Origin of the sequence: Picosynechococcus sp. NKBG042902, assembly GCF_963864045.1 — a bacterium.
In the GTDB taxonomy this organism is placed as follows: domain Bacteria; phylum Cyanobacteriota; class Cyanobacteriia; order Cyanobacteriales; family MRBY01; genus MRBY01.
In genome coordinates this window covers 1-57,671 of sequence record NZ_CAWLTV010000060.1, presented here as the reverse complement: position 1 = coordinate 57,671, position 57,671 = coordinate 1, and the positions used below count along the sequence as shown (strand labels likewise).

General features: G+C 48.9%; 50 protein-coding genes and 2 pseudogenes (1 of these 52 running past the window's edge). 29 read left to right on the top strand and 23 right to left on the bottom strand.

The window, feature by feature from the left end:
- From gghA to AACR41_RS04095, 4 genes and pseudogenes are all read left to right on the top strand, one after another.
- A protein-coding gene (gene gghA, locus AACR41_RS04115; RefSeq protein WP_030007701.1) for a glucosylglycerol hydrolase crosses the window boundary here: on the top strand, positions 1 to 1,479 show its 3' portion. The gene continues 870 nt to the left of window position 1, outside the view; 1,479 of the gene's 2,349 nt are visible here — the last part of the coding sequence; its start codon lies beyond the left edge, outside the window; the stop codon is at positions 1,477 to 1,479.
- A 77-nt stretch (positions 1,480 to 1,556) separates the two neighbouring features.
- Positions 1,557 to 3,065 carry a glycerol kinase GlpK gene (glpK, locus tag AACR41_RS04110; protein ID WP_030007700.1) on the top strand — a complete coding sequence of 503 codons (1,509 nt, stop codon included), beginning with the start codon at positions 1,557 to 1,559 and terminating at the stop codon, positions 3,063 to 3,065.
- A 123-nt stretch (positions 3,066 to 3,188) separates the two neighbouring features.
- Positions 3,189 to 4,438 (top strand): annotated as a pseudogene (gene stpA / locus AACR41_RS04105) (glucosylglycerol 3-phosphatase).
- Positions 4,439 to 4,515: 77 nt separating this feature from the next.
- Complete coding sequence (locus tag AACR41_RS04095) at positions 4,516 to 5,091, top strand: Uma2 family endonuclease (protein ID WP_030007699.1); 576 nt, start codon at positions 4,516 to 4,518, stop codon at positions 5,089 to 5,091.
- Positions 5,092 to 5,111: 20 nt separating this feature from the next.
- On the opposite strand, the gene ccmA is transcribed toward AACR41_RS04095, so the two are convergent.
- A complete protein-coding gene (gene ccmA / locus AACR41_RS04090; protein WP_012308426.1) occupies positions 5,112 to 5,966 on the bottom strand; it encodes a heme ABC exporter ATP-binding protein CcmA in 855 nt (284 codons plus the stop codon).
- Positions 5,967 to 6,063: 97 nt separating this feature from the next.
- On the opposite strand from ccmA, the gene AACR41_RS04085 reads away from it, so the two are divergent.
- The 6 genes from AACR41_RS04085 (at position 6,064) to AACR41_RS04060 (ending at position 12,320) form a co-directional block, all read left to right on the top strand.
- Positions 6,064 to 6,951: a glycerophosphodiester phosphodiesterase gene (locus AACR41_RS04085; protein WP_030007698.1), complete on the top strand. Its 888-nt coding sequence runs from the start codon at positions 6,064 to 6,066 to the stop codon at positions 6,949 to 6,951.
- 26 nt (positions 6,952 to 6,977) lie between these two features.
- The gene (locus AACR41_RS04080) at positions 6,978 to 7,424 is read left to right on the top strand and encodes a hypothetical protein (RefSeq protein WP_052349702.1); all 447 of its coding nucleotides are present in this window, start codon (positions 6,978 to 6,980) and stop codon (positions 7,422 to 7,424) included.
- A gap of 76 nt (positions 7,425 to 7,500) precedes the next feature.
- A complete protein-coding gene (locus tag AACR41_RS04075) occupies positions 7,501 to 9,117 on the top strand; it encodes an RluA family pseudouridine synthase (RefSeq protein WP_030007696.1) in 1,617 nt (538 codons plus the stop codon).
- Between the two features lie 201 nt (positions 9,118 to 9,318).
- Positions 9,319 to 10,437 (top strand): response regulator, encoded by a 1,119-nt coding sequence (locus tag AACR41_RS04070; protein ID WP_030007695.1) that lies wholly within the window; start codon positions 9,319 to 9,321, stop codon positions 10,435 to 10,437.
- Between the two features lie 219 nt (positions 10,438 to 10,656).
- Positions 10,657 to 11,325 carry a Mo-dependent nitrogenase C-terminal domain-containing protein gene (locus tag AACR41_RS04065; protein WP_030007694.1) on the top strand — a complete coding sequence of 223 codons (669 nt, stop codon included), beginning with the start codon at positions 10,657 to 10,659 and terminating at the stop codon, positions 11,323 to 11,325.
- 92 nt (positions 11,326 to 11,417) lie between these two features.
- Positions 11,418 to 12,320: an acyl-CoA desaturase gene (locus AACR41_RS04060; protein ID WP_030007693.1), complete on the top strand. Its 903-nt coding sequence runs from the start codon at positions 11,418 to 11,420 to the stop codon at positions 12,318 to 12,320.
- 21 nt (positions 12,321 to 12,341) lie between these two features.
- Here AACR41_RS04060 and AACR41_RS04055 read toward each other — a convergent pair whose 3' ends face one another.
- Entirely contained in the window at positions 12,342 to 13,280 is a 939-nt protein-coding gene (locus AACR41_RS04055) for a GDP-L-fucose synthase family protein (protein ID WP_030007692.1), read from the bottom strand.
- A 30-nt stretch (positions 13,281 to 13,310) separates the two neighbouring features.
- A complete protein-coding gene (hemW, locus tag AACR41_RS04050) occupies positions 13,311 to 14,501 on the bottom strand; it encodes a radical SAM family heme chaperone HemW (protein ID WP_030007691.1) in 1,191 nt (396 codons plus the stop codon).
- Positions 14,502 to 14,688: 187 nt separating this feature from the next.
- On the opposite strand from hemW, the gene AACR41_RS04045 reads away from it, so the two are divergent.
- The 3 genes from AACR41_RS04045 to AACR41_RS04035 all read left to right on the top strand — a co-directional run bounded on the left by AACR41_RS04045 (position 14,689) and on the right by AACR41_RS04035 (position 17,633).
- Positions 14,689 to 15,768: a PIN/TRAM domain-containing protein gene (locus AACR41_RS04045; protein ID WP_012308417.1), complete on the top strand. Its 1,080-nt coding sequence runs from the start codon at positions 14,689 to 14,691 to the stop codon at positions 15,766 to 15,768.
- 46 nt (positions 15,769 to 15,814) lie between these two features.
- Positions 15,815 to 16,525: a DUF1176 domain-containing protein gene (locus AACR41_RS04040; protein ID WP_030007690.1), complete on the top strand. Its 711-nt coding sequence runs from the start codon at positions 15,815 to 15,817 to the stop codon at positions 16,523 to 16,525.
- Between the two features lie 124 nt (positions 16,526 to 16,649).
- A complete protein-coding gene (locus AACR41_RS04035) occupies positions 16,650 to 17,633 on the top strand; it encodes a hypothetical protein (protein WP_030007689.1) in 984 nt (327 codons plus the stop codon).
- Here the strand turns inward: AACR41_RS04035 and nagA are convergent.
- Positions 17,630 to 18,793, bottom strand: a complete 1,164-nt coding sequence (gene nagA / locus AACR41_RS04030) for an N-acetylglucosamine-6-phosphate deacetylase (protein WP_045442297.1) — start codon at positions 18,791 to 18,793, stop codon at positions 17,630 to 17,632. The genes AACR41_RS04035 and nagA overlap by 4 nt on opposite strands.
- Before the next feature lie 22 nt (positions 18,794 to 18,815).
- Between nagA and purE the strand changes: the two genes are divergently transcribed.
- Both purE and AACR41_RS04020 read left to right on the top strand, forming a co-directional pair.
- Positions 18,816 to 19,340, top strand: coding sequence for a 5-(carboxyamino)imidazole ribonucleotide mutase (gene purE / locus AACR41_RS04025; protein WP_030007687.1), 525 nt, complete (start codon positions 18,816 to 18,818; stop codon positions 19,338 to 19,340).
- 41 nt (positions 19,341 to 19,381) lie between these two features.
- Complete coding sequence (locus AACR41_RS04020; protein WP_030007686.1) at positions 19,382 to 19,606, top strand: YgiT-type zinc finger protein; 225 nt, start codon at positions 19,382 to 19,384, stop codon at positions 19,604 to 19,606.
- A gap of 10 nt (positions 19,607 to 19,616) precedes the next feature.
- Here AACR41_RS04020 and AACR41_RS04015 read toward each other — a convergent pair whose 3' ends face one another.
- The 5 genes from AACR41_RS04015 to AACR41_RS03995 form a co-directional block, all read right to left on the bottom strand.
- The gene (locus tag AACR41_RS04015; RefSeq protein WP_339367624.1) at positions 19,617 to 20,315 is read right to left on the bottom strand and encodes a YkvA family protein; all 699 of its coding nucleotides are present in this window, start codon (positions 20,313 to 20,315) and stop codon (positions 19,617 to 19,619) included.
- A gap of 43 nt (positions 20,316 to 20,358) precedes the next feature.
- On the bottom strand, positions 20,359 to 21,093 hold the full coding sequence (locus tag AACR41_RS04010) for an ABC transporter ATP-binding protein (protein WP_030007684.1): 735 nt from the start codon (positions 21,091 to 21,093) through the stop codon (positions 20,359 to 20,361).
- Positions 21,094 to 21,200: 107 nt separating this feature from the next.
- Positions 21,201 to 21,560 (bottom strand): phage holin family protein, encoded by a 360-nt coding sequence (locus AACR41_RS04005; protein ID WP_012308408.1) that lies wholly within the window; start codon positions 21,558 to 21,560, stop codon positions 21,201 to 21,203.
- 80 nt (positions 21,561 to 21,640) lie between these two features.
- On the bottom strand, positions 21,641 to 22,402 hold the full coding sequence (locus AACR41_RS04000) for a hypothetical protein (RefSeq protein ID WP_445260565.1): 762 nt from the start codon (positions 22,400 to 22,402) through the stop codon (positions 21,641 to 21,643).
- 237 nt (positions 22,403 to 22,639) lie between these two features.
- The gene (locus AACR41_RS03995; protein ID WP_030007682.1) at positions 22,640 to 24,229 is read right to left on the bottom strand and encodes a glycoside hydrolase family 57 protein; all 1,590 of its coding nucleotides are present in this window, start codon (positions 24,227 to 24,229) and stop codon (positions 22,640 to 22,642) included.
- A 271-nt stretch (positions 24,230 to 24,500) separates the two neighbouring features.
- Between AACR41_RS03995 and AACR41_RS03990 the strand changes: the two genes are divergently transcribed.
- Positions 24,501 to 25,688, top strand: a complete 1,188-nt coding sequence (locus AACR41_RS03990) for a histidine kinase (protein ID WP_030007681.1) — start codon at positions 24,501 to 24,503, stop codon at positions 25,686 to 25,688.
- Here the strand turns inward: AACR41_RS03990 and patD are convergent.
- Complete coding sequence (patD, locus tag AACR41_RS03985) at positions 25,654 to 26,025, bottom strand: heterocyst frequency control protein PatD (protein WP_052349700.1); 372 nt, start codon at positions 26,023 to 26,025, stop codon at positions 25,654 to 25,656. The two genes, AACR41_RS03990 and patD, sit on opposite strands and share 35 nt — an antisense overlap.
- A gap of 308 nt (positions 26,026 to 26,333) precedes the next feature.
- Between patD and AACR41_RS03980 the strand changes: the two genes are divergently transcribed.
- The gene (locus AACR41_RS03980) at positions 26,334 to 28,601 is read left to right on the top strand and encodes a RelA/SpoT family protein (RefSeq protein WP_030007680.1); all 2,268 of its coding nucleotides are present in this window, start codon (positions 26,334 to 26,336) and stop codon (positions 28,599 to 28,601) included.
- 131 nt (positions 28,602 to 28,732) lie between these two features.
- Complete coding sequence (locus AACR41_RS03975; protein WP_030007679.1) at positions 28,733 to 29,803, top strand: GGDEF domain-containing response regulator; 1,071 nt, start codon at positions 28,733 to 28,735, stop codon at positions 29,801 to 29,803.
- On the opposite strand, the gene AACR41_RS03970 is transcribed toward AACR41_RS03975, so the two are convergent.
- From AACR41_RS03970 to AACR41_RS03955, 4 genes are all read right to left on the bottom strand, one after another.
- Positions 29,781 to 30,647, bottom strand: a complete 867-nt coding sequence (locus AACR41_RS03970) for an NAD(P)-dependent oxidoreductase (RefSeq protein ID WP_030007678.1) — start codon at positions 30,645 to 30,647, stop codon at positions 29,781 to 29,783. The two genes, AACR41_RS03975 and AACR41_RS03970, sit on opposite strands and share 23 nt — an antisense overlap.
- A 254-nt stretch (positions 30,648 to 30,901) precedes the next feature.
- Positions 30,902 to 32,611, bottom strand: a complete 1,710-nt coding sequence (locus AACR41_RS03965; RefSeq protein WP_030007677.1) for an iron uptake porin — start codon at positions 32,609 to 32,611, stop codon at positions 30,902 to 30,904.
- A 306-nt stretch (positions 32,612 to 32,917) separates the two neighbouring features.
- The gene (locus AACR41_RS03960; protein WP_030007676.1) at positions 32,918 to 33,196 is read right to left on the bottom strand and encodes a 4a-hydroxytetrahydrobiopterin dehydratase; all 279 of its coding nucleotides are present in this window, start codon (positions 33,194 to 33,196) and stop codon (positions 32,918 to 32,920) included.
- Between the two features lie 558 nt (positions 33,197 to 33,754).
- A complete protein-coding gene (locus tag AACR41_RS03955; protein WP_030007675.1) occupies positions 33,755 to 35,140 on the bottom strand; it encodes a TldD/PmbA family protein in 1,386 nt (461 codons plus the stop codon).
- A gap of 235 nt (positions 35,141 to 35,375) precedes the next feature.
- Between AACR41_RS03955 and AACR41_RS03950 the strand changes: the two genes are divergently transcribed.
- From AACR41_RS03950 to AACR41_RS03940, 3 genes are all read left to right on the top strand, one after another.
- Positions 35,376 to 36,338, top strand: coding sequence for an orange carotenoid protein N-terminal domain-containing protein (locus tag AACR41_RS03950; protein WP_012308397.1), 963 nt, complete (start codon positions 35,376 to 35,378; stop codon positions 36,336 to 36,338).
- 111 nt (positions 36,339 to 36,449) lie between these two features.
- A complete protein-coding gene (locus AACR41_RS03945) occupies positions 36,450 to 37,163 on the top strand; it encodes a fatty acid desaturase (RefSeq protein ID WP_045442281.1) in 714 nt (237 codons plus the stop codon).
- A gap of 210 nt (positions 37,164 to 37,373) precedes the next feature.
- Entirely contained in the window at positions 37,374 to 37,700 is a 327-nt protein-coding gene (locus AACR41_RS03940) for a hypothetical protein (protein WP_030007673.1), read from the top strand.
- Here AACR41_RS03940 and AACR41_RS03935 read toward each other — a convergent pair.
- The 3 genes from AACR41_RS03935 to AACR41_RS03925 form a co-directional block, all read right to left on the bottom strand.
- A complete protein-coding gene (locus AACR41_RS03935; RefSeq protein ID WP_030007672.1) occupies positions 37,692 to 38,645 on the bottom strand; it encodes a ribonuclease Z in 954 nt (317 codons plus the stop codon). The two genes, AACR41_RS03940 and AACR41_RS03935, sit on opposite strands and share 9 nt — an antisense overlap.
- Before the next feature lie 254 nt (positions 38,646 to 38,899).
- Complete coding sequence (locus tag AACR41_RS03930) at positions 38,900 to 40,099, bottom strand: argininosuccinate synthase (RefSeq protein WP_030007671.1); 1,200 nt, start codon at positions 40,097 to 40,099, stop codon at positions 38,900 to 38,902.
- A gap of 141 nt (positions 40,100 to 40,240) precedes the next feature.
- On the bottom strand, positions 40,241 to 40,630 hold the full coding sequence (locus AACR41_RS03925) for an endonuclease domain-containing protein (RefSeq protein ID WP_030007670.1): 390 nt from the start codon (positions 40,628 to 40,630) through the stop codon (positions 40,241 to 40,243).
- A gap of 348 nt (positions 40,631 to 40,978) precedes the next feature.
- Between AACR41_RS03925 and AACR41_RS03920 the strand changes: the two genes are divergently transcribed.
- On the top strand, positions 40,979 to 41,677 hold the full coding sequence (locus tag AACR41_RS03920; RefSeq protein WP_052349699.1) for a type IV pilin-like G/H family protein: 699 nt from the start codon (positions 40,979 to 40,981) through the stop codon (positions 41,675 to 41,677).
- Between the two features lie 298 nt (positions 41,678 to 41,975).
- On the opposite strand, the gene AACR41_RS03915 is transcribed toward AACR41_RS03920, so the two are convergent.
- Both AACR41_RS03915 and AACR41_RS03910 read right to left on the bottom strand, forming a co-directional pair.
- A complete protein-coding gene (locus AACR41_RS03915) occupies positions 41,976 to 42,338 on the bottom strand; it encodes a DUF5615 family PIN-like protein (RefSeq protein ID WP_030007668.1) in 363 nt (120 codons plus the stop codon).
- A complete protein-coding gene (locus tag AACR41_RS03910) occupies positions 42,335 to 42,565 on the bottom strand; it encodes a DUF433 domain-containing protein (protein ID WP_012308388.1) in 231 nt (76 codons plus the stop codon). Before AACR41_RS03910 ends, AACR41_RS03915 begins: the two co-directional genes overlap by 4 nt.
- A 115-nt stretch (positions 42,566 to 42,680) precedes the next feature.
- On the opposite strand from AACR41_RS03910, the gene AACR41_RS03905 reads away from it, so the two are divergent.
- On the top strand, positions 42,681 to 42,971 hold the full coding sequence (locus tag AACR41_RS03905; protein ID WP_030007667.1) for a hypothetical protein: 291 nt from the start codon (positions 42,681 to 42,683) through the stop codon (positions 42,969 to 42,971).
- Between the two features lie 167 nt (positions 42,972 to 43,138).
- Here AACR41_RS03905 and AACR41_RS03900 read toward each other — a convergent pair whose 3' ends face one another.
- Positions 43,139 to 44,425: a proton extrusion protein PcxA gene (locus tag AACR41_RS03900; RefSeq protein WP_030007666.1), complete on the bottom strand. Its 1,287-nt coding sequence runs from the start codon at positions 44,423 to 44,425 to the stop codon at positions 43,139 to 43,141.
- Positions 44,426 to 44,696: 271 nt separating this feature from the next.
- On the opposite strand from AACR41_RS03900, the gene AACR41_RS03895 reads away from it, so the two are divergent.
- The 3 genes and pseudogenes from AACR41_RS03895 (at position 44,697) to AACR41_RS03885 (ending at position 50,573) form a co-directional block, all read left to right on the top strand.
- Positions 44,697 to 46,796 carry a hypothetical protein gene (locus tag AACR41_RS03895; RefSeq protein WP_223209943.1) on the top strand — a complete coding sequence of 700 codons (2,100 nt, stop codon included), beginning with the start codon at positions 44,697 to 44,699 and terminating at the stop codon, positions 46,794 to 46,796.
- A 454-nt stretch (positions 46,797 to 47,250) separates the two neighbouring features.
- A pseudogene (ilvB, locus tag AACR41_RS03890) lies at positions 47,251 to 49,025 on the top strand (biosynthetic-type acetolactate synthase large subunit).
- Between the two features lie 114 nt (positions 49,026 to 49,139).
- Entirely contained in the window at positions 49,140 to 50,573 is a 1,434-nt protein-coding gene (locus AACR41_RS03885; protein WP_030007664.1) for an FAD-binding domain-containing protein, read from the top strand.
- On the opposite strand, the gene AACR41_RS03880 is transcribed toward AACR41_RS03885, so the two are convergent.
- Positions 50,570 to 51,352: a photosystem II S4 domain protein gene (locus tag AACR41_RS03880; RefSeq protein WP_030007663.1), complete on the bottom strand. Its 783-nt coding sequence runs from the start codon at positions 51,350 to 51,352 to the stop codon at positions 50,570 to 50,572. The two genes, AACR41_RS03885 and AACR41_RS03880, sit on opposite strands and share 4 nt — an antisense overlap.
- 179 nt (positions 51,353 to 51,531) lie before the next feature.
- On the opposite strand from AACR41_RS03880, the gene ftsY reads away from it, so the two are divergent.
- Positions 51,532 to 53,139: a signal recognition particle-docking protein FtsY gene (gene ftsY / locus AACR41_RS03875; RefSeq protein ID WP_216627657.1), complete on the top strand. Its 1,608-nt coding sequence runs from the start codon at positions 51,532 to 51,534 to the stop codon at positions 53,137 to 53,139.
- 124 nt (positions 53,140 to 53,263) lie between these two features.
- Here the strand turns inward: ftsY and AACR41_RS03870 are convergent, their stop codons facing one another.
- Positions 53,264 to 53,608 carry a hypothetical protein gene (locus AACR41_RS03870; RefSeq protein WP_030007661.1) on the bottom strand — a complete coding sequence of 115 codons (345 nt, stop codon included), beginning with the start codon at positions 53,606 to 53,608 and terminating at the stop codon, positions 53,264 to 53,266.
- A 40-nt stretch (positions 53,609 to 53,648) separates the two neighbouring features.
- On the opposite strand from AACR41_RS03870, the gene AACR41_RS03865 reads away from it, so the two are divergent.
- Complete coding sequence (locus AACR41_RS03865) at positions 53,649 to 54,566, top strand: histone deacetylase family protein (RefSeq protein ID WP_030007660.1); 918 nt, start codon at positions 53,649 to 53,651, stop codon at positions 54,564 to 54,566.
- Here AACR41_RS03865 and AACR41_RS03860 read toward each other — a convergent pair.
- The gene (locus AACR41_RS03860) at positions 54,560 to 55,699 is read right to left on the bottom strand and encodes an anhydro-N-acetylmuramic acid kinase (RefSeq protein ID WP_030007659.1); all 1,140 of its coding nucleotides are present in this window, start codon (positions 55,697 to 55,699) and stop codon (positions 54,560 to 54,562) included. The two genes, AACR41_RS03865 and AACR41_RS03860, sit on opposite strands and share 7 nt — an antisense overlap.
- Before the next feature lie 140 nt (positions 55,700 to 55,839).
- Here AACR41_RS03860 and AACR41_RS03855 point away from each other — a divergent pair, with 140 nt between their 5' ends.
- Complete coding sequence (locus AACR41_RS03855; protein ID WP_030007658.1) at positions 55,840 to 57,591, top strand: ABC transporter ATP-binding protein; 1,752 nt, start codon at positions 55,840 to 55,842, stop codon at positions 57,589 to 57,591.
- The last annotated feature ends 80 nt before the right edge of the window (positions 57,592 to 57,671 follow it).

The window sequence follows — 57,671 nt, the reverse complement described above, 5'->3', positions numbered from 1 at the left end:
GCCGAAGTTGTGGATTTTATTGCCACGCTCCACACCGCCTTTGCCCGCCCGATCCAGATTATTTTCGACCTGGTTTATGGGCATATCCATCACCAAGCCCTGGGATTAATTAATGTGCAATTTTTCCGGGGCGCAAATATGTATGGCCATGATACAAATCAGCAAAATCCGATGGTGCGGGCTGTTCTCCTGGAGTTGCAGCGGCGAAAAATTAATCTAGGCGCTGATGGTATCCGGGTCGATGGGGGTCAAGATTTTCAGGTGTCCGACGCCATTTCCGGCCAACTAGACTATGACAATGATTTTCTGCTGAAGATGGCTGCGGTACCCCAAACCGTTGGGACAGCGACCCGCGAGCTGTACACCATTTATGAAGATGGCCGCCCCTGGCCTAATGTCGGTTGGGAAGATATGGCCACCCATTTGGATTTAATTTACCTAAAGCCCGATTGTTTTCAATGGAGTCCGTTGATCTTCGAGCATAATACGCCCACGTTACAGGGATTTTGGCAACGGGAATGGCGGGATGTATGCAAAATTATGGCCCATGGCGATCGCTGGGTGACCGGTTGTGCCAACCACGACACGGTACGCAAGGGCAACCACATCAATACCGCCGCAATTCGCATTAATGAATATTTAGGGGATTCTTTGCCAGAAATTTTACAAAATGCCTACGATAACCCGGCAACCCAATTGTGGATCCACGGCTTTAGTCCAGGAATTCCGATGGATTTTTTAAATGCATTAATGCATACTCCCTGGGGCTTTTTTCGGAATACAGATGACCAATATGCTGTCAAAATTATGGCGGACGAAATTGGCTTTCTCTATTGGCAAATTACACCGGAAATTTACCGACAATCCTGGGCATTTCGGCGGTTTAAAACCATGGGCTTTTATGATCTCTCATTAATGCGGCAGTTCTTTAAGGCAGTGGAACAGGCCATTGAAGCGATCGGCTATGATCTACCAAAGCTGGCGATTTTTCTGCAAACCGAATTAGAACCACAATTTGATTTTTTAAAGCCGATTACCATTGCCAATCTGAAGGAAATAGCGATCGCCTTTATGGAGGATGGCCACGAGGCTTGTCGGGTCTCCCATTATTGTGGATCGGTACCGGATGAGCGGGCGAGCTTTAATTTACGCTTGCGGCAATATCGCCAGGCCCAGCCTTGGCTGCGAAATCATCTCGATCCGACAGGGGGCGATCGCCTGCACCATTGGTCGGATCACCAACGCACCATTTTCTACGGCAGGCGCACCAATCCCGACACCCAGCAGCGGCTTGTGTTAGTGGCGCACATGGCCGGGGCTCCGAAGACCGTTGAGATTGGCAAATGGCTCGCCCTGGATTTGGATCGTTGGCAGTTGGCGATCGCCACACCGACTTTGAAGATCAACACCATCCATGACTTAGCCCAAATTCACCTGCACAATGGCGAAGGTTTTCTGTTATCTGAAATCCCTCCCTAAATGATGTCTTCTGAGCCTAAAAACACACTTTTTAAACCTCATTTAACCCATTTAAAAAACTTTATTTAATAATGACCATGGCCCATCAAAAATACATTCTTGCGTTAGACCTCGGCACCACTGGTAATCGTGCCCTGTTGTTTAACCACAAAGGCGATATTGTTGCCCAAGCCTATAAAGAATTAACCCAATATTATCCCCAGCCCGGTTGGGTCGAACATGACGCGACGGAAATTTGGAACGACACCAAAGCCGTCATGCAACAGGTCGTCAACAATAGCAGCATTGAAACCCAGGATATCGCGGCGATTGGCCTGACGGTGCAGCGGGAAACCTGTGTCCTCTGGGATAAAACCACTGGCAAACCACTTCATAAAGCAATTGTCTGGCAGGATCGACGGACGGCTCCCCTCTGTCAAACCCTCAGTGCAGCAGGCAAAGCGGCAGAAATTTACGATAAAACGGGCTTGGTGTTGGATGCTTATTTTTCGGCGACGAAACTGAATTGGTTATTAAGCTGGGCTAAGGAAAATAGTGCCATTAACCCCAATAATGTCCTCGCTGGAACCATTGACACCTGGGCCTTGTGGAACCTCACGGGAGGCAAAGTCCACGCCACAGATCACAGTAATGCCAGCCGGACAATGTTGCTCAATCTCAACCAAAAAGATTGGGATCCGGATTTGTTGGATTTATTCGATATTCCCCGCCAGATGATGCCAACGGTGCAGTCGAGCCTAGGGGAATTTGGCAAAACCGATCCAAGTTTATTGGGGGCGGCAATTCCGATCACCGCCATCTTTGGGGATCAACAGGCGGCCCTCTATGCCCATGGTTGCGATCGCCCCGGCTTATTGAAATGCACCTATGGCACAGGGGCGTTTTTGGTGGCGCACACGGGTGACGAGATTAAACGCTCCAAACATAAGCTCCTAACGACCATCGCCTGCACCCAAGCCCATCACGATGGCACAAATCTCGATATTGGCTATGCCCTCGAAGGGAGTATGTTCACCGCTGGGGCTTGTATCCAATGGTTGCGCGATGGCCTACAAATTATTGAAACGGCGGCGGAAACGAATGATCTCGCCCAAGGGGTGAACGATAATGGCGGCGCTTATTTTGTTCCGGCTTTAAGTGGCCTGGGAGCGCCCCACTGGGATATGAGTGCCAGGGGCGCATTTCTCGGTTTAACGAGAGGCGTGAAAAAAGAACACATGGTAAGGGCTGTCCTAGAGGCGATCGCCTACCAAGCCAAAGAAGTAGTCGAAGCAATTAACCAAGATTCTGGTACGCCAATCCAAGAATTAAAAGTCGATGGCGGCGCGTGCAATAACGACTTTCTGATGCAATTCCAGGCCGATGTATTGGGCATTCCCGTGGAACGTCCTGCGGTGCTGGATGCCACGGCCCAGGGAGCAGCCTTTGCCGCCGGATTGGCCGTTGGCTTTTGGGATGATTACCAAACCCTGGTGCAAAACCGCAAAATTGATTACGTCTTTAAACCCAGTGCCAATGCCTCCCAAGCCCAAGCCCATTTCAAAGTCTGGCAAAAAGCCGTTGAACGAGCGAAAAACTGGGCCTAAACTTCCTCCTTGGGGAGGTCTAGGGAGGGCTTCTGCCCACAGCAAGTCTCCCTTCACAAAGAAGATCTAGGGGATGCGAATTTCCCCAACTACTGCACACCCATTGAATTTAAAAAAGACTTTATGACTGCTTTACTGCTCCATGACCAACATTATTCCCTTGATCATGAAGCCTTCCTTTCAACCCTCAGCAACACAGAAAATTTACTCATTATTCAAGATCTAGATGGCGTTTGTATGGGGTTAGTCAAAGACCCTTTAACCCGCAAAATTGATCCTGACTATATCCGCGCCACACGCAAGTTTAAAGACCACTTTTTTGTCCTCACCAACGGTGAACATGAAGGCAGAAGGGGAGTAAATCGAATTGTCGAACGGGCATTTCGCAATGTTGAAGCCAAAGATGAAACAAGCTATTTACCCGGTTTAGCGGCGGGGGGCGTGCAATGGCAGACGGATAATGGTCAAATTTCCCATCCCGGTGTCAGCCAGGCAGAGCTAGATTTTCTCGGAACGGTGCCAGATTTGATCGGTCAAAGTTTAGGACAATTTTTTACTCAATATGCTGATGTTTTCCCCACTGAGCTTCAACCTGAGCTGATCCATGCTTCTGTTTTAGATAATCTCGTTTCGCCAACGGCAAATTTAAACGTTCTCGCGGAATATTTAGGCGATCGCCTTGAGATTTACCAAGACCTCCAGCACACCATGGAAACCCTGATGAATGATTTGCTTGAAAAAGCTGGCCAACAGGGTTTAGACAATAGTTTTTTCGTGCACTATGCGCCCAATTTAGGCAGAGATAATGTGGGGAAAGAAATTGTTCGCTTTGCCACAGCCAAGGATTCTGGCACCACAGATTTTCAGTTTATGGTGCGCGGTGCCGTCAAAGAAGCGGGAGTTTTAGTGCTGCTGAATTATTACTATGCCCAACGCACGAGCCACTATCCCCTAGGGGAAACCTTTAACGCTCGCCAAGCGCCCCAAAACCACGAGGAACTATTGCAACTGGTGCAAGACAATTTTGATCCGCAATTGATGCCATTAATCGTTGGCGTCGGCGATACGGTCACAAGCCACACCGAAGGCGATCAAGTTCGACGGGGGGGAGCGATCGCCTATTCCTTCAGCTTGTCCAAGACATTGGTAAATGGGCAAAGAGCGGCAATCTCGTCGTGTATATCGACAGCTCCCAGGGAGAATTAAAAAACCGGATTCCTTTAAAACTGGGGACAATCAATGGTCAAACCCAAGTGATTGAAGGCATTACCGATCCGGCTGATCCGTTACAAATTAACGTTGCTTTTCCGGGAGGGTTTGAACAATACACCGCCCTCTTTCAGCAGGCCGCCGCAAACCGATCTGGAACATAGTTGAGGTTAATTTAAGCCTCAGACAAGCTCACTATAATGGCAGTAGTAGCCCACCGGTGGAAGTTTAGGCAATGGACATGACCCTTCCTTTAGAGTTGAACCTCGAAAATTGTAATTTCAGCGACGAACAATTTTTTCAACTCTGCCAGCAAAATAAAAATTTCCGTTTTGAGCGGAATGCTCAAGGAGATTTAGCGATTATGTCCCCCACTGGTGGCGAAACTAGCGAACGTAATGCCAGCCTCACTGCACAATTATGGCTCTGGAATCACCAATGCAAACTGGGTAAAACATTTGATTCTTCTGGGGGATTTATCCTGCCCAATGGGGCGATGCGATCGCCTGATGCCGCCTGGATTCCCTTGGTGCGCTGGGAAGCCCTCGCACCGGAAGTAAAGACGAGATTTTTACCCCTTTGTCCAGATTTTATTGTGGAGCTATTGTCGCCAACGGATTCCCTAACCCGCACCCAAGCCAAATTACAGGAATTTATCGACAATGGGACGCGGTTGGGTTGGCTAATTAATCGTCAAACGCGGCAGGTTGAAGTGTATCGCAGCGGTCAACCCATAGAAATTCTTGAGCAACCTGAGTTTCTCAATGGTGAAACCGTCTTACCGGAGTTTCAACTGGATTTAAGCACCATTTGGTAAGCGTTGATTTCGTCCAAAACTTAGTCCAACTGCCGCCCGGTGAGTTCAACGAAAATATCTTCGAGGTTAGATTCGCGCACCATCATGCTGGTTTTGTCGGGCAAGTTGTCGAGATAATGTTCTGCCTCTTGGAGGGTCGGGAAAAATTTGTATTCCCAGCGATCGCCTTTTTGTTTAACGACTAAACCTTTGCCATGTTTTGCCTGGAGTTCCTCGAAAGTGCCCTCATCGATCAGGCGGCCCGCTTCCATAATGCCAATGCGATCGCAGAGGGTAGCAGCTTCCTCCATGTAGTGGGTGGTGAGGAGAATCGTCATGCCATTTTTGTTGAGGTCACGAATGATTTCCCAGAGACGACGGCGGGTTTGGGGGTCGAGACCGACGGTGGGTTCATCGAGAAAGAGAATTTTGGGTTCATGCAACAGAGCACGGGCAATCTGGACGCGGCGTTTCATCCCCCCCGATAGGGTTTTCACCAGAGCATCGCGGCGATCGCTCAGTTCCACATACTCCAGAGACTGACGAATTAACCGTTGCCGACGAGGGTTAGGAATATGGTGCAGGCGGCCATGGAACTCTAGATTTTCCCAAACAGTGAGATCCACATCCACACTCATCTGTTGCAACACCACGCCGATATTGCGTTTGGCATGGGCGCGATTTTGCATCACATCTTCCCCAGCAATGGAAATTTTGCCGCTTGTGGGTTCGGTGAGGGTGATCAACATCCGGATCGTGGTGGATTTTCCCGCCCCGTTTGGCCCCAACAGACCGTACATTTCCCCGGCTTGAATCGCAAAGGAAAGCTCATTGACCACCGGGACTTTACTAAAAACCTTGGTGACTTTATCGAGGGAAACCGCCGCAGATGTCATGGAATTTGTAACTGTTTGTAAAGTTTACTGTCCCCATTATGCCCTGTCGCGCTGTTACTTTTTACCGTGGGAGAAGTGATTAGAGGATTTTTCCGCGATGCAATCGAGATTTTTTCAGCCGTCCGCACATCCCCTAATCTTCGGCCATCGGGGGGTTGTGACCGATCACCAAGAAAATACCATGGCGGGTTTTCAAAAGGCGATCGCCTTAGGTTTAGACGGCGTTGAACTCGATACTTTCCTCACAAAGGATGGCAAATTGGTGGTTTTCCATGACCTCTATACCAAACGGCTGACGGGGGTCACAGGGAAAATTACTGAAATGACCTGGCCAGAGATCCAAACCCTGCGCATTAAAGAGTCCCTCAAAATCGGCAAACAAACCTACACCTATCCCCAACCCGAAAAAATTCCTCTCCTTGAAGATGTGTTGAGCGAACTGCGGGGCAAATTGTTAATCAATATCGAGATGAAAGCCCCCCGCCTCAACCTCCAGCAACGGAAAACAGGCATTGCCGTCGCCCAATTGATCGAAAAAATGGAGCTGCAACAGGAAGCATTTGTCACCTCCTTTAGTATTTGGGCTTTGATCTGGCTGAAGCTCACCCATCACCCCATTGAAACAGGCATTCTCTACTCGCCTTTGGTGACCAAAAATTTCTTCATTCGCAAATTTACTGAAAGTCACATTTTAGAAAAAATCCTCGATGCCAGCTTAGTCAGTCTCAACGTTAATCTATTTAAAAAACAAACCATTCAGCGACTCCATCAACACCAATTAGCCGTCGGCGCTTGGACGATCTTTTCACCACCCCATAAAAGTCAAAACCCGAAAAAATTGGCCCAAGAATTAGCTCAGATTGATCGCCTTGTAGAACAAAACATTGATTATTTCATTACTGATCATCCCCGTCACCTCCAGCAGCATCTCCAGCAGCAACCGCAACCAATGGCTCAGCTCCTAGACGGCGGCGAAGTATTCTAAAGACGCAACCAAGACCAAAGCAACCGATGACTTTTCGCCCTTTTACTCAGTTAATTCTCAAGACACATCTTCAACCAGCAGCAGTACGACAAAGATTAGCTGATGCCATTCAAAATTACATTGTTCGAGGTACCGTCAGCCAAAACACATTTGAAATTCGACGTGTGATCCATTACACAAATTCTTTTCTGCCGATCATGAAAGGTAAAATCAAGTCCACAGGGGAAGGAAACATTATTAAAGTGACAATGGCCCCGCATATTTTAATAATCTGTTTCATGGTTGGTTGGCTGGGTTTTGCTTCTGGATTGTTAGCGATCGCCGCTTTTCATTTACTAGAATTATCTACTGTTCTAATCGGTTTTATTCCTGTGGGGATGCTTATTTTCGGCTATATTTTTGTCACGGCAGCATTTAAGTTTGAGGCACGCCAATCAATATTATGTTTGCGCCAACTATTGGCAATCGCATAGGTCACCAGCGGACAAACGGTGTGCTCACGCCTAAAATAAAGGGCTTACGTTTACAAAAGATGAGCGTCGTATTGTCATGGCTTCGCCCCGATTTCCCTATCAACCACAATTGGAACCCGATGTTGTTACTGCTTGGTATGAGGGGGTTTGTCCGGCTACCAAACAACTTTGTCGTCTCCCCCGCACCAAAAATGCTGAGGCGATCGCCCGTGAATTAATGGCGGAACTAAGGGAAAATCCGGATTTCAATTGGGAAGGGAAAATGTACGGGGTATTGCTAGCAGAAATGGCCACCGGGCAACGGGTATTTCTCAAGGCATTTTCGGGACTGCTTAAAGGCGAAAAAGTCCTTCCCGGTTGGGTGCCACCGATGGATGGGGGCGATCGCCTGATTTTAGAAGAGCAAGAAATTCTCGCTCAATTACGGCAGATCCGCCGGGAAATCCAACGCCTAGAAACCCTACCAGAACGAAAAACTTACCAAACGTTGCAGCAACAATGGCAAACAAAAATCGCGCAGTTTAATCAAGAGCGTCGCCAGAAAAAACAGGTACGCCGCCAAAAACGCGAAGTTTACCAGACCCATTTAACGGGAGCCGAATTAGCGCAAGCGATCGCCGCCCTTGAAGAAGAAAGTCGCCAGGAAAGCAACAACAAACGCGATCTCAAACAGGCCAGAGATCAAGAAATCGACCCCCTCGCTGCGATGATTCACCAGGCCGATCAAAATTTACAAAGCCTCCGCCAACGCCGCAAAACCCTGTCGCGCACCCTCCAAAAACAGATGCACCAGGTCTATCGTCTCAAAAATTTTCAAGGAGAATCAAAGGCGATCGCCGATTTATTTCCCACTGGTTTACCCACCGGTACCGGCGATTGTTGTGCGCCCAAACTCCTCAACTACGCTGCCAAACAGAACCTTAAACCCTTGGCCATGGCGGAGTTCTGGTGGGGGAAGAACAGCCCTGACAAACAAGTAGGCGAATTCTATTTAGCTTGTGAAGAGCGCTGCCAACCGATCCTCGGCTTTTTGCTTTCGGGCTTAGGGGGAAAGTCTTTTCAAGATATTTTGACGACCCCAGAAATTCCCCTAGAAATCATCTACGAAGACCACAGCCTTATTGCCATCCATAAACCCGCTGGTCTCCCCTCGATTCCAGGGCGCAGTAGCCAGACCTATGACAGTGCATTTTCCCGATTGCGCCGCGATTATCAGGATATTTTCCTTGTCCATCGCCTCGACCAAGATACATCCGGAATTCTTTTATTTGCCAAAAATGCTGAAACCCAACAGAATCTGCAAACCCAGTTTCGCCGCCGCAAAATTCATAAGGAATACGAAGCTCTCCTAGAGGAAAAAATTCAGCGTCCAGAAGGAATGATTACCCTTCCCCTCTGGGCAGACCCTGGCGATCGCCCCCGGCAAAAGGTAGATGCGCAACGGGGCAAACCCAGCGAAACCTATTTCGTTAAATTAGATTCCCATCGCCTCAAACTCAAGCCAATTACAGGCCGCACCCACCAACTCCGGGTCCATTGCGCCCACCCCGACGGGCTAAACAATCCAATCCTTGGCGATCGCCTCTATGGTAACCGGGCCGCCCCCCGTCTACATCTCCAGGCCACAGCCTTAACTTTTATGCACCCCGAAACCAAAAACCCACACACAATCCAGAGCGCCCCAGAATTTTAACGTTTGTATCATCAGAAGAAACATTCTGAAAGCCGGATGGCATACTTTTTGAACTCTTTACATTTTTCTAAAAAATTAATGGAATAATGAAAGAAAACTAGGGTTTAAGCCAAACCGATGTTTTAACGCGCGTAATTCTCATCATTTCAATGCCATCCTGCCAGGGGTAATTCCAAAGCCAATGTGGTGAACTTAAGCATTATGATTCAAGATTCTTATCTGCAGCACCGAGGCGATATTTTAATTGTTGATGATGTTCCTGAAAACCTACAACTTCTTTCAGAAATTTTGGTTGAAAAGGGCCACGAAGTGCGACAGGTGATCAATGGCAAACAAGCCCTCAAAGTAGTGGCAGCGGATCCCCCTGATTTGATCCTGCTGGATATTAAAATGCCCATCTTAGATGGTTATGGCGTTTGTCAACGGCTAAAGGCTAATCCAGACACCGCCAAAATTCCCATTATTTTCATCAGTGCTTTAAATGATGTTTTCGATAAGGTGAAGGCTTTTTCCTTAGGGGGTGTTGACTATATTAATAAGCCCTTTGATATGTATGAGGTGCTTGTGCGCGTTGAAAATCAACTTAAGATTTTGCGTAATGCCCAGGAGCTTGAAGAAAAAAATAACCAGTTAGCCCAGATCAACCAAGATCTAAAATCCTTTAACTATATGGTTTCCCATGATTTACGGCGGCCATTAACGAAATTATTAGGATTTTGTGACTTGCTCTTAGGTGATGTTGATACCTTTGACGAAGAGACCTTAGAAACATTAGAGATTATTGCGAATTCTGCTAAGGAAATGAATCATATCATCTCTGACTTGATGCGCCTTGCAGAAATTAAAGAAAAGCAATTAACCCTTGAGAGGATTAATTTAAGTGAAATTGCCATAGAAATTATTCAGGATCTCCAAGGTGAAACCCCTGACCGAGCCATAGAAATTAAAATCGAACCGGATGTGATTATCCTAGGCGATCGCCCGCTCCTTAAGATGGCCTTTGAAAACCTATTTGAAAATGCCTGGAAATACACCAGCAAGGTCAAAAATCCTCAAATAAAATTTTATAAAATCGATTCTCAAACCTACTGCCTAGAAGATAATGGTGTTGGTTTTACCGCAGAACATCTAGAAGAGATTTTCCTGCCATTTAAGCGACTCCATACCCAATCTGAATTTGAAGGAACAGGAGTTGGTTTAGCAATTGTTAGACGTATTATCGAAGTGCACCGGGGACAGATCTGGGCCGAAACACGGGTTAACCAAGGGGCTAAATTTTGTTTTACTTTTGGTTTTGATCTACCCCAAACAAATACTTAGAAAATATTCTGTGAATCACAAAACAGTGTTTAGAAAATTAGCTTATTAAAAATCAATAAATGACATCGATTTTACTTTGTCAATTTAGTTAAATCAGCCCGGAAAATTGATGATTAAATCTTAATCTTGTTGGGGCATGGATTAATTTCAGCGTATTTTCTATGGCTTCTTGATTTCTTGCCTACAATGGGGAAAGAGTTACAGATTTTTGAAACAGCTATGAGTTCTGCGAGCACAACTGTCTACAGCGATCGCCAAATCACGGCTTGGTTACGGGGACTACTGACCATTGCCTGGGCTGATGGCCATTTTGATGCCGAAGAGCAAGAGCTCATCACCCGTCTGACCCAAGACGAACTAGCCCCCCACAGCACCCTAGGGGACTTGGAACCGATTACGGGTCAAGAATTGGCAGTTGATCTCGGAGAAGACCACAATATTCGCGAAAATTTTCTCCGGACAGCGGTGATGATGGCGATCGCCGATGGGGTCTATTCCATCGTTGAAGCCGATCAAATCAAAGCCTTTGGGAAAGCCCTTGGGGTAGATCTCAGCGCCCTCCATAACCTTGAAAAAACCCTCTACGACCCCGAAACTGTCACCACCGAAACCCCCCAACCAGAAGTTCACCTTGATGCCCTTAAACCAATCCGCAACTGGCTCGATGGCATGGATATCGACGATCCTCGCGTGGCCCGCTTCATCTGTAAAATGGTGCCACCCCAATGCCCCTTTGAGCGGGATATCAAGCTATTTGGCAAAAAAATTGTCCATATTCCGCCAATGTGCAAACTCAATCCCCTCTATGAACAATTGGTCGGCCTCCGCTTCCGTTCCTTATCTTATTTAGCCGATGACTGTGACGAAGACATTTCCGAATTTATTTGACCCGACCGCAAGGGATTCGGGACTCACGAGTTGTAAAGTTATGTAAAAACACGGTTTCATAGAAGATATTCTCAACTCGTTAGGAAAGCATTTTGACGCATTACAGCAACGTTCTTGACCCGATTCCCTCTACACCACCACAACCTAATCCCCGTCCCCGCAACTATTCTCGACTGACTCGCCTCAGCTATGCCACTGGCCCAGTTTGGATTATCCTTTGTCATCTCGGCATGGCGATCGCCTTTTTTACAGGTCTCAGTTGGGGAGCTGTCCTTTGGATCATCTTTTGGTACTGGCTGAGAATGCTCGGCACCACTGCCATCTACCACCGTCTCCTGACCCACAAAGCCTACCAAGCTTCCCCCTGGGTGAAATGGATCGGCAGCTTTATTACCGCCTCGGCGGGGCAAATGGGGCCGAGTTGGTGGAAAGCTCACCACGAAGATCACCATCGGTTTAGCGACCATCCCGGCGATCCCCACAGCTCCAAAGAGGGGTTTTGGTGGGCCCATTACCGCTGGCTCATTTCTCCCAATACCTTCCCGAAAAAATTGCCCGCTGACATTGAGCGAGATCCAATCCTGAAACTGATTGATCGCTTCCATTTTGTGCCCCTCATTGCCCTAGGCGCATTGTCCTATGGGGTCGGCGGCCTGGAATATCTGGCCGCATTTTTTATCAGCACCACCCTCCTGTTCCATGGTGTCGCTTTCGTGAATTCCGTTTGTCACAAATGGGGCGATCGCCCTTTCCAAACCACCGATCACAGCCGTAATAATAGTTGGGTTGCTGTCCTTGCCCTTGGGGAAGGTTGGCACAATCTGCACCATGCCTTTGGTTGGTCGGTACGCCACGGAATCACAATTCAAAAAGGTAAGGTGAAGTACCTACCGGATTTTACCTATTCTTTTATTCGTCTCCTGGAGCGTATGGGATTAGCCAGTAAACTAAAACAACCCACCGTTACCGATCTACAAAACGCGGCCAATTCCTAGATTTTCCCCAAAGGGAAATATTTATCCTGGGTTCTGGCAATACCAATCAATAGTCTCCTGTAAACCCTGCCGTAAACCAATCGCTGCCTCGAAACCAAATTTTTCCTTGGCTTTCTGGGTATCTAGGCAACGGCGGGGTTGTCCATTGGGTTTATCCGTTTCCCAGATAATCTCTCCGTCAAAGGCCATTAGTTCACAAATTAGCTCGACCAAATCCTTAATAGAAATTTCTGTATTGGTTCCCAGATTGATGGGGGCTGCCTCATTATATTTTTGCGTTGCTAAAACAATGCCCTGGGCCGCATCCGTTGCGTGGAGAAATTCCCGTGTTGGGCTGCCATCTCCCCAAACCTTGAGCTGTTTAACACCATCCCGTTGCGCTTCATAAACCTTACGGATTAAAGCGGGGATCACATGGGAACTTTCCGGCTTGAAATTATCCCCAGGGCCGTAGAGATTAACTGGTAGTAAATAAATGCCATTGAAACCATATTGCAGGCGGTAGGCTTCTAGTTGCACGAGGAGTGCTTTTTTGGCGATGCCGTAGGGGGCATTGGTTTCTTCGGGATAGCCTGCCCAAAGATCTTCTTCTTTGAAAGGTACAGGGGTAAATTTCGGGTAAGCGCAAATCGTCCCGACACAGACAAATTTTTCGACCCCCGCTTCGTAGGCACTGTGGATTAGCTGGGTGCCCATCATTAAATTGTCATAAAAAAGTTCAGCGGGTTTCTCCCGGTTGAGGCCAATCCCCCCCACGTGGGCCGCCAGGTGAATGACGATATCCTGACCTTGGACTGCTTTTTGACAGGCTTCGAGACGACGCAGATCACAACTGGAAGAACGGGGGACGGTAATATTTTCCGGTTGAGCACCGGCTTGGAGCAATTGGTGAATTACTTGTTGGCCGAGGAAGCCAGCGCCGCCAGTGACAAGGATTTTTTTCTGGGAAAGATCAATCATGGGTAGGGAAAGAGAAAGGGAAAAGCGTGATTATTCTACGGGGTTTTCTGGGTCGAGGTGGTGGAAAAGTTCCGCGAGAATGATGTTGGAGAACAGTAAGCCTTCTGGATCGCTTAGGGCAAGACGTGGTGGCGTTGTGGGGGAAAGGAGAGCCCAGCCTTTCTGGAAAGCGGGTTTTAGGATTTCTAGAATCTGATCCACACTACTTTGGCCAAATTCTGTGATCAGTTGAGATAAATCCAAACCTTCCGTTAAACGGAGACCCAACATCAAGGTTTCAAGGAGGCGATCGCCTTTTGTTAAGACCGCCACGTCTAAAACACCCTTATTTTGTTCGTATTGTTCAACCCAGGCGTAATATTCGGCGCGGGTGCGGGGCCGAGAAAAGCGCTGATTTCGGGTAAAACTGGCGGCCCCCATGCCAAAACCATAGTAGGGGCGATTTTCCCAATACACCCGATTGTGCTGACATTGGTAGCCAGGTTTGGCGTAGTTGGAGATTTCGTAGTGGTCATAGCCTGCTTTGCGGAGGGTTTCACTGGCGAGGCGATACATGGCAGCGGTATTTTCATCGGAAGGGAGAGGGCGTTCACCGGGTTCGTATTGTTTGCCAAAGGGGGTTTGGGGTTCGATCACTAGGTCATAGCAGGAAATGTGGTGGGGATTAAGGGCGATCGCCTGATCAAGGGAAGCTTGCCAATCGTCGCGGGTTTGATCTGGCAATCCAGAGATCAGATCCAAACTCCAGGGGATCTGCGATCGCTCCAGGTGATCACACGCAGTAAATATATTTATTACCCTGTGCGATCGCCCACAGTTTGCCAGCAAATTATCCTGAAAAGCTTGTACCCCAAGGCTTAGGCGAGAAATACTAATATTTTTGTACCGGATCAATTGTTCTAAAGAAAAAGTACCTGGATCAATTTCAAGGGAAATTTCTGCTGACTGGGCAATGCCAAATCGCTGATCAAGGGTTCTTAAAACTTTTTCCAAGAGATCTACTGGAAATAAAGAGGGTGTGCCGCCCCCAAAGAACACCGTCTTTAACTCGCCCCCCAGGATCGGTGTTGCGCGGATTTCCCGACAGAGCCAGGCCCCGTATTCCTCCATCTGGGTGCGAATCCCCGCAGTTTGTTTTTCCCCTGTCACCGTAATCGGAAAATCACAGTAGAAACAACGGCGTAAACAGAAGGGGAGATGGAGATAAGCACTGGTAACCACGGTAGAACAGTCTCAATGGGGAATAGGGAGCATTTAGCTGGAAAATTGGCGCAGAAATCAACAAATTTTGTTAATTCCCAGAGGCGCGAAGGAATGGAAGGCCCACCGATATAATGAGGGCATTATTCTCCATTATCCTAAACCCCAAATTCCCCCTAAAACTGGGACTTATAGCCGGGTAAGACCTATGTTCGATATTTTCCTTGTTCTGATCTTTGTGGTGGCGATCGCCCTTGTGGGATTTGATGTCATTGATTTACTCCCTGCCTCCGTGCGCGACCAAGCCTCCAACATTGACGCCCTCCGGTGGGTGGGGGCCGGTTTTGCCTCACTCCTGGGCCTTTCCATCGGTCTCCTCGCCCAGAGTACCTATCGCCGCTTCGAGCAACAATTTCGGCGCACCCCCATCGAAATTATCGTCACCCGTGCTGTGGGTTTAGTGATTGGGCTTTTGGTGGCAAACCTCATGCTTGCTCCTATTTTTCTGTTACCCATTCCTTCAGAGTTTGGTTTTCTTAAGCCTACCTTTGCCATTCTCGGCAGTATCACCTTTGCCTACCTTGGCGTAAGCCTCGCCGATGTCCACGGGCGCACTTTTCTGCGGCTGATCAATCCCAATAGTTTAGATACTCTCCTCGTTGCTGAAGGAACCCTCCGTCCTTCGCCGACAAAGATCATCGACACAAGCTGTATCATTGACGGTCGCCTAGAAGAACTCCTTAAAACAGGTTTTATCGAAGGACAAATCCTCATTCCAATTTTTGTCCTCAACGAATTACAGCAACTCGCCGACGCTAGCAACGACCAGAAACGCGCCAAGGGTCGTCGGGGCTTAGATATTCTCCAGAGTATGCAAAATCGTTTTCCCAAACGGGTTTCTGTCAACCCCGCAGACTACGATGACATTGCCACTGTGGACGCTAAATTAGTGCATTTGGCCCAGGAAATTAATGGGATTCTTTTGACCAATGATTACAATCTGCAAAAGGTTGCTAATCTTCAAAAAGTCGAGATTTTAAATATTAATGACCTTGCCCAAGCGATTCGTCCGATCTATCTCCCTGGAGATAATTTAGATGTAAAAATTCTTAAGCAAGGAAAGGAAGAAAAACAAGGGGTGGGTTATCTCGAAGATGGCACCATGGTCGTTGTCGAGGAAGGGAAACAATTTATGGGTTCCGATGTTGCTGTAACCGTTACTTCATCTTTACAAACCTCTGCGGGACGGATGATTTTTGCGAAATTAAGTTCTTCCCTGGCTCTTTAATTAACTAGTTAATTTTCTTATGATTTAGTGCGTGGAGGTCAGATATATGAGGTTTAAATTTATTACTTTTAGTACCCTGATCAGCCTTGGCTTGGGGTTAAGCAGTTGCCAAAATCAGTCTAATCCTTCTGCCCCTGAACCCGACGGAACAACACCTACCGATCCGACAGAAGAACCAATTCCTGTTCCCGCTGAACCATTGCCCCTAGTCAATTCTCAAGGGGCCGATACGAAGGAAGTAGAAGCAGTAGATCAGAATTATTCCTCCCCTGATATTAGCCAAGCAATCATTCCGGGGCTTATGGAAAACCGGGAAGATTTGGGGCTTTGCCAAGAGTTTAGATTTGAATCGGAGCTCACAGAAGCGGCCTCTAATGTTTACCGCGTGGGTGAAGATGAGTATCTCGTGCACCTTGTTTGTGGCTCGACAGCCTATCAACTGCTCCAGAATTATTTTTTATACCGAAGAGACGAAGATCAATTCGATCTGACGCCACTACCGATTACTTATTTCTACCAAGATACGGATCAACAATTGATTAAAGAAACAGAAGTAACCAGAGCTGGGTATTCAGAATATGATCCGAATAGCCAAACCATTAGTATTTTTACAAAAGGCAGAGGTTTAGGGGATTGCGGTAGCTTGGGTTTTTATCAATTTACAGGTACAGATCTCAGCTTAAATCGGTTTCTCCTCAAGGATGAATGTGATGGTAACTATATTGAACCCATTAACTATCCTCAAGTTTATCCCTAGGAAAATTATGAAGTGTTTTGCGTTGATTTGTTTAGCTCTGTGAAGTCTTAATCACTTGGCTAAAATGTCACCAAAATAGGACACAATGGGTAGATATATGGTTCTATTTTTGAGTCCATTACCCATGGAACAGAAAAATCTGAAAGCTTACCTTGATTTGGTACAAAAACTCTTAAACTGCCGCCGGGGTGAAGAGTGGATTGTCCTGCGGCAAAACGAGCAGTTGGTGGATGCCCAATTTATTGAAGTGATGGAACAGGTGGCTAACTACCTTGCGGCGGAAGGTGAACTGAATGGGGCTCGCTATCTCCACAACTGGGCGGGCAAATTACATCACATTCTCACCCAACCGAATCCGGTCGCGCCCCAACCAGATGCCACTACCCAAGCCTATGCCCAATTGATCGAAGCGCTTTTAAATTGTCGTCGGGGAGAAGAGCAACAGATTTTAGCGGCGAATCAAAAATTAATCACCCCGGATTTGGTGAAGTTTATGCAGGAGGTAGCCCGGCAGTTTGAAGACCAAGGTAAATCCCAAACGGCAGCTTACCTCCAGGATTTGGCCACTGCCGTTAATCGTACCTGGATTCAAACCCACGATTTTCAGCCGAACTTACAAAAAGCAAATCAATTAGCCCCAGATCCTTGGGATGATTCGCCATCAGCGACTTCCCCTGAACCTATGCCAACTGTTTCGTCATCTCAGCCTGGGACAATAGCAGGGCCAGAAGTTTTAGAAAAAGCAGATCCTCTGCCAACGGATACCCCGACGGTGACAACAATTGCTCTAGAGGAGGTCGTGCAAAATTTAAGTGATCAGCTAGGGGACATGAGAACAGAAATGGCGGCGATCGCCCAGGAGCTTGCCAGAGTAGAAGCGGCTCTTTCGGAATCTCGTCAAGCGTCTAATCCCCTCGCTTATCTCAGCGTTTTAGAACAGGCCGCCACGGCAGGTTGGATGATTTCAACGGACGAAGTGGCCCAATTGATTGGCGTTCAACCCAGTCCCAAAAAAGGGAAAAATAGCTTTGAGCGGGGCAATTGGCGGTTTGTCAAAGCAGGTAAGATTGGTGCCCAAACCGGTTGGCACGTGGAAAAAATTCACTAAAGTCGGCTAAATTCAACGGTGCCATCTACTCCTTGCCAACGCAAAAGGTTGATGGGTTTGCCCGTCGTCCAAGTCGCCATACCAAGGGCTTTTCGGGGGGCCAGAGTCGCTAAGGCGATCGCCTTTTCTAAATCACAAATACCCCACCGGACAAGGTTTTTGACCCCGGCAAACAGCGGTAACGTCGTGCCGGATAGAGTGCCATTGTCCAAGCGAGCCGTGCCATGGGTGACCGTAATTTGGCGATCGTCCCAAGGATATACCCCATCCGGGAGACCAATGGGGGCGAGGGCATCACTGACTAAAAAAGGTCGTTTCGCGGCCCGCAAAAAAATCTCCAACATCGTAGGATTGACGTGCTGGCCATCGGCGATCAGACCGCAGTAAACATCAGGCTTGACCATCGCTGCTCCCAACAGACCAGCTTCCCGGTGATGCAAACTGGGCATCGCGTTAAAGGCATGGGTGATCATCGTTGCGCCATGGGCAAAGGCTTGATTGGCTTCTGTTTCTGTGGCGAGGGAGTGACCCAAACTAACAACAATCCCCAAAGAGCGTAGATATTCCACACATTTATGGCTGGGATCGAGTTCTGGGGCGAGGGTAATGATTTTGATCATTGGGGCAAATTCGCCGATTACCTGTTGCAGATTCTTCAGGGTCAACGGCTGTAAATGTTGGGCTGGGTGCGCTCCTCGTTTTTCGTAATTTAAAAATGGCCCCTCTAAATGTATCCCCAAAATTCTTGCTGTATTCGGTTGCGGGTCTCCCCAAAACTCGGCAAAGACAGCCAGCGATCGCCGGATATTTTCTAGAGAAGTGGTGACGATGGTCGGACAAAATGCGTCAATGCCCTGGCCCCAAAGATAATCACAAATTTCTTGCAGTTGCGGCAGATCCGCCTGGGTCACTTCTGGAAATGCTAAACCCAAACCACCGTTAATTTGTAAATCCACTCCCCCTAGGGACAATAAATCCCCGGCAATATCCAAGACATTTTCCTGAAATTCTAGTGGAATTTCGGCTTCCATTGGCTCCAGATGCGTTAAACAACGATTTGCATCGAATCGCAACCAAAATTGACCTTCTAAACCAACAAGACGCGCCCTGATCAGGGTTTGTGCAGAGTTCTCCCTTTGTTTATGATGGTTAGTCGGCATGACATACATGAGCTAAAAACCTATGAGTGTAATTAATCCCCTGGTTGGCATCATTATGGGGAGCGATTCTGATCTTCCCACGATGGAAGCGGCGATCGCCATCTGTAGACAATTTAATATTCCCCACGAGGTTGGCATTGTGTCTGCCCATCGTACCCCGGAGCGCATGGTGGAATACGCCCAAACAGCCCATGAACGGGGTTTAAAGGTGATTATTGCTGGGGCAGGTGGGGCCGCGCACTTACCGGGGATGGTTGCTGCTCTGACGCCTTTGCCGGTGATTGGGGTGCCCGTCAAAACCAGTACCCTCAGCGGCGTGGATTCTCTCTACTCCATTGTGCAAATGCCGCGTGGTATTCCGGTGGCGACAGTGGCGATCGGCAATGCGACCAATGCCGGTTTGTTGGCGGTGCAAATGTTAGGGGCGTTCGATCCAGCGCTTTTACAACAAGTGCAAGCCTATCGTCAAAGTCTCAAGGAGATGGTGCTCAATAAACAAACTCAATTAACGGCGATCGGTTATGAGGATTACCTCAAACAGATGTAGTGTTTTGCAAAATGGAGGAAGTTGCTACAGGAAATTAGTAGATGAGCGACATTGCTTTTGAAGAAACTTTTGTTGATTCTTTTGTGACCTATTCCGTGGAAATTGCCGGGAAGATTTACGTTGTGGAAAATGTCCCGGCTAGGGTCTGTCAGGAGACGGGCGAGAAATTATTTGCGCCGGAGACGGTAGATCGGTTGCAGGAAATTATCTGGGGTCAACAACCGCCCCTCAAAGTTATAGAAACGCCTGTGTATTCTTTTTCTTGAAACTTGTTGGTTAGGACGACAAAATATTCAGGATTATTTTAACAAGAATGGCGATCGCCGCTGCGGCAATACTGCCAAGAAGCGTAATTCTGACGTTGGTGGTGTGCTTTTTGATTTCGATTTCGGCCTTTTTCTCTGCTTGTCGAGTCATGTATTTTTCTAACTCGAAGGCGAGGGTCGAACCCACCGCAATAATCACCGCCGCATCATCGGCTAACCCCGCAAAGGGAATCACATCCGGCACCGCATCGAGGGGCGAAACTAAATACAACAATGCGGCGATCGCCATGGTTTTTGACCGCCAGGCCACATGCGGATCCTTAATCAGTTGGGCGAGGCCTTGCACCTTTTGCCAAATATCTTTGATTGGCCCCCGGCGCATCTCCCCTAAATGAGCTTTAATTTTTTCAATATCCGCTGGCGTTACCCCCTGGGCAAACCGCTGAAATACCTGGGCAATGCGAGTTTTGTCCTGTTCCCGTAAATTGGCTTTAACCTGTTCTTCGAGATCGTCGTGGAGAGTTGTGACCGCTGGCTGGGCTTGGGCTGGGCGAAATCTCTCAATGACCCGTTGCCAAGGCTTGGGGGATGTTTTCTGGGGGGGCGCCTCGATGGGTTCTGCGGCCACATCAATAATTTCTGGAGTTTCTGCTTCCGGCGATCGCCACCATTGCCGCCAAGAGGTTTTCAGATTGTCCAGAAACTTCACCACGACCGCAATTACCCAAGCTCTAGTTTTTACTGTAGCGAATCTAGGTCTCTTTGTAGGCGGCACCGAGGTAGAGTTCTCCGACCTTCGGGTTCGTTAGCAAATCTTGCCCTGTGCCCTCAAAGCGATCGCAGCCACTTTCTAAAACATAGCCCCGGTCAGCAAATTCCAACGCCTTTTTTGCATTTTGTTCCACGAGCATAATCGCTTTACCCAATTGATTGACCGCTTTAATTTGTTCAAAAACACTAGCCACGAGGATCGGGGAAAGAGCTGCTGACGGTTCATCGAGGACGAGAAGATCCGGGTCTAACATCAAAGCCCGACCCATGGCTAACATTTGCCTTTCTCCCCCAGAGAGAGTGCCTGCCCGTTGTTTGCGCCGTTGTTTCAGCACGGGGAACATCGTATAAATTTGTTCCTTGAGATTTTCGAGGGAGCCAGACCGCACAAAGGCCCCCATTTCTAAATTTTCTTCGATACTCAAGTTGGCAAAGACGTTTTGAATCTGGGGGACGTAGCACATACCCCGTTGCACAATTTGGTTGGGACGCAGGCCAGTAATGGGCTTTCCTTTGAACGTAATGTTGCCTTGGTTGGGGTTCAGGAGGCCAAAAATCGTTTTAGCGAGGGTCGATTTTCCTGCGCCATTGGGGCCAATGACCACCACTAATTCTCCGGGAGCGATCCGAAAGTTAATGCCCTGGAGAATGTTTAGATCTTTGATATATCCTGCATAGACGTCATTGACGACCAAGAGATTTTCCGCAGTTGCCATAGATTTTGGGTAAAGATTGCCGATTTTCTCCCTAGCATAAAAGCAAATTGCCCCCCGGTTCACTACTGGGAGGCGAAATTTTGGATAGAGTGAGTGACGAAAAAAGATTATTCGGTGAGTTCGTCGTCTTGGCCGAGGAGTTGATTGATCAAGCTGGAAATAAAGGTCAGCACCAGGGAACCAATCACCGCCGGGAAAAAGCCATTGACTTCTAAGCCCGGTGTCAGGTAGCCGACTAACCCCAAGGCGATCGCATTGACAACCAGGAGAAACAGGCCGAGGGTCAAAATGGTCAAGGGCAGGGTAAAGAGGATCAAAATTGGTTTAACGATGGCATTCACAAACCCAAGGGCGATCGCCCCGATCAAGGCTGTGGTCAGGCCATTAATTTCTAAACCAGGGACAATGGTGGCTGTAAGAAAGAGGGAGCCAGCCGTCGCTAACCAAGTCAACAAAAACTGAGGCATAGTGAGTGCGGGGATGATATTTTGCTCCCATTCTATCGGGACTTTTTGACCATTAGGGCGTGACGGCGCAAACCTTAAACCTAAGCTTGTTTCCAGAAGTGAATAATTTCCCGCACATGGTTCAACACTTGGCTATCTTCACTGAGTTGGGCGATCGCCGTCGTCGCTTCCCGGGCAAGTTGTCGGTGAGCTGCTTCATTGGTGGCTTCTAGTTGTTCGAGGGCGGCCCGCATTTTCGCTAAATCGCGTCGAAGGCTATGCCATTCTTCCTGGTGGGTTTGGCTATTTTTTTCGGTTGTTTCTTGTAGGTTTTGAACCCCAGCCTCTAGGGTCACAACCCGGTGACGCAATTCCACCATATCTTCCCGGGGATATTGAATTTGTTGGCGAATCGACATAAGACGTTGGGCAATAAACTGGTAAGCCCGCACCGCTGGCCGCAATGCTGTGAGCAATAACATTGCCCCGCCTGTGACATACCCCACCGGACTAATGCCCCAGGCCGCCAGACCATATAATCCCAAAGCCGAAAGCAGATGGAGGGCGATCGCCAACAGCAAACCAAACCGAGCAATTTTTGCCACATAGGCTAACTGTTGGGCATCAACGGGGATATTTTTCTGGCGAGAAATCACCGCCTCGGCCTTCGTCTCTTCCGCCTCGAAATAAATATTCCACGGAATTGTCACCACCGCCAACAGCCACCAAAAACTGGCAATACCCACCAGCCAATCGACTAAACTCCCCGCCGGAATCTGGAGCCACTGCAAAATGAAAAAGACCACTAGGGCGAGAAACCCCGACCCAAATCCAAAACTCACAAAACTGTAACTAACCATCAGATTTTTTTCTCCTGCCCCAAGGGCGATCGCCTTTGTTACCACCATTGTGGCGACCCAATCCCAGAAATTTTCTTGCCCTGTGCCACTTTTCGAACCGTCCAAAAAAATCCTCCCTTGAGGGAGGTGACCGATAGGCCGGAGGGTGTCTTCTCCCCTTGAGGGAGGTGGCCGATAGGCCGGAGGGTGTCTTCTCCCCTTGAAGGGAGCTAGAGGGGTGTTTCTTGAGGGGTGTTCTGCCTACAAAGGCCGATACACCCGATAATCAATATTCGGGAAAATGTTATCCATCTTCTCAATCTTTTCGAGCCAACCCGCATCAATCTTGCCGACCTTTACATCCTCATAGATTTTTTCCAAGCGTAACACATGACTCTTTGTGCGTCGTTCCGCGTAGGGAACCATAGTACCTGTGCGCATAATAAACGCCCAATCCGATGACTGTGCCAACAGCAACTCCCTAGCTGCTTGGTTCAAGGCCCGTTCTTCTAGTTCATCGGCTGGTTCCCGCGTCGAAAGCTCGATCATGCGTTCCGCAGCCTTATGGAGATAGGGATAAATCCAAGCATTCGTCTGGTTGAGCCAATATTCATGGAATCCCTTGTATCCCCAACTCGATTGGGACGGCACAGCCACCTGTTGCGTCGGCTCCATTTTTAGATAATCCGCCAAGTGGGTCATCTGGTAGGTATTTTGGTCGTACCAAGACTTGCGGAAAAAGTAATCCAAGAACCAGGGGCCTTCGTACCACCAGTGGCCAAACAATTCCGCATCATAGGGAGACACTACAATCGGGTGACGCCCCATCATCTTATTCAGACGCCCAATTTGTTGCTCCCGGTTGTACATGAAGTTGCCCGCATGTTCTGCCGCTTTTTCCCTCGCCCAGTAGGGATCATAAAGGCCTTTTTCGGATAAACCACCATCACGACTGGTGATCTTGTGGTACTTGATCCCCGTATTTTTCCGCTGGCCGTTGGGCATAATGTAGGGCTTGATATATTCATAGTCCGCTTCCCAACCGAGATCTTTATAAAACTCTCGGTAACAGACATCGCCCGGATAACCCACTTTCGATGACCATACCTGCTGGGAAGACTCATGGTCCCGGCCAAAGGCAGCCACCCCTGTTTCGGTGAAAATCGGCGCATAGTTACCATAGCGGGGACGGGGACGCGCATAGAGAATGCCGTGGCCATCGGTGAGGAAGTACCGCAGTCCCGCATCGGCGAGCATCCGCTCCAAACCTTCATAATAAGCACATTCAGGCAACCAAATGCCCTTGGGGGGACGCCCAAAATTCTCTTCGTAGCTTTCACAGGCCACCTGCAATTGTGCCCAAACTGCCTGGGGGTACATCTTCATCAGGGGGAGGTAGCCATGGGTGGCACCACAGGTGATGATTTCGAGGTTGTTACTGTCCTGGAACTGCTTAAAGGCCGTCACGAGATCCCGGTCATAGTGTTCCCAGGTGTCGAGGATGGCGCTAAATTCTTTGTGGTAATACTCCGCTAAATATTTAATGTGACCGTTGTATTTGTTATGAACAATTTCCTTTTCGACCAGCTCCATTAACAGCTTCATGTGGGCGTCGTAGCGGTCTTGGAGGAGAGGATCCCGGAGCATCGCCACCAAAGGTGGGGTCATGCTCATCGTAATTTTAAAGTCGATCCCATCTTGCTTTAGCCCTTCAAATACATGAAGCAAAGGGATATAGGTTTCAGTAATTGCTTCAAATAACCACTCTTCTTCAAGGACAAAATCACTTTCGGGGTGACGGACAAAGGGGAGGTGGGCATGGAGAACGAGGGCAACGTAGCCTAAAGCCATAGTGGTATTCCTTCCTTAAAAAGAGTCGCTTGCTGAACGATTTTGAGGCGTCGGTGTCAATTTCCATTAGATTCTAAAACGATTTGGTCAATGCACCGCATCTAACTCAAGTTTGAGGCTCTGGGAACATGGGGTAATTGGTCCTCTACGGATTACAATGGGTTTTGGAGTAAGCTCACCATAAACTGTTCTTTTCCCCTAGATTGTGCATGGTAGACAGATTGTGGATCACTTACTTTCTTGGGGCGAATTTGTCTTGTTTGAACTGCCTGTGTCTGCTGAAGATCAATCTCAACTTTCACCTGTTACGGCCGAGATACAACTGCGATTGTTGTTGTTTACGGATGAGCGTTTGGCCCATCGGAGTGAGATCAAGCGGGTGCAAGATTGCCTTGAGCGTTTGCGGCAGGAAACGGATTTTTCTTTAGAAATTATCAATATCAAAGATCAACCCCAACTGGTGGAATTGTATCGTTTGGTGGCGACGCCTTCGCTAGTCAAGGTTTTTCCGGAGCCGTTGCAGGTGTTTGCGGGCAGCAATATTTTGCCCGATCTAGAACGCTGGTGGGGACAGTGGCTGGATACGGTGGCGGCATTAAAAAAACAGCTTGGCGATCGCCAATTGGCTGAGGTTGAACGATGCGATCGCCGCTTGGCTGCGTCCCAGACAGAACATTCTAAGGAAGTAATGCGCCTGTCCGACGAAATCTTCCAATTGCAACGGGAAAAAGAAGCTCTCCTCAAGCAAATTGAATTTAAAGATCAAATTTTGGCGATGCTGGCCCATGATTTGCGCAGTCCCCTCACCGGAACGTCCATCGCCATCGAAACCTTAGAAATCCTCTCAAAACGTCCGGAAACGGAAAAAACAGTTGGGTTGCGGGGGCAACTTTATCAGCAGGCGAAAAACCAACTCCAGATCATGAACCGGATGATCACAGAGCTGCTCCAAGAGTCACGGCAACTGCTGACCAAATTAGATGTTAAGCCCCAGCCGATGGCCCTGAGTCCCCTATGTCAACAAATCACAGAGCAAATTCAGGAGCGGTTTCAACGTAAATCAATTCAATTAGTTTTAGATATCCCCCGGGATCTGCCGGAGGTTTATGGAGACCGGGAATTGATCCGGCAGGTCATTGTCAATTTACTAGATAACGCCATCAAATATAGTCCTGAAGGGGGCCTCGTGCGGCTTGTGGGCCTCCATCGCACCCTCCAACAGGTACAGGTGAGTGTGATTGATACGGGCCATGGTATCCCGGAGGAGGAACAGGAAAAAATTTTTGAGGGGCATTTTCGTCTTAAGCGAGACGCCACCCAAGAGGGCTACGGTCTGGGTTTGGCCGTCTGTCGGCAAATTATCCAAGCCCACCAAGGCCGCATCTGGGTCGATAGTACCCCAGGCCAGGGCAGCGAGTTTCACTTTACGCTTCCGGTGTCAGGCGATCGCCAAGCTTAATGATTTCTGTGCAGTATTGATCGAGTTGGGCCAGGCGGGCTTGGATCTGTTGTTGTTTTTGGCTTTGGGTGCTGGGACTACGGCTGCCCTGGAGAAAGATTAAATCGGTATTGAGGAGCCGCAACCCCCGATACAATTCCGTGTGGAGCGATCGCCAAGCGCTATAGATTTTTTCAGGAAGCTGTTCCCCAGTGAGGGGGGCTAACTGGGTTTCCCAAAAGCTGAGGAACCCTTGGCCCTGACGGACTAAAGCCCCCGATTCCTGTTGGAGGGGCGTTAAATCTGTGGCCAGGGTTTGCAAATCGATTTTTAATTGTTGATAGGCAGAAAAATTCATCGGGTAGATAGTGCAAATTTAGAGAACAAACAAGCCATCAAAACTGTATCAAAATTAATCTTTCCCAAAATATTTTGTGCAAACCTAAACTTTTCAGTGAGAATTAAGGTATTTAAAATAAACTTAATCTTCGTTTAAAGCTTATTGTTGAAGTTTTCCGCTTCATCCTTCTGTTCTCAGGAGTCGGCCCCTAGCTTTCCCTTGGCTACCTCGGAGTGTGGGCTAAGGTTTTCCTAAGTATCGCCTTTGATTACAGCTTCTTTATCGAGTCCGCTGTCGTTGTTGTTTTTCTTCCCCCCTGTGTTCCTATGACTGCCTCTTCCGTTCAATTAACTGCCGCATCCGAAACAGAAAAATTTGATGTGCCGCTACCTGCTTGGTTGAAAAATTACCTTTATCAGCCAGAGCAATTGGTCGGGGTCTCCGAAGGCGATCGCCAACTTATCGGTGAAGCCTTCCGCTTTGCCCATGCCCTCCACGAAGGTCAAACCCGTAAATCTGGCGAGCCTTATATTGCCCATCCCATTGCCGTAGCAGGATTGTTGCTCGACTTGGGTGGTAATGGCGCAATGATTGCGGCGGGATTTCTCCATGATGTGGTCGAAGACACAGAAGTTAGTCCCGAAGAAATTGAAGAACGCTTTGGCGCTGAAACCCGCAAGCTTGTCGAAGGGGTAACCAAACTCACCAAATTTACTTTTTCCAGCAAAACAGAACGCCAAGCAGAAAATTTCCGGCGGATGTTCCTTTCCATGGCTGAGGATATCCGCGTGATCGTCGTGAAACTCGCCGATCGCCTCCACAATATGCGCACCCTCGAACATCTGCGCCCCGATAAACAAGAGCGCATTGCCCTCGAAACCCGCGAAATCTTTGCGCCCCTGGCCAATCGCTTGGGGATTTGGCGTTTTAAGTGGGAACTAGAAGACCTCTGTTTTAAGTATCTAGAGCGGGAAGCCTACCGTTCGATGCAAAAACACATTTCCGAAAAACGCACCGAGCGGGAAGCCAAACTCGAAGAGGCCATTGAAATTATCCGCGATCGCCTGCGTCACCTGGGCCTCCACGTCTGGGAAATCAAGGGTCGCCCAAAACACCTCTACAGCATCTATCACAAGATGCAACGACAGCACAAAGAATTTGACGAAATTTTTGACATCGCTGGGATTCGGATTATTGTCGAAACCAATGACGAATGTTACCGTGCCCTGGCGGTGATTCATGATGCCTTTAAACCGATTCCTGGACGCTTTAAAGACTACATTGGCCTGCCGAAGCCCAACCGCTACCAATCCCTCCACACCACCGTCGTCGGCTTAAATGGTCGCCCCCTCGAAGTGCAAATTCGCACCATGGAAATGCACCACATCGCCGAATACGGGATTGCCGCCCACTGGAAATACAAAGAAGCCGGTCATTCCGCCGCTAGTTTCACCTCCGAAGACGAAAAATTCACTTGGTTGCGGCAACTGATCGAATGGCAAAGCGACCTCAAGGATGCTGAAGAATACATTGATAACCTCAAGGACAATCTCTTTGAAGATGATGTGTATGTCTTTACCCCCAATGGGGATGTGGTGGCCCTGGCCAAAGGAGCCACTTCCATCGACTTCGCCTATCGCATTCACACCGAGGTGGGGAACCACATGAAAGGGGCGCGGATCAATGGCCGTTGGTCGGTGTTAGAAAAGAAGCTCCGCAATGGCGATATCGTCGAAATTATCACCCAAAAAAATGCCCACCCCAGCCTCGATTGGCTCAATTATGTGGTTACTCCCAGTGCCAAAAATAGAATTCGCCAATGGTTTAAGCGATCGCGGCGGGATGAAAACTTAGCACGGGGCCGCAGCTTACTCGAAAAAGAATTAGGGAAAACGGGCCTCGATTCGATCCTCAAATCCGAGGCGATGCAAACCGTTGCCCACAAGTGCAATTACCAAAACACTGAGGATCTGTTGGCGGCTTTGGGTTACGGCGAAGTCACCCTCAACCAAGTGGTGAACCGCTGGCGGGATCAAGTGCGCGACCAGGAAGAAGAACATCTCCCCCAACTGGAACTAGAGGCTTCTTTAAACACAGCGACGAAACCGGCCAAGCCCCTCCAAGATAGCCATAAATACCCCATTGCTGGCATTGAAGGATTGGTTTATACCATCGCCAGTTGTTGTGCGCCCTTGCCCGGCGAACCGATTATCGGCATTGTCACCCGCAGCCATAAGGGGATTTCTATTCACCACCGCAGCTGCGCCAATGTGCAAAACTTCGATGGCGATCGCCTAATTCCTGTGAGTTGGAATCCCAGCATCGACCAAAAGCACGCCCCGGTCTACCCTGTGGATCTCCGCATTGAAGTCATTGACCGGGTGGGAGTCCTGCGGGATATCCTGTCACGCCTGAGCGATCAGCACATCAACGTGCGGAGTACCAATGTGAAAACGAGCCACGGCCAACCAGCGATTATTTCTTTGCGGATTGAAATTCGTAATGCCCAACAACTGGCCCACAGCATTAATCAAATTAAAAATATGAGTGACACATTGAATGTGCGCCGTGTCACCCAAATCGAACAGGAATAGCATGTTAGAGCATATTTTAGGTGATCATACTGAAAATCTCTGAAAGGTCGCCAAATTAACATTAGAGGGGCGATTGCTAGGGCAGTAACCCGCTAGAATAACCATATAATTCTTTTTGTGCCCTAGAATCTATGACTGCTGATTCTGCCTCAATGCAGGATGATCAACCGTTAATTCTTGTCATTGATGACGATCCAATTTCGCGTCGCCTGATTCGTTTTTGGATGGAAAAAGAAGGTTATGCCGTAGCTGAAGCGGTCAATGGGCAAGAGGGGCTAGAGATATTTCAACAAACCATGCCAGATATTATCCTCTTGGATTTTATGATGCCTGTCATGGATGGTTTAGAGTTTTGTAATATCTTTCGACAGGTACAAGCTAGTACTGAAATCTCATCTTCAGAAAGCCCAAAGTTTCAGCAAGAAACGTTGCCACTCTACCAAGAGTTAGTCGCTTATCAGCAAGCAGAAGATCTACTCACCAAGATTGCCCGCACTCCCATCTTGATGATTACTGCCCGGGAGGATGATGAGTCAGTCACCAAAGCCTTTACCGCCGGAGCAACGGACTTCATCACCAAACCGATCCACTGGACAATTTTGCGCCAACGGGTGCGCCACCTCATTTATCAAGCAAAGCTCTACCAACGTTTGGAAGCGACGAATGTGCAATTGCAACGGTTAGCGGCTTTAGATCCTTTGACCCAACTGGCGAATCGTCGGGTGTTTGATTTGGTTTTAGAACGCCAATGGCGACTGATGCTCCGAAATCAAATTCCCCTCTCGATTATTTTCATTGATGTGGACTTTTTTAAAAATTACAATGATACCTATGGCCACCAAGCTGGCGACCATTGTTTATTTGAGGTGGCCCAGGCGATCGCCAGCCAAGTGAAGCGACCCACAGATTTAGTTTCCCGTTATGGTGGCGAAGAGATCATCGTCATCTTGCCAGATACCCCCGGTGTTGGGGCGCAATTATTAGGAGAAAATATCATCGAGCAAGTCCGCAGTTTGCAGATTCCCCACCAGAGCTCTTTGGTAGCGCCGATTGTCACGGTCAGTTTGGGGATTGCCTCCATTGAACCAGGCTGTGTGACGACGAATCCAGAAAAATTTGTCGCCCTGGCGGATGTCGCGCTATACGAAGCCAAGGCCCGTGGTCGTAATCAAATGGTCGCTAAGGTGTGGGGCCAGGATTAATCACTTGATAAATAGCAGAGTAGTCTGCCTCGGCGAGATTTAGGGCGATCGCCTGCTCGATAATTTCTCGAATGCCTTCTAGCCCCGTGGTCTCAAGGCCGACGGTTTTTGCGGCTGCCAAAAAGAGCCTAGTATCTTTGAGTAAATGCTTTGTGGGGAAGTTGGGATTTGCAAAGGTGCGATCGCCCATGCGGGGCAGTTTTTTATCAAAGGTGGGGGCATAGAGGGCACTATCTCGCAAAATCCCCATAAATTTATCAAGATCGACTTTTTCCCGTTGAATTAATCCTAAACTCAGGGAAAAACTAGCTGTTAAACCTGCAATCAACTGATTTAAAGCCAATTTCAGGGCTGCTGCTTGACCTACCACACCAATATATTTCGGGTCTTGCCCCAGGGTTTTAAAAATTGGCAAACAGGCTTGGAATAATGTTTCTTCGCCCCCGACCATCACCAATAATGTCCCTTTTTTCGCTTCGGGAATACTACCGAGGACGGGAGCTTCTAAATATTGACCCTGGCGTTCTTGCACTGCTTTGGCGATCGCCTTACTTTCTTCTGGGGCAATCGTCCCCATCTGGATAATTGTTTTCCCTGTAAAAAAAGTATCTGCGTTTTCTAAGAAGACCGTTTGGATTGCCGCCGCATCACTGAGGGTCAAAATTAAATAATCACTGTTGGCGATCGCCGTTTGGGGATTCGTCGTTACCGTTAAACCTTGTTCTTCCAGAGGATTCAGTTTTTCTGCTGTCCGGTTGTAGGCGGTCACCAAAAAATTTTCCTGGGCCAATTTCAAGGCGATCGGTGTCCCCATTAGCCCCATCCCAAAAACACTAATTCTCATCAAATTCTGATTCTATAGACATCACTTACCATCTTCTCTCAATACCCTCCCTTAGAAAAACAGAGTATGAAGGGAATTAGAGAAGCATTAATCCTCCCTAGAGGGAGGTGCCGCAGGCGGAGGGTGTCTCTCCCCTAGAGAGGAGTTAGAGGGGTGGGGTGGGGGTGTCCAAAAAGAAAACCCCACCTGGAGGCGAGGCTTTCTCAAAATCAAAAAGTGTGAGAATTAAATCTGTCTAAACAAAGTTAACTGGTTTAGAAAGTGAAGGTAGTGCGGAGAGTACCGATGATGGCATCTTCTTCACCCAGCACACCCTGAGCAGCATCCTTCAACCAGATTACGCCAGGAGTGATGGAGATTCCGTCGGTGAGTTGGTACTTATAGAAACCTTCAACCTGCAGAGGAGTCTTGAGATCACCTTCTGCGAGGTAAGGAGGAGCACCAGCAAAGAGACCAAGAACGTTACCTTCTTTACCGAGGTCGTTGAAGGCTACACCAAGACCGTAGCTCCAGATATCAAAATCACTGTCTGTACCAGCAACTTTAGCATCGGTGTACATCCCATAAGCAGCGAGGGAAATACGGTCAGTAATGTCAAACTTACCTTGAACACCGTAGCTATTGGCTTCAGTGCCGAACAAGCCAAGAGCGTTCGCCCAAGCTGTACCATTTACTGCAGAACCACCACCGAAGTCATAGATAGCACCGCTGTCGTGGTAGCTGTTGACGTAGGTTACACCCAACTCAGCTCGATCGCCGAGGTTGAAAGCAATCTGTGCTAGTGCACCGTATTCACCGTTGAACAGACCATTGCTTTCAGTGGAATCGGCTGCTTCATCAGCGAGGTAACCCAAGGAGATATCAACGGGGCCAAGAGGCATGTTGAAACCAAGACCGGAACCACCACCAATGGTGTAGATGGGGCTGGATGCAGCAAGTTGAGTTAGAGAACCGCTACCGCCGGTGAAGTCTTCAAGGCCAGTTGCGCCGAAGGTTGTGCTGGTGTAGTCACTGTGGAGACCACCAAAAGCTGCGAGGTAAACATTCGCTCTGCGGAGAGGGAAGTAGTAGGCCAACCAGTCGATGACAACATCATTGCCGTTGTCGAGGTTGAAGGTTTGGAAGCCAGGACCTGCACCAATATCAGGTAAGCCTGATTCGCCATCTGGGTCTACGAGGCCGAGTGAGGTAGGAGATAAAGACGCGGAGTTACCAGCAGTCAAGCGAGTGATGAGAGTGTCTCTACCAGTGAAGCTGGTTTCAAGGGTGAGGCGAACGCGGTCAGTGAAAGTCGTTTGAGTATCATCATCATCGTTTCCAACAATGTTCAGATTCGACAAAGCCTCGCCTAGATTTCCAACTGAGTCATTAGTAAGAGGGTTTCCTTCAAACTCGAAGTCTAGTGCATTGGTGTCACCGAAGCTGTCGCCAATGGCGAAGACAACTTCACCTTTCAGTTTAGTTGTGGTGGAGAATTGATTATCTTCAAGGAATTCAACGCGACCTTCGAGGTCATCGACGCGAGCGCCTAGGGTAGCCAGTTCCGCTTCAAATTCGTTGATCAAGCGACGCAGTGCAGCGAGATCTTCCTGAGTGGGGCCATCACTGCCGTTTTGGATCATCCGCTCGATCTGTTGTAAACAAGCGTTCAGACCAGCGGCAAATTCATAACGGCTAAGGGGACGGTTCCCACGGAAGGTGCCATCGGGATAACCAACAATACAGTTGTAGTTTTCGACTAGGTTACGAAGCGCATCAAAAGCCCAGTCAGAGGGAGAAACATCGCTGAGTTGGAAAACGCTGTTTACCTGAGCAATGTCACTACCTTGGCTGTAGGTGTTGACTTGATTGAGAAGTTCGCTGTTATTTGCTTGGGCTTGGGCGGTGCCAGCAGTGGTAACGGAGACGCCGACAGCAGCAGAAGCAATGGATAGAGACTTCCAGAGAGATAAAGATGTTTTCATTTGTTTTTCCTCACACATTAGGCACTAGATTCTGAGATTTCAGATTAGGCCTTTGTATCAATCATATTAGCTCAAAATTTTGGATTGGGAATGGATTCGTCATAAGAATTTTTTGATGATTCCTTTACCTATCCATTAAGTAAAAGTTACCTGAGAAGTTTTGTCAGAAATGTTACAGCATAGCCTCCTGGATTTTGAATCGATAGAGTGCTTGCGCTTATTTTTTTTCTTCCAGATAGAAAATCTAAAAACTTCCCAGATGTTTTTCCTTAAGGTTTTGTTTGAGGTGTTGGCGGCTTTTGACGTTTACAGTTGATCGAAAGTTCCGGCGAGATCAAAATCTTTTTGGGTAAGGCCGCCAGCGTCGTGGGTGGTTAGGTTTACGGTGACTTTGTTGTAGGAAATTTCGATGTCGGGGTGATGGTCGGCAGCTTCGGCCGGTTCGACGAGTTTGTTTACAAAGTCAATGGCCTCAACAAAGTTTTTGAACTTAAATCGGCGTTGAATTTTGTTATCAACCTTTGACCATTCAGGAAATTGACTCAATTGTGCTTGGATTTCGGTGTCGGTCAATCGGGTTGCCATGGAGAAAACCTCCTCTAAAAAACTATCCGCCCTTACTAGGGTTATCTCTACGATAACGAAGCAAGGGCGGTCTAGTCGGGTCTCTTTAGTTAAAATCTGACTGCCGGAAGGAACTCCGACTCTCTTAACCTACTCAACGGAGTAAGCAAAATTTTAGAGAACAGCCCCGGCACGCAGCCGATTTACTTTAACTGTGAGACCCATGTTGTTACTACTGTCATTCATGGGCATCACCTCCTATTCTCCGGCAGGTTTTATCCGGTAGAACCTCTTTATGCTGGCACAAGCATTTTGAAAATTCAACATTCTTTGTTGTAGCGGCACGCATGGCACCCTCCGCCTACGGCACCTCCCTCAAGGGAGGATCTTTTGGGGGCTTTCCGGAACACCGGCCAATTATCCCCTCCTGGGAGGGGTAAGGGGTGGGTTAACCAGCAGCCTACTGAGGCACCCCTCAAGAGGATACCATCCTCCGCCTACGGCACCTCCCTCAAGGGAGGATCTTTTAGGAGCCGGAACATCCTCCGGTCTTCGGCCACCTCTCTCTAGGGAGGATGTTTAGCCGACGACGACATCACGGATGCGCAGGGAGGGGCCGCCACAACCGACGGGTAAACCGCTTTGGCCCCCCTTGCCGCAACCACCGGATTCGTCCCAGTAGAAATCGTCGGCGATCGCCTCAATATTTTTCAAGGTTTTAAAGACGTTGCCAGAGAGGGTGACATCCTTGACGGGTTCAGCAATTTTGCCATCACGGATCATCCAAGCTTCCCCGGCGCTAAAGGTAAACATTTCGCCATTGGTCATGCCGCCGAGCCAGTTTTTCGCGTAGACTCCTTCTTTGATGTCCGTGGGTAAGTCGGCAACGGGCGTTTTACCCCGCTCGATCCAGGTGTTGGTCATGCGGACAATGGGCGGATAGTGATAGTTCAAACAGCGGGCGTTGCCTGTCGGTTTTTCGTCAAGCTTGCCAGCGGTTTCGCGGGAATGGAGGCGGCCCACAAGTTTGCCATCTTGAATCAATTGGGTCGTGCTGGCCGGAACGCCTTCATCATCGTATAGATAACTGCCGCGATGGCCGGCTGGGGCGGCTCCATCAAAAATCTGAAGATCTTCGCCACCAAATTGTCGGCCCATGCTCATGGTTTCGAGGAGATCGGGATTTTCATAGGCCATATCCGCTTCGGAAAGATGCCCAAAGGCTTCGTGGACAAATAGCCCGGTCAAAATGGGGTCAATGACAACGGTATAGGTGCCGCCTTTGGCTGCGGGGAGGGTCAATGAGTTAACGGCCCGCTGGGCAGCGCCTTTAACTTGCTCATCGAGGTTTTCTAGATCTTCGTAGGCTTTGCGGGATCCGGTGGTTTCCCGCCCGGTTTGCACCGTTTCTCCATCACGGGCCGTGGCGGAAAAACGCATTTCTAGATCAACCCAGGACTGTTCGATCAGGGTGCCCTCTGAAGTCGCCAAGATGGTGTGCTGGGTACTGTCGCCGTAACTGACCCTGGTGCTGGTAATCTTACCGCTCTGGCTCAAGAGCAAATCACTGTAGCGATCGCATAATTCTTTTTTCCGTTGTAAAGGGATGTGGCGTGGGTCGCTTCCGCTTAGGGGTAAGGAGCAAACCGCTTGGATTGGGTCAATGGGAGCCAAAAGTGTTTCATCATCACCGATTAAAATCGCGGCGGCGATCGCCTCTTCGATCCGGAGCTTCAGATTTTCGAGATTATTAAAGGCCGCAAACCCCCAACCACCTCTGTGACAAACGCGCACCTGGCCCCCAAGGGAGGTACTTTCACTGAGGGTCTCGATCTTATTTGACCGCAAAACAATACTGCTCCCCGCTGACTGTTCCAAACGAATCGCTAGAAAATCCACTTGATTTTTGTACCGTTGGATCAGATCCGTTAGCTGATCCTTGTACCCAGCCACAATTTTCTCCATTGCCTTCCCCTTAATCTGAGCGCTAAACATAGAACAATTTTGACATTAGCCTTAGATAATTGAGAAAGTGTCGATGAGATCCAAAAGGCTTGCCTTGTCTAAGTTTCCCACTTTGGCTAATCAAAAGTAATGCCATTGCCAACATATTCTTATCCAAGATGTAAACAATTGTTAAGTTTTTGTGTGTTAACCTTGACTCAAGGACAAAAACTAAACTTTCACGGAGCACATTTGTATGCCTTATACTCTCGATGCAGCAAGAAACATCTTCCCCAGTACATTAACTGCGGATGTTGTGCCGGCCACCAGCGCTCGGTTTAGTCAGCTGAGTGCAGAGGATCAACTGGCATTAATCTGGTTCGCTTACCTGGAAATGGGTAAGTCAATCACTATTGCTGCTCCTGGTGCGGCAAATATGCAGTTTGCAGAATCTACCCTTTTGCAAATCAAGCAGCTCTCCTTTAAGGATCAAGCCCAGGTAATGTGCGACCTGGCGAACCGTATCGATACGCCTATCAACCGCACCTATGCGACTTGGTCTGTAAATATTAAGCTCGGTTTCTGGTACCGCCTCGGCGAATGGATGGAAGAAGGCAGTGTTGCACCGATTCCCGCTGGCTACAAGCTGTCTGCCAATGCTTCTGCGGTTTTAGATACGATCCGTAGCCTCGAACCCGGTCAACAAATTACGGTTCTGAGAAATGCCGTTGTGGATATGGGTTTTGACCCAGCCAAGATGGAAGGCTATCAGCGTGTTTCTGAGCCGGTTGTCGTGCCGACGGAAATTGCACAGCGGGAAAAAATCGAAATTGAAGGTGTCGATAACCCCACAATTAACCAGTACATGACCAACCTCAATGCTAATGATTTTCCCGCATTGATCAGCCTCTTTGCAGAAGATGGTGCTCTCCAGCCGCCGTTCCAACGTCCGATTGTCGGCAAAGATGCAGTGTTACGCTTCTTTCAAGAGGAATGTCAAAATCTGAAACTCAACCCGAAGAAAGGGGTTGTAGAACCTACTGATGATGGTTACACCCAAATTAAAGTCACTGGTACCTGTGAAACGCCCTGGTTTGGTGCGGCGGTAGGCATGAATGTCGCTTGGCGCTTCCTCCTCAATCCGGAAGGGAAAATCTTCTTTGTGGCCGTTGATTTGCTCGCGTCTGCAAAGGAACTCCTCAACCTTGTGCGTAAGTAGTGAATGCTTGGATGAATTGCCCTAATTCTCAATAAATTCATCCCTGGTAACGTCCCAATTGGGGCGTTTTTTTGTCAGTATGGCGTGGTTGGAGGCAACATTTTGAAATTGATGCGGCAAGAAGAGGGTCTGGGACTATTGTGGGCGATCGCCATTTTCTCGGCTTGGCTGGGAAGTGCTGTGTATTGGTTGAGCCATCCGCTAATGGGGTTGTCCTGGTCTGGGATTGTTGCGGGAATTTTCGTTAGAACTTTTTTCCACACAGGTTTATTTATTTTGGCCCACGATGCCATGCACGCTAATTTGTTGCCGAGTTCTCCCCGTTGGAACCATCGCCTGGGCCGTTGGGGGGTCAGTTTGTACGCTTGCTTGTCCTACACAGACTGTATTCGCAACCATGCTAAGCACCATCGCCACCCTGCCCAACCCGGAGACCCGGACTTTCATAATGGGCGGCACCGTCATCCGCTGCTATGGTACTGGCATTTTATGGGGAAATATTTAGCGTGGCGGCAGTTTTGGGGATTTATGCTAATTTTCGGGGCGATCGCCTTACCGTTAAATATGCTGGGTGATGTGCCCTACGAAAATTTTTTTGTGTTTTGCCTGCTACCGATTTTTCTCAGTTCTTGGCAACTGTTTTTCTTTGGGACTTATTTGCCCCACCGCGATCGCCCCTCTCTCCCTAAACGCATCAGGAAACAGTCAATTGGGTGGCGAATTTGGTCATTTTTAAGCTGCTACCACTTCGGCACATTTCACGAAGAACACCATCGCCATCCCCATAAACCTTGGTTTCAGCTACCGGATCACGGTGTTTCTTAACAAAATTGTAATAAAAACCTTAAATTCCTGTGAGCACGTCGCTTGAGCGGTATTCGTGTCTCGGCGATCGCCGCCAAATTGCGGAATTATGAGAATCTAGACTGCGCTTTTGATACATAACTTATTATAATCAAGCCCATTAGTTTGAACTTACTAAAGTCAAAACGATACTTATTTTAAAATTCACTTTTTTACTTACCCATGCTAACGATGCCCACTGCGAATACTCAATGGTCACTGCAAGAAAAAACAATCGCCAAAGAAGCGTTTGAATTATCCTACCGCCGAGAAATTGCCGCAGTGATGGCCGAAGCAAAACGCCAGGCGACCCTCGCCGCAGACCCCGCTGATCTCTGGCAACTCAATGACTTTTTGAGTGCCCGGCGGCATTATCTAGATGGCAAATACGATTTCAGTCCCGAAAGCCTCGTCTTTACCTTCGCTCAACTCATTAAAGAGGGTTGGTTAGAACTGCAGGAATTAGACGGTTTAGCAGCCGATAAACTCTCGAAAATCCGCATCCTCACCCTAATGTAAGCTCTGGGCTAGGGCCTTGCGGCGTGGAATCGCATAGTTTAAAAAGTCCTTCGCCATGATTGTGTTGGGAAAAATAGCCCGGGCCTCAGCCAAAAGATCATCTAACGTCAGCTCATTTCCCGGCATATAACGGGGGCTAAAGTGGGTCATGATCAGTTGTTTCACCTGGGCTAAAAGGGCAACCTGGGCGGCCATCGTCGAAGTGGAATGGAGGCGATCAAAGGCCATCTCTGCATCCTTGTGGGCGAAAGTTGCCTCGTGAATTAAGACATCGGCATCCTGGGCTAACTCCACCGCCGCCTCACAAAAAACAGTGTCGGTACAATAGACCATTTTTCGGCCAATTTCCGGTTGACCACAGAGGTCTGAACCGTTGATTTTGCGGCCATCGTCGAGGGTGACGACTTTCCCTTTTTTGAGGTCGCCATAAATGGGGCCTGGGGGAATCCCCAATTTTTGTGCTTTAGCGAGGTTAAATCTGCCGGGACGATCCTTTTCAGTCACCCGATATCCAAAGGCTGTGACCCGGTGTTTGAGCGGTAAACAGGTCACTTGAAATTCTTTATCTTCAAAGACTAAGCCGGGTTTGACTAAATGTACTCGCAGGCGATCGCCAATGCGCATATAGGAATACTTTTCACAGGCCCGCAGATATTCTTCTAAACCAGGGGGGCCATAAATTTCTAAGGGATGTCCCGTCCCCGCAAGGCCCATGCTGGCGATCAGACCCATTAGCCCAAAGATATGATCGCCGTGCATATGGGTAATAAAAATGCGGCTAATTTGGGACGAACGGAGATCACTACGGAGAAGTTGGTGCTGGGTTCCTTCGCCACAGTCAAAGAGCCAAGCCTCGGCCCGCTGCGGTAATCGCAACGCCACACTTGATACATTGCGTGCCCGGGTCGGCACACCAGAACTGGTTCCTAAAAATGTGATTTCCATTTAGGTGATTTCCGTTGAGGCGATCGCCCATAATCTACATCCTATCCATCATAAATCTTCCCCAGAAGCAAAGTGGCCCAAAAAATCCTCCCTTGAGGGAGGTGGCCGCTAGGTCGGAGGGTGTCACTCCCCTAACCCCTCTCAAGAGGGGAAGAGTTGGCGGGTATGCTGGCAAGACCTATGAACTTCTCTCCTTGAGGGGAGCTAGAAGGGTGGCCCCAGAGGGAGGTGGCCGTCAGGCCGGAGGGTGTCAATTACTTATTGGCCTGAGCCCAAACACGGGTGGGCAAACCCCAAATATAAATGAACCCTTCTGCTGACTCGTGGTTAAACTTGTCATCGGCCCCGTAGGTTGCCAGATCCGGCGTGTAAATTGATTTTTCAGAACGACGACCGACGATCCGCGCCGTCCCTTTGTGAAGTTTGAGGCGCACCACACCCGTAACCCGTTCCTGAGTTTGCTCAATAAACGCATCTACGGCTTGCTTCAGGGGCGAGAACCACAGACCCCGATAAATCAACTCGGAATAAGTCTGCTCCATGCCGCGTTTGTATTGGGTCACATCGGCGGTGAGGGTTAAACTTTCCAAATCGCGGTGGGCATCCACCAGGACACACATCGCCGGAGATTCATAGATTTCGCGGGATTTAATCCCCACAACGCGGTTTTCGATCATGTCGATCCGGCCAATGCCATGGTTCCCGACGATCTCATTTAACTTAGAAATCAAAGCCACCGGGCCAAGGGCTTCGCCATTCACTGTCACTGGGACACCTTTTTCAAAACCAATCTCTAAATATTCCGGTTCATCGGGGGTGTCAGAAATAGCTTTCACCATTTCAAAAACCTCTTCGGGGGGTTCGCACATCGGGTCTTCGAGGGGGCCAGCCTCAATACTGCGACCGAGCAGGTTTTTATCAATACTAAACGGCGAAGATTTTTTCACGGGGAAGGTCAGCCCATATTGTTCACCATAGGTAATCGCTTCTTCCCGGCTCATGCCCCATTCCCGCGCTGGGGCGAGCACTTTGATTTCTGGGTTTTGCGCCAAAATCCCCAGGTCGAAACGCACTTGGTCATTCCCTTTTGCGGTACAACCGTGGGCAACGGCATCAGCCCCATATTTTTCGGCGGCCCGGACAAGCATTTTCGCAATGAGGGGACGCGCTAAAGCGGTGGCGAGGGGATAGCGATTTTCGTAGAGGGCATTGGCTTTAATCGCGGGGAAAGCGTAATCGGTAATAAATTCTTCGCGGCCATCTTCAACGAGGGAAACCACAGCCCCGGAATTTAAGGCTTTTTGTTTAATTGGGCCTAGCTCCTCGCCTTGTCCTAAATCTGCGGCAAGGGTAATTACTTCCTTGACGCCCCATTCGTGCATGAGATAGGGAATACAAACGGATGTATCGACACCGCCGGAATAGGCGAGGACAACTTTTTCTGCGCGACCCATAGTTTAAATACCGTATATAGATGAATCAAGGCAGATTATAGCTTGACATTGCCCTGGAAAAAGCTTGAAAAAACCGGACTTTTGCTGCTATCACAAAATGCTGACAACCTTCTCCCTAAAGAGACACCCCTCTAGCTCCCCTCAAGGGGAGAACTTTTTTTTGGGGTGGGTGAGGAGCCAGGTTTTGATGGTTTCGGCGATCGCCTCTGGGTGATTTTGGGCATCGTATTCGCTGAAACGGAGAAAAGAAACGCCTAGAGCTTCGAGTTTGGCTTGGCGATAAGCGTCTCGTTCTTGGGCAGCGAGGCTATTGTGGCTACTGCCGTCGATTTCGATGGCGAGCATCCAGTCCTTGCAATAAAAGTCAACGATAAATTGGTCGATGGGGCGTTGGCGCAGAAAGCTGACACCAAGGATTTGTTTTTTGCGGAGGTGTTGCCAGAGGATTATTTCGCCTTTGGTCATAGTTTTGCGGAGTTGGCGGGCGCGTCCGACGAGATGTTTGTTGTAGGGCAGAATTTTACGGCGCATAGGAAGGATGGTTTTTCTTTTAATCTTACGTTCTACTTTTTTTTGGACAGCCCTCTAGGGATACCACCCTCCGGTCTTCGACCACCTCCCTCAAGGGAGGATTTTTAGAACTTTCCGGAACACCGGCCAACTGTTCCCCTCTTGAGAGGGGTTGGGGTGGGTTAACCAGTAACCTATTGAGAACACCTCTCTAACTCCCCTGGGAACCCCCCCTCTGCCTGACGGCATCTCCCCCCGAAGGGGAGATCTATTTTTTGGGGGGGGTGATAGGAAAAGAAAGTGGGTGGGTAATTTAGGGTTAACGGATACATGATTCCGGTTGAGGCCGGGATAAGGAGATGCCCCCAAATGAAAAATTTCACTTTTAAGCTTCTGCAACAACTCAACAAGAAGAAAGCTGACAAAGGTTTTACCCTGATCGAACTGCTCGTTGTAATCATCATCATCGGTATTTTGTCTGCCATCGCTCTGCCTTCTTTCTTGAATCAGGCAAACAAAGCGCGTCAATCTGAAGCAAAACAAAATCTTGGTGCAGTCAATCGTGGTCAACAATCCTATTATCTAGAAAGACAACTTTTTTCGGATAATATTAATGGTCTTGGGCTTGGTGTAAGTATTGAGACAGAAAATTATTCTTACGGTGATACAAACGCAGCAGCGGCACTTACTGGTGGCGACTTTGATGATAGTTTTGATCCTGCGACAAATTCTGGTGTAACATATGGCGAGGCTGCAGACACCCGCAATGGCTTCCCTGGTTGGGATAAGTTTTCCGCAACCTTTGGTGTTGCCAATAATCAAGATGCTGTGCGTGATTATGTTGGTATTACTTATGTCATTCCAGCAACAGATACAGAAGAGGCTACGACAGTAGCGATTCTTTGTGAAGAAGAAACTTTACTAGATGGAGGTACTGCGCAAACTATTGGTATTGATGTTACTGAAATTAACGGTATTGACAATTCCAATGATCCTGTTAGTTGTCGGGGAACAGGCGCAGCTAATGAAGTTGTTGTTGGAAATAACGCTCAGAATGTTGGTCAATAATTCTTTTCCCGTTTCGGTTTTTATCTAAAACTTCTTTCTATTACGCGGTTTCTACAGCCGCGTTTTTTATTGCCTTTTTTTCAGCTTCTTCACATAACAAAGACAAAAAGATTCTTTGAGAGTGCTTTCAAATTATCAGAAATATCAAACACGTCATAAAAAATTTATGTTTTAAACTCACTGGTTTAGCTCCGCCATATTCCGAGGGGAAAACCCATTCTGCACCAGCTTTTCAAAAACTGCATAACAATCCCGCTGATCGCCCGCCTTCCTCGAAAAATACTGTCTGACAAACCATCTAAAGAGGTAAAATCCTGACCTTTGTTCGCTTCAAATCTAGCGTGATCAACGCTCCCGATTTCAATTCCGACGAAAATCTTTGCAAACTCTCCATAACGATTTGTCCAATCGATACAGGCAGCAAATCTTGAGTGCGTACCTGAAATACACTCGGTGAATTTGCTTGGGACGCCGCCAAAATTGCCCCAAAATCTAAATCATTCGTAAAAATAATCGCTTGATTTTCCTTTGCCCATTGAAAAATCACTGTATCAGGTGCATTAGGCTTACCGATTGTTGACCAGTGGCTCACCTTGAACCCATATTTTTGTAGATATGGAACCCAGAGTGGGCTAAGGTTCATGTCAATAATAATTCTCATGCCGTTGCTACGTTGACCTCATATTCCTCAGAACGCCAGGCCGCAAAGGCTAGTGCCGCAAGAATATCTTCCCTCTCCAGATATGGATAAGCCTCTAAGATAGCTTCTATCGAATAACCTGCCGCCATCAGACCAATAACCGTTCCTACCGTTACCCTTAAACCGCGAATACAAGGCTTACCGCCCATCACTTGAGGGTTTAGAGTGATGCGTTCTAAATGTTGCATAGTCGTTACTATCGTACTCGATGATTATCTTGATTCTATCTGCTTGACCCAAGTTGATTATTCTCCTCTACTGCTGAGATAAAATTGGGCTAACTGAGAAAAGAAAAACTTAAGGATGCAGATTAAAGGGATTAAACGGGGTCAGCAAATTGAGTTACTAGAATCATTAGATGTGCCAGACGGGACACTGGTTTATTTAGAAGTTGTCCCCGAGCGATCATCGCCTACACTTTGGTGGCAAGCTTTAAGTGAAATGCGAAGAGAGATTGAGGCAACGGGGGAAGGATTAGTTGATGATTCATTTTTAAGGACGCGAGATGAGTTATTTGCGGGCGAAACCGTAGAGTCCCTAGGGGAGCATATCTTGATGTTTGAAGCGGAACGTTCCCAGGAAAAGTCTGCATAATAACAGCTCTCTAGCTCCCCTCCAGTGACACCCCTCTAGCTCCCCTATGAGGGGAGAAGACACCCTCCGGCTAGCGGCCACCTCCCTCAAGACAAACACCCCTCTAGCTCCCCTCCAGGGGAGAATGACACCCTCCGCCTGCGGCACCTCCCTCAAGGGAGGATTTTTTACTCGTTCATGTTGCGGTACGTGGCGACGGCAGAAGGCGAGATACGATTCAGATAACGGAAAATCCAATATTTTAAGACCGTATCCAGGATTACAGGGAAGGTTGCAATAAAAAGGAAATTAAAATCTCTGCTCTCCGCAATACCAAAATGTTTCGCCACATTTTCAAGGATAATTTCCCAACCATGGGGGGAGTGATAACCCACAAAAATATCCGTAAACAAAATAATAAGAAATGCCTTTGCCGAGTCGCTAAGGCCATAGACAATTTCATCTAAAAAGCCCTTTAACATCGCAATTTCGCGCTTACTAATTAACAAAATCCCCACAAAAGCAAAGAAGCTAAAAATATCTGAAAAAATATTTTCGTAGGCGTTGTAACTTTCGGCGCGATAATCCTGGGCGATTTCCGTCGCTTTTTCTTGGATTTTTTCGGTAATTTCTGCCTCTGTGAGAGCTGGCGCTAACCCTACCAACTGCCGCATTTCTAAAGTTGCTCGGTAATGCTCTAACTCTTCAAAAGCTTCATTTTCAAGATCGGAATTTACGAACAATGCCGGGCTTGCCTCTGTGAAAAAATGCTCCTCTACGAAAGGCGTAATCGCAATTTTCGCGAGCTGATGCACCAACAAGGGCACAATCACGAGGGTGAGGAGAAACCGAATCGAAACAGCGGTTTTGTTGCGCGATCGCCGAAATTTTGTGACGACTTCTGCTTCTGCTTCGTTGGACTTGGGATCGATCTCCCGCTGGATTCGGGAGAATGTCCGCATAATGGAGCGGGGTACGAGACCTGTTTTGTCCGATACCGTTTCCACCTTGGGTTTGTCATCGGGGCGATCGCCATTGGTTTGGACAGTCTCGTCATTGAGGGGAACAAGGGCAACGGATTGTTTTGACAGACCACGGCCATAGCGTCCGGTGATTTCGTCAATGAAGCGCAGTTTCTCGATAATCAGGGTCGGCTTGTCGGCAGCATCCGGGTAGTAGATATTGCTCGCTTTTTTTTGGATTGTTTCCTCGGAGACGGGCACGACAGTATTAAAGGAGCGAAATTCCCGCAGGCGCACCTCGATAATTTTGAGTTGTTTGCGCACTTCCCCTTGGAAATAGCGGATCACACTGTCGCTATAGTCGGCATTGCGGCCAGAAACGGGTTTGCCACCAAAGTGTTCGAGTTCAATGGCCTGGATATTGAGGGCGGCACGGTAGGCTTGCTCCAGGGCACGGTCTGGGGTGTCGTAAAACCAGCGGCGGGCTTTTTTGATGAAAGTGCTTAGATTCATTGGGTTTAGATTTTCTTGTATGGCCTGGGCAGACACCCACAAACTATTTTTTGGGATTCCTTATAAGGGCCACCTCTCTAACTTTCCTGAAGGGGCCACCCCTCTAACTCCCCTTAATGGAGAGAAGTTTATCGGTCTTGCCAGCATACCCGCTAACTGTCCCCCTCTTGAGAGGGGTTAGGGGAGTGACACCCTCCGGCCTGACGGCCACCTCCCTCTAGGGAGGATTTTGGGGAGGTTTTGTGTTAGTTGGTTATTGTAATCGAAGTAGATGGGATTGTTTGGGGGTCTGATGGGGGCAATTTGGTTACGGGGTCAGTCGCGCTCTGGGAAAACGACGGCATTGGTGGCGCGGCTAAAAGCTTGGGTGGCAGGGCAGGATCCCCAGGCGGTATTGGTGCCGGGATTATTAGTCTTGGCGGCAAATAATCAAAATCAGCGGCTACTGGCGGATTGGATTCACCAAGAAATTCGCGGCAGCTATCCTTTTGTGAGTAAAACCCCAGTTGCGTTCATGGCCGATGAGGTAGAGCTATTTTTCCCGCTAATCTGCGAACAGTTGGCGATCGCCCCCCCCTTTCCCCTGCGGTTGCGGCCAGAGATGGAACAAAAGTTGGCGCGGGAACTGTGGGCCGACACCCTAGCTACCTGGGAGTTACTGCCCAATGAGCGGTTTCAGAATCGCTTGGTGCGACGACTATTGGATATTTTGCTGCTGGCGGGGGCGGCGGGCATTGCCCTAGAAGAGATTCCCCAACGGCTGATAGCTGGGCAATTATCCCTACTGACAGGCACGGTGGCCATTGGTGCAGAGACAAACCTCCAAGAATTTACAGAAACAGCAGGAAAACTGATCCAACAGTGGCGGGATTGGTGCTTAGGACGAGGTTTTCTCACCTATGGCATTATTTACAATCTCTACGGGCAATATTTACTCAAAAATGAACAATACCAAGCGTCCCTAGGGCAACGGTTTGGGGCAATTTTCGCCGATGATGGCCAAGATTATCCGGCGATCGCCAAGGATTTAGCGGACATTTTATTGAATCAAGGTTGCACCGGAGTCTTTACAGAAAATCCCGCCGGGAGAATTCGCCTCGGTTTAAGCGGTGATCCTGATTATTGGGGCCAATTGGCGCAACGATGCGAGGTGATTCACTTAGAACGACCATCGGGCCTGGGGGCGACCCTCACAGCGCAAATTCGAAAGACTGTGACCCAACCCCAGTTTGGGGGACAACTACCCGCCACCATCCAATCCATTCAAACGGTTGCCCGCGCCCAACTGCTGACACGGGTCAGTGAGCAGATTCAATTTTTAGTGAAAGATCAGGGAGTTGCGCCAGCGGACATTGCGATTATTGCGCCTGGTCTCGATGAGGTGGCCCGTTATACCTTGATAGAGAGCCTCGCCGCCGAAATTCCTCTAGAACCCCTGCGGGAACAGCGGCCCATTGCGAGTTTTCCCTGGGGGCGATCGCTGTTAACTTTGTTGGCGTTAATTTATCCGGGCAGTGGACGGCTAATCCAGAGCCAAGCTGTGGCGGAAATGCTCATGATGCTATCCCAGACCGCCAGCGAAAAGCCATTAATCGATCCCGTGCGGGCTGGTTTGTTGGTGGACTATTGTTTCCAGCCCGACCCGGAGCGGCCCCAACTGCTCCCAGCAACGACGATGCCCAGGGGCGATCGCCTCGGTTATCAAACCACCCAAGCCTACGAAGTCATCCGCCAGTGGATCGAGCAAACCCAAGCGACCCATCAAATTACGCCCCAGGGCATTTTGCAGACCCTAAACCAGGCAATCCAAACCTTTTATCTCCAAAAACTTGCCCCCAGCTATGGCCAACTGGCAACCCTGCGGGAACTCAGCGAGACCGCCCAACACTTTTGGCAATGTGGCGATCGCATAGGGAGTCAAGACACAACGACAGCCCAGCTCGCTGACCTGCTGCAACTAATACAAGCAGAAACCATTACTGCCAATCCCCGTCCCCAGTACAACTTTAACCACCAATCCCCCAATTCCATTACCCTCGTCACCATCTTTCAATACCGCTCCGCCCGTCGCCATCACCCCTATCAGTTTTGGCTGGATGCGGGATCACGTCTCTGGGAAAAAGGCGGTGCCGCAACTTTGTTTGGCTACGGTGTGTTTCAACGCAGTTGGCAAGGGGAGCCTTGGTCTCTGGCAATAGAACAACACGGCGATCGCCAACGGCTTCAGGATATTATCCAAGACCTCCTGGCCCGCGCTGATACCCAAATTTATCTGTGCCACAGTGATTTTGGCACCAATGGCAGTGAACAGCTTGGCCCCCTTTATCCCCTCATCCAAGCCACCCAAGAATGTCCTTCAATCCTCCTCTGAGGGATATGCCATAAAAGTTCTCCCCTGGAGGGGAGTTAGAGGGGTGTCTTTCCCCTAGAGCTAACACTCCCTAACCCCTCCTCAAGAGGGGAACAGTTGGCCGGTGTTCTGGAAAACTTCCTAAAATACCTCCCTTGAGGGAGGTGGCCGCCAGGCCGGAGGGTGCCATTCTCCCCTCATAGGGGAGTTAGAGGGGTATCATTCATGATTGTTCGCTGACATCCATGTAACAAACCCTTTACAGGGGATTGCTTCTCAAAAATAAGCTGATCTAAGTTAAAAGCAGCCTATGATACAGTATCTCGACAGTCTGCATGAATTCTTTTAAAATGTAGGCTTCAATACAACAAAACGCCAAAATAATCTATCCCCCTATCGGAAAAAATTATAGGGAAGCAGAGATCTTATTTCTGGTGTATTCTTCGTCCTTTAAGTTATTCCTTAGGTAACTCCCGTGGTTTCAACAACTTCCCCCGCAGCAACTGAGACTGCTGTCCGTTCAGAGGTTCGTTCCGGTGCATATATTTTGATCGATAGCCTCAAGCGCCATGGTGTCGAATACATTTTTGGCTATCCCGGTGGTGCGATCCTGCCCATTTACGATGCCCTACACCCAGTGGAAGAACGGGGAGAAATTAAGCACATCCTTGTGCGCCACGAACAGGGAGCTTCCCATGCCGCCGATGGCTATGCCCGCGCAACTGGCAAAGTGGGAGTTTGTTTTGGTACCTCTGGCCCTGGGGCAACAAACCTCGTCACAGGGATTGCTACAGCCCATATGGACTCAATTCCCATGGTAGTGATTACAGGCCAAGTTACCCGCGCGGCGATCGGTACAGATGCCTTCCAGGAGACAGATATTTTTGGCATTACCCTACCCGTAGTGAAACATTCCTATGTGGTGCGGGATCCGAAAGATATGGCCCGGATCGTTGCCGAAGCCTTTTACATTGCAAGTACGGGTCGGCCCGGCCCTGTATTAGTAGATGTCCCCAAGGATGTCGGCCTGGAACTGTGTGAATATATTCCCGTTGAACCCGGTGATGTGGATATCCCTGGTTACAAACCTCGCACCGAAGGAGATACCTCCAAAATTGGGGAAGCGGTACGTCTAATTTCTGAATCCCGCAAGCCATTGCTTTACGTCGGTGGCGGTGCCATTACCTCTGGTGCCCACGCAGAAATTAAAGAATTAGCCGAACAGTTCCAAATTCCGGTGACTACAACCCTGATGGGCTTGGGCGCTTTTGATGAACATAATCCCCTCTCCGTTGGGATGTTAGGGATGCATGGTTCGGCCTATGCTAATTTCGCCGTGAGTGAATGTGATCTTTTGATTGCGGTGGGTGCCCGTTTCGATGACCGGGTGACGGGGAAATTAGATGAGTTTGCCTCGGAAGCGAAGGTGATTCACATCGATATTGATCCCGCTGAGGTGGGTAAAAATCGCTTACCGGAAGTCGCCATTGTTGGTGATGTGCGCCATGTGTTGATTGAAATGTTGCAACAGCTAGGCGGCAAGGGTTTACCCCTCGGTAATAAGCCCACGGAAGAATGGCTCAATAAAATTCAAGGTTGGAAAGAAAAACATCCTTTGGTCGCGCCTCGCTTTGCGGATTCGATCTCGCCCCAGTCGGTGATCGTGGAGTTAGACCGCCAGGCTCCCCATGCCTACTACACGACGGATGTGGGTCAGCACCAGATGTGGGCGGCTCAGTTCCTGAAGAATGGCCCCCGCCGCTGGATTTCTAGTGCGGGCTTGGGCACTATGGGCTTTGGTCTTCCGGCGGCCCTAGGAGCAAAGGTGGCGATCGCCGACGAAGAGGTGATTTGTATTAGTGGGGATGCAAGCTTTCAGATGTGTTTGCAAGAGTTGGCGACCCTGGCCCAATACCAAATTAAAGTAAAGACAGTCATCCTAAACAACGGCTGGCAGGGGATGGTGCGCCAATGGCAGCAAAACTTCTATGGTCAGCGCTACTCTTCTTCCAATATGGAAGCGGGGATGCCGAACTTTGAACTGCTCGCCCAAGCCTTTGGGGTAAAGGGCATGGTGGTGGATCATCCAGATGATTTGTCGGGGGCGATCGCCGAAATGTTGGCCCACGATGGCCCTGTATTGTTGGATGTGCGGGTGAAAAAGGCGAAAACTGTTATCCGATGGTCATCCCCGGCAAGAGCAACGCCCACATGATGGGTTTACAAGAGTCCTCTGGAAAGGCTGAATAATTTTTTCCCAGTGAAATAATAAAGAGATGAATGCCAGGAGCGGGGTCTTGCCTTGCTCCTTTTTTGTGGCTCGATTAGGATATAAGCCGCAGCGAATGGGGCAATTTTTTAAGGATGGCTGAACTGGTTTTACATTGGCATCGGCGAGATTTGCGGCTACAGGATAATGTCGCCTTGGCAGAAGCACGGCAACAGTCGGCCAAGGTGGTCGGCATTTTCTGCCTCGATCCGGCCATTTTAGAAAAAGAAGATGTGGCTCCGGCGCGGGTGAAGTATCTGTTAGCGTGCCTGGCAGAATTGGCAGAAAATTACCAAAAAGCGGGCAGTCAACTGCTGATTTTCCAGGGGAATCCCTTAGAGGTCTTGCCCAAAGTTGCAGAATCTCTCAAAGTCCATACGGTCTACTGGAATCTGGACGTGGAACCCTATGCCCAACAGCGGGATCACCAAATGGCGATCGCCTTGCGTGAGGTGGGAGCCAAGGTAGAAACCTTTTGGGATCAGCTCCTCCATGCCCCAGGGAAAGTCTTCACCCAGTCGAAAAAGCCCTACAGCGTGTATTCGCCGTTCTGGAAAAACTGGTCACAAAAGCCCAAAGCCGCCCCCGTTAAGGCCCTCAAAGATTGCCAAGGACTGAGTGATGCAGAACAGAAATCAGCGAAACAACTTGGGGCGATCGCCTTACCGAGTTTGGCTGATCTGGGTTTCAGTTGGGACAAACCATTTACTGTGCCCGTGGGGGAAGCTGCCAGCCTGGAGAAACTCGCTCGTTTTACCGAGAATTTGATTGAAAAATACGATGGCGATCGCAACTTCCCGGCGATCGATGGCACCTCTCGCCTTAGTGCCGCGTTGAAATTTGGGGCGATCGGCATTCGGACGGTTTGGCAAGCCACAGAAACGGCCCTAAAACATTGCCGCAGTAAAGAAGCAGAAGCTGGCGTCACCACCTGGCAGCAGGAATTAGCTTGGCGAGAATTTTATCAACACTGTCTCTTTTTCTTTCCGGAACTTGCCCAGGGGCCATACCGGGAAGAGTTTAAAGACTTTCCCTGGGAAAATGACGAGCAGAAATTTCAAGCTTGGTGCACTGGTCAAACGGGCTATCCGATTATTGATGCAGCGATGCGCCAACTCAACGAAACGGGCTGGATGCATAACCGCTGTCGGATGATTGTTGCCAGTTTTCTCACCAAGGATTTGATTATCGATTGGCGTTGGGGCGAAAAATATTTTATGCAAACCCTCATTGATGGTGATCTCTCGGCCAATAATGGCGGTTGGCAGTGGAGTGCTTCCAGTGGCATGGATCCTAAACCCCTGCGAATTTTTAACCCTTATACCCAAGCTCAAAAATTTGACCCCGAAGCAGACTACATTCGCCACTGGTTGCCAGAGCTAAGCAGTTTGGATACTCAGGTTTTACTCACCGGCCAAATTCCCCGTTTACTCTGTCAGCAGCATGATTACCCAGAGCCGATTGTGGAACACCGGGTACGCCAGCGGGAATTTAAGCGGCTCTACAAATTAGTCAAAGACAAAGCCTAAACAAAACGGGTGAGATTAACGCGATAGCGTTCTTTTTTGGTCATGTTGATCTCGCCAACTTCGACGCGGCCTTTGCCCCTGAGGGAAATCAGATCGCCCGCTTTGACGTTGTAGCTGCTTTGGGTAATGGTTTTCCAGTTAACCCGCACATTCCCGCTGGCGATCGCCTCGGCCATTTTTGCCCGGGACATCCCTAAACCAGCCGAGCCAATGGCATCCAAACGGAGAGAGGCTTCAACGGTGGTGAGTTCTTTCTTTTTCGGGGGGCGTACTTTTAATTCTTCGAGGGGAATCGGCCGCGTTTTCACTGGTACGGAGCGCACCTGCACTAGGGATGTTTCTAAAAAGGGCACAAGTTCCGGAATGACCAAAGCCTGGGCACCGCGATCGCCTAAGACGAGAATGTCACCGACTTTGTCCCGCACGAGCCCAGTACCGAGGAGCGAACCCAGGAAATCCCGGTGGGTCGCCGTATCAAACAAAAAATTACCGGCAATGTCCAAGGCGGCAATTTCCACATGGCTGGCATCGAGGGGAATTTCTTCGCGGGCGATCGCCAACCGTTGCCGTTCTGCTTGGGGGTAGCCGCCTCCATGGACAACCTGGACTTCCGTGAGCTTGCCAAAAATTTCTAAGGCTTCGTAGAGCACCGGCGGCGAAAGAAAATCCGTCTGAACAATTTCCCAAGTGCGAATCGCCTGATCCGCTTGGTCGAGGATCCGACTGAGTTCTGCACGGTTTTCAACGCCCTTGAGTAAATCGTCCTTCGGTAAATTCATAGGCTGGGAAAAGGCGATCGCCAAATAACAAAAGAGAATTTCTAGTGGAAAAACACCATCGCTCGATCATACCAAACCACCCCGTCGCCAATGCCTAAACGGTCGGGAAACCCTCCGTTTACAAACCCCAATCAAGCCATAATAATGAAAACAGTTCATTTACTCTCCTAGGAATTTCTGTGGCTATCTTTGATTGGTTTCGGCGCAAGACAACTGACAAATCCCAAGACACCTCTGAACCAACCGTTACAGAAAAACAGGTGCCAGAATCCCCTCCAGAGGAACCTGCAGCCCCCGAACCGGAAACGACATCAACCCCAGAAATTGACTATCTAAACTGGGCCAAATCTGCCTACAAAAATATCCAAGAAAAAAAGGGTATTGAAACAACTGAGACCCCTCAACCTGAAGCCACAGAACCCCAGGAGCCAGAACCAGAATCAACGCCTGCTGAAACTGAACCAGAAACACCAGCCCCCGAACCAACGGCAGAAGCTCTAGAAACCATCGAAGAAATCGCTCCTCAACCGGAAGCCCCAGCAGAAGCAGTTTCCCCAGAACCAGACAGTGAACCAGCCGAGATCGAAGCCACCGAAACCGTTACACCCGTTGTCCCAGAGCCAGCACCAGAAGTTACTGCTGCCGAAGCAGAGAGTGCCCCAGATAGCGAGACAGTAGCGGAACCAGAACCAGAAACTACCCCAGCAACACCCGCTTGGATGCAAAAGTCCGACGGCCTCGAAAAGCTCAAAGAAACGGCGATCGATACGGAAGGACTAGAGTTTGACGAAAATTTCCTCTGGTCTGCCAAGGTGCTTGCTGATCAAGGCCGTGATGCCAGTGATATTTCCCTCGAAGAAATTGAATGGCTCAAAAAGCTCCGGGATGGTCTCGGTAAAACCCGCCGCAGCTTGGTCAATCAACTCAAGGCTGTGGTGGGTCAAGGGCCGCTCAATGACGAAGCAGTCTTAGAAATTGAATCGCTCCTACTCCAGGCCGATGTGGGCATTGAGGCCACCGATTACATTATCGAAACCCTCCAGGAACGGCTCCGCCAGGAAGCACTGCCTCCCGAAGCGGCGATCGCCTATCTCAAAGAAATCCTCCGGGACATCCTCGATAAACCCTTGGCGAAATTACCCAGCACCGAATTTGCTCCCGAAGCCGACAAGCTCAATGTCTGGATGCTCACTGGCGTCAACGGTGCCGGGAAAACCACCACCATCGGTAAACTGGCCCACCTTGCTAACCAATCGGGTTATCGCTGTGTCATTGCTGCTGCTGATACCTTCCGGGCCGCTGCCGTCGAACAGGTAAAAGTCTGGGGCGAAAGAACTGACACTCCTGTAATCGCCAACCCCGGCAAAAATACTGATCCCGCAGCGGTAGTTTTTGATGGTATTACCGCCGCCCAAGCACGGCAGGCGCAAATTTTGCTGGTGGATACGGCTGGCCGCTTACAAAATAAGAAAAACTTGATGGATGAACTGGCGAAAATCCGGCGGATTGTCGATAAAAAAGCTCCCGATGCCCAGGTGGAATCCCTCTTAGTCCTAGATGCAACCCTCGGCCAAAATGGTCTACGGCAAGCCCAAGTTTTCTCGGAAGCGGCAAAACTCAGTGGCGTTGTCCTGACAAAATTAGATGGTACGGCCCGGGGCGGCGTTGCTCTAGCGGTGAGCCAACAACTTGGTTTACCAATTCGCTTTATCGGCGCTGGGGAAGGGATTGAAGATCTCCGGCCCTTCTCTAGTTATGAATTTGTTGAAGCGCTGCTGGATGGCTAGACTCCAGTAAAATCAAAAATCTTGAGAGGCGGCTATTTGCACTAAGCAACCGCCTTTTTTTGTGGCTTGTAGAATCCTTCGCTTTTGTCACAAAGGATTTAGGCAGATGAAAAATCCCAGTATGCTAAAGGTTAATTCGGCCAGTGCGCAGCAGTTGGTAACCGGAGGTCATGGAGGCAAGGGAAATAAAGAGTTGCCAGAGACTGACAGGGGTGAGAATCGCGCGTCCCCCTGCAAAGATCAAGAGAATTGAGGCCCCAATTAAAATCCAACCCAAGACATGGTTATCTTTTGGGAGGGTGAAGAGGGAAACGACGCCACCAGCCAGGGTCATGACAGCAAGATCGGCAGAAATACCACGCCAAAAAGAATAACGATAGCCACCGGTTGTGAAAAAGATATTTTTACCCAGAAAATAAATGCCCAAAAGAATCAAGCCAAGGCCGATCAATTTACCGAGAAATTTCATTGTTTTTTGTTCCTAGCAATGCTTTAGTGTAGCGAATACCATGATTCATCTGATTTATTCTGATCAATTTCTTGACCATGACACGGGGCGCTCCCACCCAGAAAGTGCGCGACGGTTAACAGCGATCGCCCAAGCCCTGAAAACAGTCCCCTGGGCGAACCAAATTCAGTGGCACGAACCCACGGCGATCGCCTTTCGAGATCCTTTGCCCTGGGTGCGTCAATTGCATGACGACTACTATTTGAAAGAACTGCAAAAATTGGCAGAATCTGGCGGTGGCTATTGGGATCCGGATACTCCTGTTTCACCCCAAAGTTTTAATGTGGCGCTTTTGGCGGTGAATGCCTGTTTGGATGGGGTCGATTTAGCACTTCAGACAAAGGAGTTTGTTTTTGCCTTGGTGCGGCCCCCTGGTCATCACGCCACTCGCAGCACTGGGATGGGATTTTGTCTGCTGGGAAATGTGGCGATCACCGCCCACTATGCTTTGAGTTTAGCGGGGGTTAAAAAAGTGGCGATCCTCGATTGGGATGTCCACCATGGCAACGGCACAGAATATTTAGTCGAGGAAAATCCCCAGATTGTCTATTGTTCTCTCCATCAGGATCCGGCTTATCCCGGCACTGGCCAGGCTCACCATCATGGTCGCCACCAAAATATTTTAAATATTCCCCTCAAACCAGGTGCAGATCAAAGGATCTATACCCAAAAATTCCAGGACGTGGTTTTACCTTACTTGCAAAAGTTTCAGCCGGATCTATTAATTGTCAGTGCGGGCTACGATGCCACCGCGAAAGATCCCTTAGCAGGAATGAATCTCCAACCCCAGGATTACAAAACTTTTAGCGAATTTTGCCAGCAGTTACCTTGTCCAATGATGTTTGTCCTAGAAGGGGGCTATCATCTCCAAACCCTGGCGGAATCAGTGGTCGCCACCCTCGAACCCTTTGTTCAGTAAGGACAATGAATTTCTCCCAGCAGAACCGGACATTGCGCCCCCGTCACCTTCGGCAGATTTCCCGGAAATTCTTTGATGCGCCAGTAGGCTAATACCGCAAAGGCGATCGCCTCTTTTGCATCATGGTTTAAGCCCAGGTCATCGGTGCTTCTGACGGGAATCTGATTTCCGAACGCGGCCTGTAAGCGTTCTCTGAGATAACTATTTCGACATCCACCCCCACAGAGAAAAATTTCATTGGGCAGTTGCGGTAAAAAGAGTTCATAGTTTCGCTGCACCGTTAAGGCTGTAAATTCTGTCAAACTCGCCAACCAATCCGCTTCTGAGAGTTGGAGATCCTGGGCGTCACGCCAGCATTTTTCGAGGAAATCGACACCAAAATATTCCCGACCCGTAGACTTAGGCGGTAGTTGTTCAATGAAAGGATCGGCTAGCCAGCGCTCTACTAAATCTAAATGGGGGGTCCCCTGGGATGCCCAAATTCCATCTTGATCGTAGGCTTGGGCACCGTTGGTTAACTTTTGAATCGCTAAATCTAGGAGTACGTTACCGGGGCCAGTATCCCAACCGATCACGTAATTTTCCCAATCAGCCTGGTTTTTTGGCGGTAAATAGGTGACATTGCCAATGCCCCCCAGGTTTTGAATACAGCGGTGTTTTGTTGGGTCAGCTAGAAGGTAAGCATCAACCTTCGGCACAAGCGGTGCGCCCTGTCCTCCGACGGCAAGATCGGCCCGACGAAAATTACTCACCGTTGGTAAGTTTGTTTGTTGGGCGATCGCCTCACCACGACCCAGTTGCCAACTCAAACCCAAGTTGTCGTTGGGGGGACGATGAAAAATAGTTTGTCCGTGGGAGCCGATTAATTCGGCTTTGCCGTAACGTTCCTGGAGTTGCCTCGCCGCAGTGGCAAAACTGTGGGCAATTTCGTCATCGAGGGCGGCGAATTCAAAGGCACTGAATTTTTCTCCGGCACAAACGGCGAGGATTTTTTCCCGGAGTGGGGGCGCGTAGGAATAGGTCGTAAAGCCGAGTAGTTCAATCTTGATCGCGTCGGCTTCCCCCTGAATCTCCACCAGAGCCGCATCAATGCCATCTACCGAAGTGCCACTCATTAAACCAATTACCCGCATAAATTCTTTTCCCCAAAAGGCGATCGCCACTTTATTATTACCCAACCTTTGAGATGCAGAAATTCTCCATTTCCATGAAGCGTTGGAATCGATCCGTCACAATAGAAGAATTGTCCATGTTTTAGAATCACACACCTGCTATGGCTGCTTCCTCTCGCTTGCGCCGACTTCTGGCCTATCTCAAACCCTATCAACGGGACATTTGGCTAGGGATTGGCGCCCTTATTCTCGTTAATGGCCTGGGCGTTTATCTGCCGATTATCCTTAGTAATACAGTAGATTCGCTCCAAACAGATGTCGGTCTAGGCAATTTAACCCGTGCTGTTTTGTTAATGTTGCTCCTCGCCTCAGTCATGTGGGGCATCCGGATGCTCTCCCGCGTGGCGATTTTCGGTGTGGGTCGGCAAGTGGAGTTTGATCTAAAGCAAAAAATTTTCCAACATCTCCTCACCCTAGAGCCCGCATATTTTGCCAGTCAATCTTCCGGAGATTTAATCAACCGGGCCACCAGTGATGTGGATAATGTGCGCCGTCTCCTGGGTTTTTCCGTGCTTAGTCTAGCTAATACAGTGTTTGCCTACGCGATGACCTTACCAGTGATGTTGTCGCTCCATGGCAAGCTTAGCGTGATGGCGATCGCCGTTTATCCAGCCATGTTACTCACGGTACAACTGTTTAGTGGTCGCTTGCGGGACGAACAAAAAGAAGTCCAAGAGGAGCTTTCAGAGCTCAGTCAATTGATCCAAGAAGACATGAGTGGCATTTCTTTGATCAAAATCTATGCCCAGGAAGCCAACGAACGCCAAGCCTTTGACAAGCAAAATCAAAAGTTGCTACAAGCCAATCTTGGCCTCGCCCGGATTCGGAATCTCCTCTTTCCAATTATTGAAGGAATTTCCTATATCAGCCTATTGATCCTGCTGATCTTTGGGACGAGGGCCATTACCGCTGATGAACTGACGGTGGGGAACTTTATCGCCCTCATCTTATTGGTCGAACGATTGGTTGTACCCACAGCTTTATTGGGTTTTACGATTACGTCCTATCAACGGGGTGAGGTGAGTATTGATCGCATCGAAGCCATCCTCGACAATCAACCTCTCATCCAAGACCGCACCACTGCCCATCCCTTGGATCGTCACCAAGTCGAAGGCCAAATTATTGCCAAGCATCTTTCTTTCACTTACCCCGGTGACAATCGTCCAGCCCTAGATGATCTCAACTTCACCATTAACCCCGGTGAAATCATCGCCATTGTGGGGTCTATTGGGGCAGGGAAATCGACCCTTGCTAATGCCCTGCCGCGGCTGATTGATATTGAACCCGGTCAACTGTTCCTCGATGGGCAAGATCTCACTGATATTCGCCTTCAAGATCTACGCCAGGCGATCGCCTATGTACCCCAAGAGAGTTTTCTCTTCAGTAGCCAAATTCGCGACAACATCGCCTATGGTTTACCCGGTAGTGACCAACCCGAAATTGAATCTTCCGCTCAACAGGCCCAAATTCACCACGAAATTCTGAACTTCCCAAGGCAATACAACACCCTTGTCGGTGAACGCGGCATCACCCTTTCCGGTGGACAACGCCAGCGTAGCTCCCTGGCCCGCGCGTTCATGATTGATGCCCCTGTCCTCATCCTCGACGATGCCCTATCTAGCGTCGATAACAAAACGGCCACCGAAATTCTCGACTACCTCTCCCACTCCCCCCAAAACAAAACCGTCATCTTCATCACCCACCAGCTCTCCGCCGCCGCCAAAGGCGATCGCATTTTCGTCATGGATCACGGCAAAATCGTCCAAACCGGCATCCACGAAGACCTAATCAACCAAGACGGACTCTACAAACAACTCTGGGAGCAAAACCAACTCGCTGAAATCCTCACCTAATCGAGAGCAAACGTAGGGAGGTGGTTGTCAAATCCAGATTGAGGGGCTTAAGGACTTAAAATTCCAAATTTTTTCTTATC

Bases quoted from the DNA above. Each gene is read 5' to 3' on its own strand.
- AACR41_RS03970 (WP_030007678.1), bottom strand. From the start codon at position 30,647: ATGAGAATTAGTGTTTTTGGGATGGGGCTAATGGGGACACCGATCGCC.
- AACR41_RS03915 (WP_030007668.1), bottom strand. From the start codon at position 42,338: ATGAGAATTATTATTGACATGAACCTTAGCCCACTCTGGGTTCCATAT.
- AACR41_RS03945 (WP_045442281.1), top strand. From the start codon at position 36,450: ATGCGGCAAGAAGAGGGTCTGGGACTATTGTGGGCGATCGCCATTTTC.
- AACR41_RS04065 (WP_030007694.1), top strand. From the start codon at position 10,657: ATGAGTTCTGCGAGCACAACTGTCTACAGCGATCGCCAAATCACGGCT.
- AACR41_RS03865 (WP_030007660.1), top strand. From the start codon at position 53,649: ATGATTCATCTGATTTATTCTGATCAATTTCTTGACCATGACACGGGG.
- purE (WP_030007687.1), top strand. From the start codon at position 18,816: ATGAGTGTAATTAATCCCCTGGTTGGCATCATTATGGGGAGCGATTCT.
- AACR41_RS03950 (WP_012308397.1), top strand. From the start codon at position 35,376: ATGCCTTATACTCTCGATGCAGCAAGAAACATCTTCCCCAGTACATTA.
- AACR41_RS03935 (WP_030007672.1), bottom strand. From the start codon at position 38,645: ATGGAAATCACATTTTTAGGAACCAGTTCTGGTGTGCCGACCCGGGCA.
- AACR41_RS03885 (WP_030007664.1), top strand. From the start codon at position 49,140: ATGGCTGAACTGGTTTTACATTGGCATCGGCGAGATTTGCGGCTACAG.
- AACR41_RS04045 (WP_012308417.1), top strand. From the start codon at position 14,689: ATGTTCGATATTTTCCTTGTTCTGATCTTTGTGGTGGCGATCGCCCTT.
- AACR41_RS04055 (WP_030007692.1), bottom strand. From the start codon at position 13,280: ATGATTGATCTTTCCCAGAAAAAAATCCTTGTCACTGGCGGCGCTGGC.
- AACR41_RS03855 (WP_030007658.1), top strand. From the start codon at position 55,840: ATGGCTGCTTCCTCTCGCTTGCGCCGACTTCTGGCCTATCTCAAACCC.
- AACR41_RS03960 (WP_030007676.1), bottom strand. From the start codon at position 33,196: ATGGCAACCCGATTGACCGACACCGAAATCCAAGCACAATTGAGTCAA.
- patD (WP_052349700.1), bottom strand. From the start codon at position 26,025: ATGAATTTTTCTGCCTATCAACAATTAAAAATCGATTTGCAAACCCTG.
- AACR41_RS03860 (WP_030007659.1), bottom strand. From the start codon at position 55,699: ATGCGGGTAATTGGTTTAATGAGTGGCACTTCGGTAGATGGCATTGAT.
- glpK (WP_030007700.1), top strand. From the start codon at position 1,557: ATGGCCCATCAAAAATACATTCTTGCGTTAGACCTCGGCACCACTGGT.
- AACR41_RS03870 (WP_030007661.1), bottom strand. From the start codon at position 53,608: ATGAAATTTCTCGGTAAATTGATCGGCCTTGGCTTGATTCTTTTGGGC.
- AACR41_RS03980 (WP_030007680.1), top strand. From the start codon at position 26,334: ATGACTGCCTCTTCCGTTCAATTAACTGCCGCATCCGAAACAGAAAAA.
- AACR41_RS03905 (WP_030007667.1), top strand. From the start codon at position 42,681: ATGCAGATTAAAGGGATTAAACGGGGTCAGCAAATTGAGTTACTAGAA.
- AACR41_RS03920 (WP_052349699.1), top strand. From the start codon at position 40,979: ATGAAAAATTTCACTTTTAAGCTTCTGCAACAACTCAACAAGAAGAAA.
- AACR41_RS04070 (WP_030007695.1), top strand. From the start codon at position 9,319: ATGATTCAAGATTCTTATCTGCAGCACCGAGGCGATATTTTAATTGTT.
- ccmA (WP_012308426.1), bottom strand. From the start codon at position 5,966: ATGACATCTGCGGCGGTTTCCCTCGATAAAGTCACCAAGGTTTTTAGT.
- AACR41_RS03900 (WP_030007666.1), bottom strand. From the start codon at position 44,425: ATGAATCTAAGCACTTTCATCAAAAAAGCCCGCCGCTGGTTTTACGAC.
- AACR41_RS04040 (WP_030007690.1), top strand. From the start codon at position 15,815: ATGAGGTTTAAATTTATTACTTTTAGTACCCTGATCAGCCTTGGCTTG.
- AACR41_RS03930 (WP_030007671.1), bottom strand. From the start codon at position 40,099: ATGGGTCGCGCAGAAAAAGTTGTCCTCGCCTATTCCGGCGGTGTCGAT.
- AACR41_RS03995 (WP_030007682.1), bottom strand. From the start codon at position 24,229: ATGGCTTTAGGCTACGTTGCCCTCGTTCTCCATGCCCACCTCCCCTTT.
- AACR41_RS03975 (WP_030007679.1), top strand. From the start codon at position 28,733: ATGACTGCTGATTCTGCCTCAATGCAGGATGATCAACCGTTAATTCTT.
- AACR41_RS04085 (WP_030007698.1), top strand. From the start codon at position 6,064: ATGCAATCGAGATTTTTTCAGCCGTCCGCACATCCCCTAATCTTCGGC.
- AACR41_RS03895 (WP_223209943.1), top strand. From the start codon at position 44,697: ATGGGATTGTTTGGGGGTCTGATGGGGGCAATTTGGTTACGGGGTCAG.
- AACR41_RS03940 (WP_030007673.1), top strand. From the start codon at position 37,374: ATGCCCACTGCGAATACTCAATGGTCACTGCAAGAAAAAACAATCGCC.
- AACR41_RS04075 (WP_030007696.1), top strand. From the start codon at position 7,501: ATGGCTTCGCCCCGATTTCCCTATCAACCACAATTGGAACCCGATGTT.
- AACR41_RS04080 (WP_052349702.1), top strand. From the start codon at position 6,978: ATGACTTTTCGCCCTTTTACTCAGTTAATTCTCAAGACACATCTTCAA.
- AACR41_RS03910 (WP_012308388.1), bottom strand. From the start codon at position 42,565: ATGCAACATTTAGAACGCATCACTCTAAACCCTCAAGTGATGGGCGGT.
- AACR41_RS04005 (WP_012308408.1), bottom strand. From the start codon at position 21,560: ATGCCTCAGTTTTTGTTGACTTGGTTAGCGACGGCTGGCTCCCTCTTT.
- AACR41_RS04020 (WP_030007686.1), top strand. From the start codon at position 19,382: ATGAGCGACATTGCTTTTGAAGAAACTTTTGTTGATTCTTTTGTGACC.
- AACR41_RS04035 (WP_030007689.1), top strand. From the start codon at position 16,650: ATGGAACAGAAAAATCTGAAAGCTTACCTTGATTTGGTACAAAAACTC.
- AACR41_RS03955 (WP_030007675.1), bottom strand. From the start codon at position 35,140: ATGGAGAAAATTGTGGCTGGGTACAAGGATCAGCTAACGGATCTGATC.
- nagA (WP_045442297.1), bottom strand. From the start codon at position 18,793: ATGCCGACTAACCATCATAAACAAAGGGAGAACTCTGCACAAACCCTG.
- AACR41_RS04095 (WP_030007699.1), top strand. From the start codon at position 4,516: ATGACCCTTCCTTTAGAGTTGAACCTCGAAAATTGTAATTTCAGCGAC.
- AACR41_RS03880 (WP_030007663.1), bottom strand. From the start codon at position 51,352: ATGAATTTACCGAAGGACGATTTACTCAAGGGCGTTGAAAACCGTGCA.
- AACR41_RS03965 (WP_030007677.1), bottom strand. From the start codon at position 32,611: ATGAAAACATCTTTATCTCTCTGGAAGTCTCTATCCATTGCTTCTGCT.
- AACR41_RS03925 (WP_030007670.1), bottom strand. From the start codon at position 40,630: ATGCGCCGTAAAATTCTGCCCTACAACAAACATCTCGTCGGACGCGCC.
- AACR41_RS04010 (WP_030007684.1), bottom strand. From the start codon at position 21,093: ATGGCAACTGCGGAAAATCTCTTGGTCGTCAATGACGTCTATGCAGGA.